Below are 57,671 nucleotides of genomic sequence, written 5' to 3'. Positions count from 1 at the left end.
CCATTTTTGCTCTAATCAAAGAAGCAGTATCTTTTTTTTGAATTAAATTTAACTCTTTTTTAAAGTATTTTTTAGCTCTACCATATTGTTTTTTATGAATATAGCAAAGTGCTAAATTATGATATGACGCTTTTCTTAATTTTAAGGTTGTACTTGAGCTGTTTTTATTCCACTTTTCATAATAAAAAATTGATTCATCATATTTTTTAAGACTCAAATAAACTCTTCCTAATTTATGTAGCTTTAAACTACTCATCTCCTCATTTTCAGAAATTGCCAAAAAACTACTTAAAGCTTTTTTATAGAGCTTTTTTCTAACAGCGGAAGTACCTTGAATATAATTCAATATATCATTTTCTTCTTCGTTAAAACTTTCTAAAAGTGATCTATTACTATATGCATAGCATGAATCATACTCTTCATTTTTGTAAAAGTTAATAGACTTACAGAATGATTTTTTTTTATTCTTTAAACATAGTCTATCTGCTTTATTTAAGAGTAATTCTAAATCTAAATTAACTTTTTCATTTTGCCCATGTCCTTTGAAAAACATAAATAATAACAAAAAAGTTAATTTAGATATAGAAAAGTTATTTATACTAATCACCATCCACAGGAGAAGTTACTGTTCCTCTATCCGTTTCAGGATCATCGTCTTTGTCACGTACTAAAATTGCATCTACTGGAAGTGTTTTGTCATCTAATAAATACTCAAATTGAATATAATACAAATCGTAAGCATCAAATTGCGTTTCATTACAACTATACTCTACTAAAAAGTTTCTACAATCTACCAATTGTCGGTTTTTATTTCTATCGGTAGTAGTTACCACTTCTACACCATCGTAATTTAAAAACAACTCAAAATTGGCAGGTAGTTGTAATCCTGATCTGTTTTTTACAGATCCGAAGCCTCCTTCTGGATTTGATGGTACATAAGCTAATACGGTTACCGTATAAGGCGTATCTGTTGTTCCTTCTAAATCAGACACATTTACTAAAGGGCCAGTTGGTTTGTTTTCTTTTGGAATGTTCGCTTGCTGAAATTGCTTAAAATCTTTCAATGTTAATGTAATTCCATTAACACTTACAGTTTCGTTTAACGTAGTTGATTCTGCCATATTTTTTTGGTTTGGGTTAGACATAAAACTCAAATTTACAATAAAAAATGAATTAATAAATGCTTTTGTTAAATCTAGGTAATAATTTGGGATTCTTGTTTTAAATAGTACTACCAAACAACATTATTGTTATTTTTTTATTGAGTTAGTAAAAATCGAAACAAAATACATAATCACTTATATAAATTATTATATTTGCAATTATGATAGATGTATTAACAGGAATTGGCGAGCTGGGAATGGGCTCTAGATTAAAAAGAGTTAGTGAATATATGATGCGTGAAACACAGATAGTTTACAATGCTTATAATATAGACTTTGATCCATACCTATTCCCTACTTTTAAAATTATAATGAATAAAAAAGGGGTTACCAACAGTGAAATTAAACATAGTTTAAAAACTTCCCAACCTGCAGTAACTCAAACATTAAATAAGTTATTAAAACGAAAACTAATCTTTTTAAAAGAAGACAAAGAGGATAAAAGAAAAAAAATAATTTTTCTTTCCGAAGAAGGAAAACTACTAGTTGAAAAAGTTACTCCTATTTGGAAAAGTATAGAAACAGTGGTTAAAAATTATACCGCTATATCTTCAAATTCTCTAATAGAGCACTTAAATATACTCGAAGAGAAATTTAATACTAAAAATTTTAGCACTGCAATACTAGAACATATACAAATGACAAAGGGAACTAATACCATTGAAATAATAAGCTATGAAAATACACACGCACAGCATTTTTATAATTTGAATATAGAGTGGCTGAAAACATTTTTTTATGTTGAACCATATGACGAAGAAGTTTTGAGCAAGCCTAAGGAATATATTATAAATAAAGGAGGCTTTATATTCTTTGCTAAAAGAGATAACCATATTGTTGGTACTGTAGCCTTGATGCCTAAAGATGATACTTTTGAGCTCACAAAAATGGCTGTTTCTCCAAAATATAGAGGACACAAAATTGGACAACAACTAATGCAGCACTGTATTAATTTTGCAAGAGAAAATGATTTTCCAAGTTTAATATTATACTCTAGTAAAAAATTAGAAAATGCCATTTATATATATCGAAAATATGGTTTTATTGAAGTTCCAGTTGAGCCTAACTGTCCATATATCAGATGTGATATTAAAATGAAATTAAATCTAAATACATAATACCCGCTATTCAAACACTCTAAAAAACGAACTCCATTCTTATAATTTGAATGGAGTTCAACTTCAAAATAATATACATTTATTACTTACAATAAATACTATATTCTTTCTTTGATACTATTTAACTACTTAGCCTATGGTAAAAAGAAATTCTTCCTACAATATATTAGAGCATTTTATCTTAAAAATTATGCCATTACTGGTTTTCCATTTGGAGTTTTTTTAATTTTCTTTTCAGAAGTTTCAAACTGATTTGACGTGTTTTTTGCTCCTCCTGCTTTCAATGCATTATCACCTGCAAAAAACGTTTTATGGTCGTCACCTAAATCAGAACCTGCCATTCGCTGATGTTTTACACAAGATACTCCTTTACGAATTTCTTGACGTTGAACACCTTGAACATAAGCTAACATTCCATTTTCTCCAAAATATCCTTCTGTTAAATCATTCATATGAAGTGCTGTAGTATGATACGTTGGTAAGGTAATTAAATGATGAAAAATCCCTGCATCTCTCGCTCCATCAACTTGAAAAGTTCTAATTTTTTCATCTGCTCTTCTACATAACTCAGAACCATCATATTTAGCATCCATTAAATTATTTCTATCATAGAAAGCCATATCTTGCCCTTCTTTTAACATGGTATCATATACCTGACTTCTAAAATTCAATGTCCAATTAAAAGATGGTGAATTATTATAAACTAATTTTGCATTTGGAACTACTTCTCTAACCCTATTAACCATATGTGCTATTTGCCCTACATGTGGTGTTGGTGTTTCAATCCATAGTAAATCTGCACCATTTTGCAAACTTGTAATACAATCCAACACTACCCTATCAATATTAGAACCTTCTTTAAATTTATACAATCCGTTAGCCAATCGTATAGGACGCACTAGTTTTCCTTCTCTTTTTAATAGCACTTCATTATTATTCACTTCCTCTATGTTAACTTCCTCACAAGCCACAAAATCCAAATATTTTGAAGCTAAATCTCCAGGTTCTTTACTTACTGGTAATTTTTGAGTCAATCCTGCACCTTCAGAATCGGTTCTAGCCACAATAATTCCATTGTCCACTCCCAGTTCTAAAAAAGCATATCTAATTGCGTTTAGTTTAGCTATAAAATCTTCATGCGGTACCGTTACCTTACCATCTTGATGTCCACATTGTTTAGCATCAGATACCTGATTTTCTATCTGAATAGCACAAGCTCCAGCTTCAATCATTTTTTTAGCTAGTAAATAAGTCGCCTCTTCATTTCCAAAACCAGCATCAATATCTGCAATAATAGGTACAACATGCGTTTCAAAATTAGCTATTTCATCTTGTACATTTTCTCCATTTTCAAGTCTTCTAAATAAATCATTCAATTCAATTGCATCCGCCTGTCGTAAAAAACTGTATATCTCTTCAATAAGTGCTGGAACAGCCACTTTTTCATGCATAGATTGATCAGGAAGTGGTCCAAACTCAGAACGCAAAGCAGCAACCATCCATCCAGACAAGTACAAGTATTTTTTGTCAGTTGTCTTGTAATGTTTTTTTACCGCAATCATTTTCTGTTGCGCTACAAAACCGTGCCAACAGCCTAATGATTGCGTATAGTTAGAAGGGTTCTTATCATAATCTGCCATATCCTTTCTCATAATACCTGCAGTATATTTGGCTATATCCAATCCTGTTTTAAAACGGTTTTGAGCCATCATTCTAGCTGCATTTTCTGGAGCAATTGCATTCCAAGTACTTCCGTACTTTTCTTTAAGGTTTCTTACAGTTTCTAGTGCAGAACTATAACTAGTTTGTGCTATATTTTTCATAATTTTGCAAATGATTATACATTATTAATTTAATTGATAATTGTAATAGCCCTGTAAATGTTGCCGCATTTGAGGGCTTTTGTTTTTTTATAAATGTGAATATGCTGGTAAAGTTAAGAACTCAACAAACTCTTCCGTTAACACTAAGCTATCAAACAATTCAATAGCCAGTTTAAATTTACCTTGTTCAAAACGTTCTTTACCTATCAATCCTTTTATTTTATAAATTTCTTCCTCTTTTAAGGTATTGTATAGTTCTTTTGTTAAAACTCGTCCATCTTCTAAACTTGCACATTTATGCAACCATTGCCATACTTGTGTTCTAGAAATTTCAGCCGTAGCGGCATCTTCCATTAAATTGTACAATGCAGCAGCTCCATTCCCCATTAACCAACTTTCGATGTATAAAATTCCAACATTAATATTTTGACGAATTCCTTCTTCTGTAATAGTTCCTTTAGGTTGTTCTACTAAATGTTCTTCCGTAATATGTAATGCTTCCAACTTTCTATCTAATTGATTTGCTTTTGGCATATAAGTATTAAAAATATCCATTGCCACTGATACCAATGCCGGATGCGCTACCCAAGTACCATCATGCCCATTCTTCACCTCGTTTTCTTTGTCTTTTTTAACTTTCTCAAAAGCTAAATAGTTAGCTTCTTCATTATTTTTAATAGGAATTTGAGCCGCCATTCCTCCCATTGCATGCACACCCCTTTTATGGCAATGTTGAATAACCTTTAAAGAATACGCTTTCATAAATGGTGTTTGCATGGTTACTTGACTTCTGTTTGGAACTAAAAAGTCTTTATGATTTCTAAACTTTTTGATATAGGAAAAAATATAATCCCAACGTCCGCAGTTTAAACCAGCCATATGATCTTTGAGTTCAAAAATGATTTCGTCCAACTGAAAACTAGCTGTAATGGTTTCAATTAAAACTGTTGCTTTAATTGTTTTTTGTGGAATGCTTAAATATTCTTGAGCAAATACAAATACTTCATTCCACCAACGTGCTTCTAAATAATGCTCTAATTTTGGTAAATAGAAATATGTAGCTGAGTTTTGTTCTAGTAATCTTTTAATGTTATGGAAAAAGTACAACCCAAAGTCTACTAAAGAAGCACTCATTAATGTCCCGTTAACTTCTATATGCTTCTCCTCTAAATGCAAACCTCTTGGGCGTACTAATAAAACCGCCGTATCTCCATGCAGTTTATACTCTTTATTCTTTTTATGATCATAAAAAGAAATCGTTTTATTTACAGCATCTTTTAAATTAATCTGTCCGTTTAACATATTTTGGATAGATGGGGAACTACTATCTTCAAAGTCAGCCATAAATGTTTTTGCTCCCGAGTTCAGAGCATTAATAATCATTTTTCTATCTACAGGTCCAGTAATTTCTACTCTTCTGTCTAATAAATCTTCAGGTAAAGGTTCACAAACCCAATCTCCATTTCTAACATCTCCTGTTTCTTCTGGAAAGTTTGGAAAATTTCCAGCGTCAAAATATGCTTGATAGATCTTTCTATCCTCTAATAAAGCGATCCTTTTTTTATTAAACTCATTATGTAAGGCTACTAAAAAACGTAACGCTTCTTCTGTTAAAATACCAGAATAGTTTTCTGATTCAAAACCTTTTAAATTAATTTCTGTAGATAGTGTTATTGCATCCATGATTATCGTATTAAAGTTTGACACTACAATGTTATAAAATATTTTTGAACTCCACAAGCGAACGTTCGCTATTTTTTAAAAGTTTTTAAATTTTAATAATTCGCTAAACATGTTTATCTTTGATTTTATGCATATAGAAGATGAATACATTCGTTTAATTTTTGGACTGAAACTCAAGCAAATACGTACAGACAAGAAACTTTCATTATTTGGTTTAGCCAAACTAACAGGATTGTCAAAATCTTATTTAAATGAAATAGAAAAAGGAAAAAAGTATCCTAAAACTGATAAAATAGCTATATTATCTGATTGCTTAGATGTTCCTTATGATCATATGGTTTCTTTAAAACTAGATAAAAACCTAGCCCCTATTGGAGAGATCTTAAAATCTAAAATTTTAAAAGAAATTCCTTTAGATTTATTTGGTATACAGGAAAAAAACTTGATAGATATAATTGCAAACGCTCCTGCCAAGGTCAATGCTTTTATAAGTACCATCATTAAAATAGCTCAAAATTATAATCTAACTAGAGAAAGCTTTTTTTTAGCGTCCTTACGTTCTTATCAAGAAGCACATAACAACTATTTTGATGAGATTGAAGCTCAGGTTGAAGAATTTGCTAAGGCGTATCATATTAATCTTGAAAATAAAGTCAGTGCTAATGATTTAGAAGAAATTTTAATTGAAGAATTTAATTATATCATCAATACAGAAGAACTTTCTAAACATACAAACCTAGTAGAGATAAGAAATATTTACATTCCTAATAAAAACATTTTACTAATTGGGAAGGATATTTCTGAAGCACAAAAAACATTTATTTACGCTAAAGAAATTGCTTATAATTTTCTAAAAATAGAACATCGACTGTATACTTTCCCTTGGGTGAAGTTTGACAGTTTTGAGCAGGTTTTAAATAATTTTATAGCTTCTTATTTTGCTGGGGCACTTATTATTCCTAAAAAAGATTTAGTTAACGAGTTAAAAATATTTTTTAAGAATGAAACATGGAATACTGAAGTTTTTCACCAAATAATGCAACGTTATAATTGTTCTGCTGAATCATTTTACCAACGTTTGACGAATATACTTCCTAAGTTTTTTCATATTAAAAACTTATTTTTTTTACGATTTACGCATAAGGTTAACTCGCCAAAATACAAACTCACTAAAGAGCTACACATTACTCAACAGCAAACACCACATGCAAACAGAAACAATGAGCATTATTGTAGAAGATGGGTATCTATAAACTCAATAAAAGAGCTAGAACAGCACAAAAGTAATTCTTCATTTGGTATTCAAATATCTTCTTATGATAATTCTGCCAATGAATATTTAGTATTATCCTCTGCAACTCCTGATCCTTTTAAAAAAGAATTAAACAGGAGTATTTCTATTGGTATGCTTTTATCTCCTCATTTAAAAAAGAACTTAAAGTTTAGTAACGACCTTAATCTTACAAACCAAAAAGTAGGCATTACCTGTGAAACCTGTACAATTAACAATTGCGAAGAAAGAGTTGCTGAACCATGGAAAATTGAAAGGCAAAAACAACATGATGCTATTGCCAATGCGGTAGAAGAAATATTAAACACTTATTCTTCATAACTCATTAACACAACCATTGAACATTATAGCCTAATTTATTATTTTAGCAATCGCTTACAAACAACGATAACTTTATATGGACCTTACCTTTAATAAAAACGAAGATCATAATAAACTTTTAGCATCCGATTTAAAAAGAAAATTAGCCAAAGTAAAATTGGGTGGTGGACAAAAACGCATTGACAAATTACATGAAAAAGGAAAAATGACTGCTCGTGAGCGTATTGATTATTTATTAGATGATACTAAAGATTCTATTGAAATTGGCGCTTTTGCTGGAGAAGATATGTACCAAGAACATGGTGGCTGTCCATCTGGTGGTGTAGTTGTTAAAATGGGATATGTTCAAGGAAAACAATGTATTGTTGTAGCAAATGATGCTACTGTTAAAGCTGGAGCTTGGTTTCCTATTACTGGAAAAAAGAATTTACGTGCTCAAGAAATTGCTATAGAAAATAGATTGCCAATTATCTATTTAGTAGATTCCGCAGGTGTTTACTTACCTATGCAAGATGAAATATTCCCTGATAAAGAACATTTTGGAAGAATTTTTAGAAACAATGCTGTAATGAGTAGTATGGGAATTACCCAGATAGCTGCTGTTATGGGAAGTTGTGTTGCTGGTGGTGCGTACCTTCCAATTATGAGTGATGAAGCTTTAATTGTTGATAAAACGGGAAGTATATTTTTAGCAGGAAGCTACTTAGTTAAGGCTGCTATTGGAGAAACTATTGATAATGAAACTTTAGGTGGCGCAACTACACATTGTGAAATATCTGGTGTAACTGACTACAAAGCCAAAGATGATAGAGATGCTTTAGATACTATTAAAAATATAGTAGATAAAATTGGAGATTATGACAAAGCTGGTTTTAACAGAAAGGACGCTTTTCCTCCAAAAGAAAAAGAAGATGATATTTTTGGCATCCTTCCAAAAGCACGTCATGAACAATATGACATGCTTGAAATTATAAAAAGATTGGTAGATAATTCTGAATTTGAACAATATAAAGAAGGTTACGGACAAACTATTATAACGGGTTATGCTCGTATTGATGGTTGGGCTGTAGGAATTGTTGCTAATCAACGAAAACTGGTAAAAACTAAAAAAGGAGAAATGCAATTTGGTGGTGTTATTTACAATGACTCTGCCGATAAAGCTACTCGATTTATAGCCAACTGTAATCAAAAGAAAATTCCTTTAGTATTTTTACAAGATGTAACTGGATTTATGGTAGGAAGTAAATCTGAACATGGTGGCATTATTAAAGATGGCGCTAAAATGGTAAATGCTGTAAGTAACTCTGTGGTTCCAAAATTTACTATTGTTATAGGAAACTCATACGGTGCAGGAAATTACGCTATGTGTGGAAAAGCTTACGATCCTAGACTTATTGCTGCTTGGCCTAGTGCTGAATTAGCAGTTATGAGTGGCGCATCTGCTGCTAAAGTATTACTTCAAATAGAAACTGCTTCTTTAAAGAAAAAAGGAGAAGAAATTACTCCTGAAAAAGAGAAGGAACTGTTTGACAAAATAAAATCTAGATACGACAAACAAATTTCTCCATATTATGCAGCGGCTAGAATATGGACGGATGCTGTAATAAATCCTTTAGACACTAGAAAATGGATTTCTATGGGAATAGAAGCTGCTGACCACGCTCCTATTGAAAAACCTTTTAACTTAGGCGTTATACAAGTTTAACAACTAACCATAAAACACATCATCAGGAATGAGAAAAAAACTTATTACTGGAGTTAGTATTTTAATACTGGCTTTTTTAGCTTATCAGGTATATCTTTTTACTACAGCTAGTGAAGACAACATTAATCCTATTTACTTAATTCCTGATGATGCAGTTTTTATTGTTGATACGGAAAGACCTATTGATACTTGGGATGAAGTTAGTAATAGTAATATTTGGAAGCATCTTCAAAAAAACAATTATTTTAGTAAAGTAACAGAAAACTTAAACAACTTAGATAAAACATTTAAAGAGGAAAAAGACTTGGTTGATTTAGTTGGTGAGCGTGATTTACTAATCTCAATTCATGTATATAAGCCTAAAAGCTATGGTCTATTTTATGTATTAGATCTTCAAAAACTATCTAAACTTCGTTTTTTAAAAAATTCTATTGCTAAATTAGCTGGTGATAACTTTAAAGTTACCAAAAGACAATACAAAGAGCATGAAATAACAGAGTTATACGATAAAAAAAAACGTGAAACCTTATACCTTGCCTTTATAAAAAATCAGTTGATAGCTTCTTATACACATGTATTAGTAGAAAAATCTATTGAGCAATATACAAACCCTGTAATTGGAAGGGATGTAAATTTTGTTGAAATTAACAAAGAAACTCCTGAAGATGGTTTTTTCAAACTTTTTGTGCAATACAAATACTTAAAAAAATATTTATCTTGTTTTTCAAATAAAGTAAATTCAAATGCATTAAATACTATAGAAAAAACTTGGTTATATTCTGGCTTTGATATCGGTTTAAAAGAAAGCACCATAGTTCAGGCAGAAGGATTTACCAATTTTGATTTATCTTCAGAAAGCTACCTACGTGCTTTACAAAAATCTGGTAAAGGTAAACGAAGTATTGCCAAAATTGCACCTAAAAATACGGCATTGTATTTAAGTTTTGCTTTTGATAGCTTTGAAGAGTTTCATGAAAATTTTGAAGAAATTAAAGAAGAAAACTTTAAAAATTTTGAAACCTATACACAGCAAGTTGAGGCCATTGAAAATCGTTTAGACATTAATTTAAAAGAACATGTTTTTAGTTGGATTGGTACTGAAATTGCCCTACTACATATTAATGATGCTATCTCTAAAAAACAAAAAGATGTTGCTGTTGTTTTAAAAGCCAACGATATTGATAACGCTAAGAAAAACCTACAATTTCTATTAAACCAAATAAAAGAGAAAACACCTTTAAAGTTCAAACAGATTAATTACAAAAATCATGAGATTAATTTTTTAGATCTTAAAGGTTTCTTTAAAATATTAGCTGGTAATTTATTTGAAAAAATGGAAAAACCATACTTTACAATTATAGATGAATATGTAATATTTAGCAATAGTCCAAACACATTAAAAGAAATTATTAATACACAATTAATTGGTTATACCTTAGCTTCTAGTCAGAAATTTTTAGAGTTCAATGACCAGTTTGATGACAAAACCAGCTTATTTGCTTACATAAATACGCCTTATGTATATGAAGATTTACTAAGCTTTACCGATCGAAAAACGCGTACTCAAATCCATAAAAATAAAGACTACATTATTTCTTTTTCTCAAGTAGGTTTGCAATTAGTTTCTGAAGGCACACATTTTGAAAACTACTTAGCACTAACCTATGAAAACCCTATTAACCTTAGAAAAGAATTAACTGCTGATAAAAACCTAAAAAATAAATTGCTAAAAGAATTAAAAAAGAAAAAAGATACCACTTTGGTAATGACTGAAGAGAATGTTTTTATACTACCCGAAATATTTCCTACAGATTTAAGCGCTTCTGAGTTTATAAAAAAATACGAAGATGGTAAGGTTAAGTTTGAGGTTGAACTAAAAAACGGATTGAAACATGGTGATTACACTGAGTATTATAAAAACGGACAAACCAAAATAACTGGTAAATTTAAAAAAGGAGTTCAAGTAGGCACATGGAAAGCTTACAAAGAAGAAGATGGTGAACTCTTATTCAAAAAACGATTTTAATTGTAAAACTTTCCTGCAATAGTTACATTTGCAGGCACTAAAACATAATAATTTAGAAATGGGAAGAGCATTTGAATTTAGAAAGGCAAGAAAAATGAAGCGTTGGGCAGCAATGGCCAAAACCTTTACTCGTATTGGTAAAGACATTGTAATGGCTGTTAAAGAAGGTGGACCTAACCCTGAAAGTAATTCTCGTTTACGTGTAGTAATTCAAAATGCAAAGGCAGCTAACATGCCTAAAGACAATATTGCACGTGCTATTAAAAAAGCATCTGATAAAAATACTGAAAACTATAAAGAAGTATTATTTGAAGGATATGCACCACACGGTGTAGCGGTTTTAGTTGAAACAGCTACTAATAACAATAATAGAACGGTAGCCAATGTTAGAGCTGCTTTTAATAAATGTAACGGTAACTTAGGAACTTCAGGTTCTGTAGCGTTTATGTTTGACCATGTAGTAAACTTTAAAATTAACGAAGAAAGTTTAAACATGGATTTAGAAGAATTTGAATTAGAAGTGATTGAGTTTGAAGTTGAGGAAATTTTTAAAGATGAAGATGGTATTTTATTATACGCTCCGTTTGAACAATTTGGTTCTATTCAAAAATATTTAGAAGACAACAAAATTGAAATTGTTTCCTCTGAATTTGAAAGAATTCCTACTACTACTACTAAGTTATCTACTGAACAACAAGAAGAAGTTGAAAAACTATTAGAACGTTTAGAAGAAGATGATGATGTGAATCAAGTTTATCACTCAATGGAAATGTAAACAATGTACATTTTCCCAAAAAGCAAACCCATTATTTTTTAGATAATGGGTTTGCTTTTTTTAGTTACTTTAGCCATCAATTAATTGCTTTTGTTACGTACAATAATTAAAACTATATAATTCAAATATTATGAAGAAAAAGTTCTCTTTTTTAGTAGGTTTATTGTTGCTATCAAACCTATATGCTCAAACAAAACTCCCGAACTCAATATCTAGAACCGAAAAAATTTATGGATTGTCAAAATTTTGGAATGAGGTAAATTTTAATTTTGCTTATCTCAATAAAATAGACAAACAAAAATGGGATTCTGATTATAAAAAATTGATTGAAGAAGTACAGAATACAAAAAATGACTACGAGTATTACCTCCTATTACAAAAGTTTGCTGCAAGTTTAAAAGATGGGCATACTAGTATTGAATTTCCAAGTACTATCAGTACTTTTTTAATAAATGCTGAATTTGGAGCTACTAAATTTGTTCTAAAAAACATTGAAGGAAAAGCTATTATAACTCAGATAAACCAAAGTAAGAGAAAAAAACTTCCTCTTGGAACTGAAATTATTGAAGTTAACGGAATACCAACAAATCAATACCTTAATCAATTTATAAAACCTTATATTTCTTCTAATACTGAAAACCTATTAGATGCTTTAGCTGTTTCTTTTCTTTTTCATAAACCTAAGGGAACCACATTTAATGTAAGGTTTAAAACACCTAAAGGAAAAACATTTTTCCAAAAACTAACACTTATGCCCGCTACTGAAAAAGCAATGCATAAACGTAGTAATGATGAAGGTGTTTTTAGTTTTAAATGGCTTAAAAATCAAACTGCTTATGTTTCATTAAATAGTTTTGGTGATGGAAAAATCTATTCTTTATTTTTAGAAAAGTTACCAGAGATTAAAAAAGCTAAACAATTAATTATTGATTTAAGAAAGAATTTAGGAGGAAACTCTACCTATGCTCATGCTATTTTAAAACATTTAACTTATGACAATGAAATAAACACCGCTAAATCATTAATATTAGATTACAACCCTCTTTTTGAACATTACGGAGAATACTATAGCATTAAAGCTAAAGATACTTTGCAAGGAAGTGCTGAAAATAGAAAAATGCTAAGTAGAGCTTATTTAACCGCTAAAGACAGTTACTTTTATAAAATTCCTTTTCACACAATAGAAAATTCTATTCCAAAACAAGATCGTATTGTTATTCCAACTGCCATATTAACAAGTAATTTAACTGCATCCTCTGCTGAAGATTTTTTGGTAGCTACAGACAATCAAAAGCATATGATAAGAGTTGGGGAAGCCTCAGCTGGAACTACTGGAATGCCAATGTCTTTTATACTACCTGGTAATGGTTCTGCTAAAATCTGTATTAAAAAAGAAATCTATTCAGATGGAAGAGAGTTTGTAGGATATGGAATTCAACCCAACATAAAAGTAAAAACAACTTACAAAGACTACATAGAAAATAAAGATTCTGTTTTACTAGAAGCTATTAAACATTTAAACGAAAACAAGTTATAAGCAATTTTTATTCCCTTTACTACAGGTAAAGGGATTTTTTCTATAAGACATACTTTAAATCCCCTTATGTTTTTATAACTAGCTGAAAATTCTATAAAAAAACTCAACAACTATAATTAATTAGGTATATCTTCAACTTACCCCCTTCTCTATAGTTCTAAATGTTAAATTTACTCTTGCTCTATGAATTTTCTTTGTCGGTGGTAATCTATGTAACCAGAAGTCCTGGGTTTCATCTTTCATTACCAATAAAGAGCCATGCTGTAATACTAATGAAACCACTTCTTTTGTTTCTTTATGTTTAAATGCAAATTTTCTTTCTGCCCCCAAAGTTAAGGAAGCTATAGCTCCGTGTTTTTTTAAGTCTTTCTCTCCATCAGCATGCCAAGCCATTCCTTCTGAACCGTCATGGTATAAATTCAACAAACAAGAATTATAGGTTTCTTCTGTTTGTTTTTCTACTAATTTTTTTAATTCTAACAATTGCTCAGTAAAAGGCAATGCTACTTTGGTGGTATTGGAATAAGAATATTCAAAAGGGTGTGTAGCATACCAAGCTACTTTGCGTTTAGTTACCATTCGTTTTCCAAAAATAATAGCCTCATCATTACGCCATTCAATATTTTCTAATAAATGCTCATAAAACCAATTTGCTTTTTCTGAATTCAACACCAATCCATAATAAACTACGGTTCCATTTTTAGGCAATAAATTTTTAGGTGATGCTTCAAATTGAGAAAATAAGTCCATGACTAACTTTTTAATTTTAAATATATCGTTTTGTATATTGCTAAATTACTACTTTATCTTCTTATACAAATTACCTCTAAAATCTAAAAAATCTTAATTTTCAAAATATTTACTTTATACTTTTACAGCATAAAATTTATTTATTAAAAACATGAACTTACCTAATTTTACGTCGTAATTAAATAGGCAACATTTCCCTTAAAATTTTGCTATATCCCCTTGATCTAGCTTTTTTGAACTTTACCTTTTTATAACTTACCATTTACCCATTTATTACAATTAATATGTAGCTTTCTCCTGAGTTTAATTTCGTTAATAAAATTGAATTAGTTAACTATTTTAGCCACACCACTGCCATGTTTTAGGTGTGGCTTTTGTTTTTCTAAATTATAGTTGATAAATTGACTGATACCAAATCATGATAACTTTCATAGACAATATTCAATTGGTGTTACTTCTCACACTTGTTTACAACTTTATCATTATGGATTTAATTTTGTTTGTTTGTTTTTTTAGGGTTTTCTATTTTTGTTGACATAAATAATAGAAATTCATGGAGCATTTTATAGTATCAGCACGTAAATACCGTCCTCAAAATTTTGAAGATGTGGTGGGGCAACAAGCCATTACCAATACGTTAGAAAATGCTATAAAAAACAATCACTTAGCTCAAGCTCTATTATTTACAGGTCCTCGTGGTGTTGGTAAAACTTCTTGTGCTCGTATTTTAGCTAAGCGTATTAATCAAGAAGATGCTACGACAGACGATGAAGATTTTGCTTTCAATATTTTTGAATTGGATGCTGCCTCTAACAATTCCGTTGATGACATTCGTAATTTAACAGATCAGGTTAGAATACCTCCGCAAACGGGAAAATATAAAGTATATATTATTGATGAGGTGCATATGTTATCTCAAGCAGCTTTTAATGCTTTCTTAAAAACATTAGAGGAACCGCCAGCTCATGCTATTTTTATTTTAGCAACTACTGAAAAGCATAAAATTATACCAACTATTTTATCTCGTTGTCAAATTTTTGACTTTAAAAGAATTGGTGTTATTGATGCTAAAGAGTATTTAAAAACTATATGTGCTAAGGAAAATATTACTGCTGATGATGATGCGCTACATATTATAGCTCAAAAAGCAGATGGTGCCATGCGTGATGCACTTTCTATTTTTGACCGTGTAGTTAGTTTTTCTGGTAATAATTTAACTCGAGAGGCTGTAACACAAAACTTAAATGTGTTAGACTACGATGTTTATTTTCAAATGACAGATTTGTTATTAGAAAATAAGATTCCTGAAGTTTTAATGGCTTATAATAACGTACTATCTAAAGGTTTTGAGGGGCATCATTTCATTAATGGTTTAGCAAGTCATTTTAGAGATTTATTAGTTGCCAAAGATGGGGCTACTGTTGCTCTTTTAGAAGTTGGAGATACAACTAAAAAGAAATATTTAGAACAGGCTACTAAAGCTAGCATGCAGTTTTTAATTCCTGCTATTGATAAGGCGAACGAGTGTGATTTAAAATATAGGGGAAGTAAAAACCAACGATTGCTGGTAGAACTTACTTTAATGCAAATTGCCTCTATCACTTTTGATGGAGCAAAAAAAAAATCTAGCAACTACATAATCCCTGCTACTTTTTTTACGACTTTATCACCTGCTAAACCAAAAACATCTTCAAAACAAGTTAATGAAGTTGTACAACAAGCTGCTGCTGCTGTTTCTAAAAACATAAATGTAGCTTCTCAAGAAACTGGCAAAGAACCAGAAAAGAGTGAAAAACCTCTATTAAAAAACATTAAACGAAGAACTTCTGCTTTATCTTTAAAAAGCATTCATCAGAAAAAAGAATTTAAAGGTAGTACTGAAGAGGAAAACTATGACAACCACCCAAGAACTCCTTTTACTCAAGAGGATTTAAAAGATGCTTGGAAAAAGTATTATTTTAAATTGCAAGATATGGGAGAACGAAGTATTGCAGCTATTATAGCATCTGGAGAGCCTCAATTGCGTGAAAACTTTCAGGTTGCTTTTTCTTTACCTAATGATTTAATGAAAACGCAATTAGATAAAGGCAAGCCTAAATTACTGCGTTTTATCCGTGAAAAACTAAACAATTACGGTGTTCAAATTGTAATAACCGTTAATGCTACTGTTGAAAAGAAGTTTGCTTATACTCCTCAAGAAAAATATCAAAAATTAAAGGAAAAAAACCCTTTATTAGAAAAACTTAAAACTACCTTTGGTTTAGACCTCTAATTTTTTCCCCAAGTAAACAATACTACTTGTGCCATTAATTTGGGCGGCATCTACCTCAGGAATTACATCAATTGTTTCTTTAGTTTTGATAAAAAGAGGAATTGCTTTCTCTTCTTCATTAATTACGGCTAGTTTTTCTGTATATTCTTCTGTAGAATTAACTTTTACTTCATGTATTAAAGGATAATCTCTAGCGCTTTCATTAATACTTATATAATCGTCTTTTAATGTAAAAAGCATATCCTCATTCTCTGATTCGTTATCTTTCACTTCATTTAACGTAGCTAACCTATAATTCCCTCTTTCTCCATAAATACCAGAAAATTGGTTAATGGCATATTTATTTACTTCATCACTACCTGTCATCGCTATTAAATAACCAACATCATTTAGCTCTACTCGTTCATCCAAACTATCATTATAAATATCAATATCAAAAGCCTCAATTCCTAAGCCTCTAGCTTCTTCAATATAACTTTTGTTTTGATCCAATAGTACAACTCTTCTTCCATTATCTTTTAAATATTTAGCAATTACTCTAGCCGCATCTGCAGCACCAATAATTACTATCGCTTCTGAGCTCTTTAAAAATACGCCTATCAGTTTTGCAAACATTCTAGCTGTTGTAGCATTTAATAGTACCGTACCTAGTACAATCATAAACACTAATGGTGTAATGTATTCTGCTCCTACAACGCCTTGTTTCATTAGTTTTGTTCCAAAAAGAGAAGCAATACCTGCCGCAACAATACCTCTTGGGCCAACCCAACTTATAAATAGTTTCTCATTTAATTTTAATGTTGAATTATAAGTACTTAAATACACAGCTAATGGTCTAACTATAAATACTACGGCTAAGAATACATAAACAGCGTTCCAATTGAATACCAATTGTAATTGATCCATATTCATATTAGCTGCTAATAAAATAAACAGAATAGATATTAATAATACGGATAGTGATTCTTTGAAGTATAATAATTCATCAAAACTTTTAAGTTTACTATTTGCTATTACCATTCCCATTACTACCACCGATAATAATCCCGATTCATGTGCAAATAAATCTGACAATACAAATACAAACAGTACAAAAGATAATGATACTACGTTTAATAAATAATGTGGTACTAGCTTTTTGTTTATAATAGCTATTAAAGCATGTGCAAAGGTAAACCCGAATGTTAATCCGAATAATACGATTTTACCAAATTCCATTAAAGCAGTAATTGTAAAGCCGCTTCCACCTCCAACGCTTATAAACTCAAATACTAATACAGCGGCAAGTGCTCCAATTGGATCTATTAAAATTCCCTCCCATTTTAATACGGCTGCTACATCTTTCTTTAAAGGAATATTTCTTAGAATAGGTGATATTACCGTTGGTCCAGTTACAATAATTAAAGCTGAAAAAAGCATTGATATTTCCCACCCTAAATCAAAAGCATATCTTGCTACTATTGCAGATATAAAAAAGGTAACTGCTGACCCTAAAGTTATTAGTTTAGTAATCACTGGACCTACATTTGCTATTTCACTTTTTCGTAAGGTTAATCCTCCTTCAAAAAGAATAATACTAATGGCTAAGGATACAAAGTAAAAAAGACCATCACCTGGGAACAATCCTTTTTTACCGTTCCATATAGGTTCAATCCATTTGCTCCCATCTGCACTAAAAAACTCCGCAGCTACAGGTCCTACAAATAAACCAATTAGAATTAAAGGTAAAATAGCTGGGATTTTAAACTTCCATGCAACCCACTGCGCTAAAATTCCTAAAATTATAATACCTGCTAATTCAACCATATATGTATTTTTTAAATCTATTAGTTTGGTTATAGTCCTACTTTTTAAAAGTATTACTATTAAAAACTCCAAATTTAGCATTTTGATTCACAAAAATGCCTACAGTTTTTTATTTTTTGTGTAAGAAAAATAACATTTTATTGTAATATTAATCTTAACAGCAAAGATATACCAATTAAACATTAAAATGTCTCATATAAATTCTTTCTTTTTAGTTTGTTTCTCGTTTTAAAAAAGCAATCATAACTATTGTTATACTTCCTTTTACAGCCAAAAACAATTCTAAATTTTAATCTATATTACTAATAAAATCTTAAAAATTATAGGTTTACTATACAGCTTGAAGTACTTATTATTATTTAAACTCTATTACTCTAACTTTTTCATTACCAAAACCATCTATAGCTGTAATTTTATAAATACCAGTAGCAGGAGCTATTTCTTGTTCATGGTATTGTTCAGTAATCCCTATAAATTCATTGTTTAAATACCAATATATTTTAGCTTCAGGATTGGTATGTGTTATTTTTAACAGTACAGTATTAACTTGACCTGTGTTATCTTTGGTTAACGATAATGTAGATCGGTATTTTGTTGGAAATACAAAATCCATAACATTTGCATCCATTTTTCCACACCCATTTTTAAAATTAGGAAGATCTTTATAAACAGCATTCTTTTGTTTATAATAATACGCCATTAATGGAGGCAATACAAACCATGTTTGTTTTTTTATATTATTAATTGACTCACAATTAGTGTTTACTCTATACTTTTCAGAAGTATCTACTGTTATTTGTTGATGATAACTGCACGATTTTCCTCTAACGCCATTTTTAGGAATTCTTTTTAACTCACTACTACATATTGGTAATGCTAAACATCCGCTTTCTTTGCAAATATTTTCCTCTATCATATCCTCATAAGGTTCTAAAAACCAGTTAGACTTAGGTAACAAACTAAACACATCAAACATTACTGGAGCGGCACTTCCTACACCAGTAACATCTGGCCTTCCCTCTCCATCAGAATTTCCAACCCAAACACCTACTACATATTTTGGAGTAACTCCAATAGCCCAAGCATCTTTATTTCCAAAACTGGTTCCTGTTTTCCAAGCTATTTTCTGCGAAGAATCAAAATATTTCCATGCTTGATCTGAAAAAGGTCTGTTTACTTCTGTTAAAGTATTTAATGTGGTATATACGGAACCTGCATCTATAACAAAATGCTCCTTTTTTATTTTTCCAAAATCAGTTTTCTCGCTTTTTTTATAACTTGGTTCTATAAATTCTTTGGAATAATATTTATGTTTCAGAATTTCATAATGATTTACCAAACCTGCATATCCTGCAAAGGTTTTACATAAATCCCACAAACTAGCTTCAGCACCTCCTAATATTAGGGATAAACCATAATGTCCTGCCGATTTGTTTATATGCTTTATTTTATACTCTTCTAAGTCTGTTCTAAAACGTTCCAAACCGTAACTTTGTAAAGCTCTAACTGCTGGAATGTTTAGAGACCTTGTTAAGGCTTCATTAGCCGCTACTGCTCCATCAAAAGATAAATCGAAGTTTTTAGGACGGTAACCAGCAATTTCTGTTGGTGTATCTGCTACTAGTTCAGTAGGTAATAATTCGCCTGATTGTAGCATATGCGCATATAACAACGGTTTTAAAGTACTTCCAGTACTTCTTGGTGAAACTATATTATTTACGTCTTTTTGGTGTTGTTTATTAGTAGGTGTATTTCCTACATAACTCATCACTTTTCTAGTATTTACATCCAAAACTAACACAGCCATGTTATACACTTCATTTTGTTTTTGATGCTCATAATATTGTTTTACTACTGAATTTACTTGTTTTTGTATATGAATATCAATGGAACTTTGAATTCTTTGTCCCTTATTATTTAGCGTCACTTCTTGTACAAAATGTGGCGCAATAGTTGGCAATGGATACGGCTTTTGTGGTAGGTCTTCTTCAATAGCTAATTCGTAGGTAATTTTATCTATTATGTTTTCTTTATAAAGCTTTTTTAATAATCTGTTTCTTTTGTTTTTTAATTTTACTTGATTCTTCCCTGGATAAATTAAAGAAGGTGCATTGGGTAAAACAGCCAACGTAGCGCTTTCTGCCCAAGATAACTGATGTGGCTGCAAACCAAAATAACGCCATGAAGCCATTTCTAAACCTACTACATTGCCTCCAAAAGGAGCATGAGATGCATATAGTTTTAATATCTGTTTTTTTGAATATCTAAACTCTAAACGCGTAGCTAATACTAATTCTACTAACTTTTCACCATATGATCTTTTTCTGTTTTTTCTAGCTAATCGAATTACTTGCTGAGTTAAAGTACTTCCTCCTCTTACTACTTTTTTTGCTTTTATATTTTCTTTTAATGCTTTGGCTATAGAAATTGGATTGAATCCGAAATGTTTATAAAAATGAGCATCTTCAAATTGTAAAATACAGTGTTCAAATTTAGTTGGAACTGAATCTAACTCAGGAAACCGCCATTGACCATCTTCTGCTATTGCAGCTCCTAACAATTCATTATTACTAGCTGTAACCACTGTGGACGTTGGGTCTATAAAAAGTTTTTTAGGTAATGAAAAGTAATAAGTAACTATGAGTATGCTTATTACAATAAGCTTAATTTTCTTCTTGTTAGTTTTTTTTTGTAGCTGTTTTTTTAATTTCATTAGCATTATTCTCTAGTTTTTTTCTTTTCTTCTTTATAAATTTCTCTCAAATTCATTATTCCCATTATTACCAACATCATTACCGTTTCCATTTTATCTTTTAACCACATTTTATATAGTAAAACTCCAACAAACATTGATATCACTGGAGTTATAAATTTTCCAACGATTCTTAAATAGAACTTTAGTTTACTAGGAATTCTTATTTCAATCTTAAAAAGCAATAATAATAGTGATTTAAAAATAAAACGAAAAAGATGTATCAGAATGAAAATGTCAACTACAAAATAAACGAAAGACCTTTCAAATCCATCATTTTTTAATACAAAAAAAAGAAATTTAGCTATATAAAAAACTACAATAAGTAACAATAAAGGCCTTATTATTCTACCCCAAAATGCTATTAAAAACTCTTTTCTATTCATATCTATTTTGTAAATTACATCACTGTATAAGTAGTTTTCCCACTATTATATAATCTATAGCATGCTCAATTGCCCTCATTTTAGCTTTATTTAAAGTATCTTTAAAGTTAAACAAGAATACCGACTTTTCTCCAACAGAAACAAACTCTATTATCTTTTTTCTTGTGATTAAATCATACACAGCTACTTTAGCATTCACAATACAATACTCTGTTGTAGTTTGTCTACCTCCCGCAAAAGTACCATTAGGTCCCATAGCAGGAGCATGATGAAAGGTTTCTATTCTATTTGTAATTTCAAAATCTGAAAAGTTGATTAAATAATCTCCTTTTACTTTATTAAATAATGAATCTATTTTTTGTTGATTCTCTTCAAGTTTACTTTCATCTAAAACTTTCCATTTGTTTACTTCATTAGTTGTCACAGAAGCAAAAGTTCTTTTTTTATTCGCTATATTTAGAAAGTCTAACGTGAAAGTACTTGCAAAATCTGATTTCTTTGTATAATTTTTTTTGAATGTTTTATTGAAATTGTTAACCCTTATATCATCTTCTACAGATATAATAACATGTTTTTCTTTAGGTTTATCTATCTTTTGTAATATGCTTGTTTCACTAATATAACTTCTTGTTGCTATACAAGAGGTGAATAATTGAGTGCTTACAATTACTAATAATAAAAGGGAAAGTAGTTTTTTCATAATTAAATCTTTTCTGTTTCAACAAATTAGTTGGCAAATATAAAAAAAGTGCTATCAAAACAGATAACACTTTTACTCAAAAAATTTATAGTTTTTTTAAACCATTATACTAGTCAACCAGTATTTTTATTGTTTGTTCCTTTAAAGCTGTTTTAACTTTTACCATATATACACCAGCTGTTAATCCTGTAGCTTTTAATGTATTTTCATTTTCAGCCGTTGCTACTTCTTGCCCTACTAAATTAAATACACTTATTTTAAATGTTTCTTCACTTATACCTTTTACTACTAGATTAGCTTCCGATTGATAAACTTTTATGTCCTCATTATTTATATCATCAATATTTAAAATACTTGACTTTGTATGTAAATAAAAACGCCCATAACCGTTAACTGCCTCTCCAAAGTTCACTGTATACGTATTTCCTTTATCAAACTTTGTAAATGTATTTGTTTCTTTATCTTCAAGAAATATTGCTACATACTCAGGTATGTTTTTCAATTTTACTGAAAATGTTACTTTTTCTCCCTTTTTAGCTTGTAATCCTATTGGTAATATAGTACTTCCTATTTCGGAAGTTGGTAACGATTGTATTGTAAGATCTTTATTATTACCGTTTTTTAGTGGTTGTGTATAAACATCTAATTCAATTGCTGGGTAATTTTCCAAATCATATCCTTTATCAATTCCTTTGGTACCACTTTCAAGATAATTGATTTGGGTATTCACTTTCTGCTTTTTATTACTTAAAAAAAGTTGAATTTGAGCAACATCTAATGTTTTTTGTCTTTGAAAAACAGTGCCAGTTGCACCTTGAGTACTTCTCTGTGCTTCATTAAAAATCATTTGAGTAATTCCTGTTTTTACTTTCACAAAAAATCCTTGTCCTGGTGGAATTCCTTTTTCTGAGCTTACTAAAGAATGTGCTACGTACTTACTTTGTGCATTATCCCAGATGTACACTCCTGCATTAGCAGGATCAAAGTTATTAATATTATCATTTATAAAATTTGAATCTGCGTTTTGATTTACAGGTAAAAATGCTGTGTATGGGTTTCCTACTGCATTCCATTCTGATTCCGCTACACCTGCATTTACGCTTGTAGTATTAAGCGTTCCTGTAAATGTAACACTTCCATCTGTAGCTCTAGAAATTGCGTAACTTTTTCCTGCTTCAAATGTTATAGTATTCGAAGCTAAATCATCTACTGTATAATATGTCCATTTAGAACCTTCTGTATTCGTATCATTATAATATCCTACAGCATATCTATTAGGCGTAACTGTATTGTTTATACGGATGTTATTATTGGTATCTTCTACGAAGTCTTTAATACTTTGTCCTACTACTGGAGACGATACAATACTCCATTGATTCGCTTTTAAACCTCCTCTTTCATAAGTTATTTGAGCATTAGATGTTCCTTTTACTACTAAAACTCCACTATTAGTAGTAGTTGAACTAATGGTTATTCCGTTTTCTACTTCCAAATTTCCATTAACGATGACACCTCCATCAGCAGGAATTGTATACGCACTAGAAGCTGCTATTATTAAATTTTGTACCTCAACATTAGTACCACTTGCTATTGCTGGAATATTAGTAACATTAGGTATGTATACATCATCTGAGCTAGTAGGTACTTGATTGTTATTCCAATTACTCGCTAAAGACCAATCTGTACTTCCATTGTCTTGCCATATTAATGTAGTTGGCGTTATTGAGGCAGGTTTAGTATGAATGTAAAATCTACCTATTCCGTTAGCACTTGCAGTTAAAGTAATTTCATACGTATTTATAGCATCAATTTTAACGTACGTCCCTGCAGTTTTATCTTCTAAATACACCTCTATTCCTGTAGGTAAGTTACTAAATGTTGCTGAAAAAGTTACTGTTTTACCTGAAGCTGCTGTTAAACCTAACGGTATTACCATACTCTCATAGTTATTGGTTGGTAATGATTGGATTGTATAGTCATCTCCTGTTGACCCTTCTAATAAATGTGTATAAATATCAAAAGCAGCTCCTCCAAAATTCCCTACATCAAACCCAGGGTCTAAGCCTAAAGTTACGTTATTGAAGTATTTAATTTGAGTAACTACTGTTATCCCATCCGAACTAGCATTAATATCTATGCTAGGATTGGCATGCATTTTTTGAGAAGTAAAAGCTATTAATAAAGTTGTGAAAAATAACTTTACAATAAATAGTGTATTTTTTTTGTGCATATTTTTGAGTTTGTATTATAGTTTATATTATCTGTACAGTTATCATTACAATCACCCTATTTTTTATTTTGATAAGGATTTGCATTCGCTGACCATGATAAAATTGTTTCATCTCTCACAGTTGAAGGATTATTAGGTACTGCTTTGTAATATGGATTTCCTACATCATAGCCCATAGCTGTTAACTTTACGTTGCCAGATACTAAAATATCAATTTTAGAATACCCAAAAAAAGTTGCTTCGCCAGGGCTTCCACTATTCCCTGCAATAATTTGGTAAGTTCCTTTATTATCTGGTTGCATGCGTTGATAATCATGCACATGAGCAGATAACATAGCAACTACTTTATTCTCTTTTAACTTAGGCCATAAAACTGGCCCTTCTGGAATACCTTTATGTCCTGTTTCTGGTTTACCACTTACATAATATGGTTTATGGCCTAAAACAAAAACATGGTCTATTGCTGGGTTATTTTTATAAGCTGTTACTTTATCAATAATCCATTGCGTAGGTATTTGTCCTTCTAAACCGTATGGGTTCTCTTTAGTAGGCGCATTATACGTATCTGTGTTCATCAATACAAAACCAATGTTTTTACGCTTAAAAGCAAATGTCATTTGATTGTTAATACTATCATTTCCTTTAATATAATCTCTATCTTGAGGCATATACTTTGCCATATGCTTCATCCAAATTTGAGTAGCTCCTTTTAAAGGCCATTCATCATGCTTAGGTATATTATAATCATGCCAATATAACATCTCATGGTTACCTGGTATTGCCACCATTTCTATTCCTGCCTTACTTATTGGGCTAAACTTTGTATTATTATAGAGCTCATTCCATGCTATTAATTGATTTTCTAAATTCTCTGTAGTTGATTCAGCTAATACCATATCACCTAAAAAGAAAAATAAATCAGGCTTTCTTTCTAAAGAAGATACTTCAGTCCAAATTCGTTTCATTGCAGATAAATTAGCTGTGGAAGCGTTTGTTGCTGTAGTATCGCCTACTTGATGTCTATCTACCCTATTACATCCTAAAAAAACAAAGCTATACAAAATAGAATCCTGTTTTTTAAGTATTTTCTCTTTCTTATTTAGTTTTTTAGGTTTTTTCTTTTTGCTTGTACTACAACTTATAGTACTCAACGCTAACATTAGGATTAAAATATTGATTTTCATATGTTGGGCTTGGTTGGTTAGGTTTCAAATATAAATAGTTATTATTAAAAACAATTAGAATGGAAACTATACTCAAGATATACATATTACATAACAAAAACTAGTTTTTTTTATTAAATAGGCAACTACATCCTTTCAGTTTTTATTAAATTTTATTTATCCTCATTATTTTTTTTTAGAATAGAATTTATTAACTTTGAGTAACCCCGAAATCTAAAATGTTGGAACTACAAGAATTACTTAACGAAACTAATTCGAAGGCTGTTTACCTTATTAATAAAAAAGGTGAAATCATAGACTCCTTTGTTAAATCAGGAATTTTAAAAGATATTGAAAATGAAACCATTGTTTTTGGAAGTACTATTTTTAATATGTCCGATCATTTTTTTGAAAATTATATTAATTCTGAACTAAAAGAAATTATTTTAAAAAGTACCGATATGTTTTTCTTATTAATTAAACATATGGGTAGTGTTTTATGTTTTGTATCAGATAAAAACATTAATGTTCGACTTTTAGAGCTGGTGTTACAAAAGAAATCTGAACTAACCACAAATTAAATATACATGAAACAAGTTTTAGACGATTTAGTAAAAAATGTAAAAGAGAATATTCCTGCATACATTGGTATTAGTGTTACTGATATGAGCACTGGTGAGGCATTAATTTCTCATTCAGTAAGTGAAAGTTTTGATCCTGCTTTGGCTTCTGCTTATAATGTAGAAATAATAAATGCCAAGCGTAGAGCTATAGCTGCTTTGGGCTTAAATGACAACCTTATAGACATCCATTTTAAATTGGAATCACAAGTGCATATTATAAACATAGCACCTAATGGTGAGTATTTTGTTTATCTGGCACTTGATGGAGAAAATGCTAATCTAGCACTTGCCCGAACACTTTTAAATAAATATAAAGTAGAGTTAAACAGTGTATTATAAAATATCCTTTCATAATAGAAAACTAGACAAAGACTTTACACAGTTTATTAGTGATTATCAGAATATATATACTAAAGTGTTTGTTTCTAGAAATGTTGAATTTACTGTAACCAATGATATTAGTAATAAAGAACATTCGATCTTAGAAAGCCTAAAAAATACAGTATCTGATTTTTTATTTTCAGAAAAATACGATAATGCCTTAGATGTTTTTAGGTTTAAAGCTAAAGGTGACCACGTATTTTAACTCGAAAAATAAATTTCACCTTCATATTAAAAGCCATGAAAATATACATGGCTATAGAAAAGTAAAAAGAGAGCCTACCACCATAGAACTCTCTTTTTGTTTACTAAAAAATCCCTTCAATAAGTTTTCTTAGTTTATTACTTTAAATTATTATGCGTTTTCTATTCCAATAATCATCATTTTGTATCCATTAAAGGCTTTTTCTAATTTTACTTTTTTTAACCAATAAAACTCTCCTTTATGTATAATTGGTAGTAATAAAAACTTTTTCTTCTTTCTTCTTACACTGAATTTTTTTCTTCCTTGAAGCTTTAGTTTCGTCATACTCTTTAAATTTAAATATTATATCATTTTTTCCTTACTAACAAAATTAAATTTCTAAATTTTATACTCTTATCTTTTCTATATACACGTTCTATTTTTAAGGATTAGCGTTAGTAAAAAGAGCACAAGTATCCCCCCTTTTTGTTCAACTTGTGCTACTATATAGCATAGGTTATAAATATGCTCTAAAATCCTTCTCCTGGTGCTTCAGGGCTTTGTGCCTGCGCTTTTTTAGGGTTTAATAATAAATAAGTTCCTAAGGCTGTTAATGCTGTGTATTTACCATAGTTTCCTATTTTTTTTAACGCTTCTTTTCTTGAGATTTCTTTCTTATTTACGTTGTTACCTTTTATTGTATTCATTTGTAGTTTTTATTTAGGCTTTATACTGTTAGTACAGGAAACTATTTGATTACCCTATTTTTTTTTATAAAAAAATCACAACAGCCCATAAACACAATGATAATCAACCTTATAAATAATTTATTTTTTAGCATTACTTCAAAGAATGTAATACTCAGTAAGATTAGTTTTAGGTAATTTATTTAATAATTACTTTTTTACTATGACTTCTTTGTTTAGAAGTTACTTTTACAACATAAACTCCAGTACTTAATTCATTTAATAAAATTGAATTCTTACCTTTTCCTACCAAACTTTTATCAACTACTTTTCCTCCAAGTGAATTGTATATGCTTAGTGTAAATGTTTCATCATGTATTCCCTCTACCATCAAATTTTTATTTGAAACGGTATATACTTTCATTTCTGTATTATTTGCAATTATAGTATTATCAGTTGTTAGTGTTGTTCCTTTAACATGTAAATAAAAACGTCCGGTTCCCTTTACATCTTCATTAAATACTATTGAGTGTTTAGTATTGTTTGTTAATTTAGTTTTTGTTTGCAATACATTGTCTTCTAAAAACACTTCCATTCCATCTCCTAAGTTTTCTGTACTCACAGTAATGGTTACTTCTTTTTTAGCTTTAGAAGTAATTCCTAACGGAATTACCATTGCTTCTTTTGTATTAGGTAATGATTGTATTGTAAACTGTTCCTCAGAATCACCAGAAACTAATTGAGTATAAATATCAAATTCAGCACCTTCAAAGTTACCTAGATCATAACCAGAGTCTAAGCCATTTGTGGCTTTTGGTAGATATTTTATGTGTGTATTAACAGAAATACCATCTTGACTTGCTGTTATTTGAATACCTGCCGTTACTTTTTTCCTTGAAAATACACCTGCATTGCTAGCGTCTGATAAACGCTGTGCTTCTTTAAAATTAACAGTTGAAACTCCCTCTGTTGTTCTTATAAAAAAGCCTTGCCCTACTGCTAGAGAAATTGGATTCCCTACTAAGGTTTGTGGTATGTATTTATTTTGATTTACATCCCAAATATATACACCTACATTAGCTGGATTGAACTTATTTATGTTTTCTTGGATAAAGTTTACCCCTGCATTGTTATTTACTGGCATGTAAGCGGTATAGGGGTTCCCTAAAGAATTCCACTGTCCCGCTTGTACTGCAACGGATACATCAGTAGTTTCAATAGTTCCTGTAAAATATACACTGCCATCCGTTGCTCTTGATATAATATACCCTTTCCCTTTTTCAAAGGTTAATGTATTAGTTTGAATATCATCTGCTGTGTAATACGTCCATTTAGAACCTGTAGCTTTTGCATCATCATAATATGCTACCGCATAACGATTAGGGGTTACCGTTGGATTTACTCGAATTCCGTTGGCTGGATTCTCTATAAACTCTTTAATACTTTGTCCTGAAACTGGTGCCGTAATAATACTCCATTTATTTGCTAATAAGCCAGTTCGTTCATAACTAATCATTCCATTAGCTCTTCCTTTAACTATTAAAGTCCCGCTTGTATTGGTAGATGACCCTATGTTAATCGTTTCATTAGTTTCCAAATTTCCATTAACTAGTACAGCTCCATTATCTGAAATATCAAAAGAAGCTGAAGTTCCTACTGTCAAATCATTCATTTCAGCAGTTACCCCTGAACTTATTATTGGTGAATTTGGTGTATTGGGTATTACTACATCATTGGGTGTTTCTGGTACTGAATTAGTACTCCAATTGGTAATCTCTGTCCAAAATGAATTGGTGCTACCATCCCAAGAAACTGTATTTACATCATAAACAGTAGTTTGTTGAAAGCCTTGATTTAAGGTAGTTTCACTATTATTAATATCAGTAATTACTAATTCTCCAATGGTAACATCCATAGTCGTAGTTCCGTTTGTAATGGTATTTCCACCACTAGCTACTACACTGCTGCTTATTGTTTGAGAAATTAATGACCAATTAAACCCCAAAAGAACTGCTATATAAATTAGTTTTATCTTCATTTTTTTATTTAAAATTTAGTATAAGTAACTTATAGATTACCCAGTACAATATTTATTTCGTATATATCTCATTTAAAACATCTATCATATTTAACATAGAGCGACTCCGAAAACATCCCTACACCATACGCTTCACTTTAAAAAACTTCTCAATACCCTATAATAAACATTTAGTAAAAAAGCTTTATGTATCTTGGAATACTACATCTTTTTAACAAAGTTGTTAATGCTTACAACTATAGACTAATCAATACTAAACGTAATACCGTCTAATGAAACCCAATTTTGACTCACATTAAAGCCTGAAGCAACTACAACTGTTCCCGATGGATTAACATCTACTCGAATTGATCCATTTTCAGTTTGAACAGAAAAAACTCTAGTTTTTTGCGGTCTGAATCCTACTGGCAAAGTCATAATTACATCTGCATTATTTATAGCAACATTCTTTCTTACCATTCCTTCTAAATACACAACATTATCATTTAATCTATATCTAGGATCTTGAAAACTAGTTATACTAAAAGCTGTATTATAATTTTCCCATCCACCACCAGTATTTAATGTTACTGCAGTATATGCCTCTACCACAGGAGCAGGAATATTTGTCCAACTAGCATTTCCAGAACCATCTGTAATCATTACTTGATTTGCAGCTCCATCTTGGATTGGTAAGGTATATGAAGCTCCTGAACCTTGATTATCTCCATCAATAGTTAATGAACCCTTTAAAGTAGTGTTTCCGTTTTTTAACATTACTAAAGCATTACTTGGAGTTGACAAGGTTCCATTACCAATAACTAAAAGAGGATCTGTACTTATAAACATATGATTACTAGCTGCAATTGGTACATTATTAATACCTAATGTTATCTGAGAGCGTGAACTTGTTGAAACATTATCTCCAATTGCAATTGAAGCTACTCCAGATGCTACATTTGACCCTCCAATTGCTATTGTTCCTAATGCTGTTGCTTTATTGCTTGAACCAATTGTAACAGAATTATCTCCAGAAGCAGTATGATATCGTCCTAACGCTATAGATTCATCTCCACTGGCAATACTCCCTACACCTGCAGCAAAAGATGCAAATCCAACATTAGTATCATTCCATTGGTTTGCTGTTTCTCCTTCTTCTAAATCATCAGGAGTTACCCCAACACGAAAAGCCGCTTTACTTTTATCGAAAAACATACGATTGTCATCATCATTAGTTGTTCCATTGTTTGCTAACTGATTACTACCAAATACAAAGTCATCAGCTCCTATATTTCCAGAATTATTACTTGTTACATTAGTAGTTGTAGAAAAAGCTCCATTTGAACCTACATCTGTCCAACTAACATTTCCTGCTCCGTCTGTGGTCATGATTTGACTCGCACTTCCATCTTGTGCTGGTAAAGTATAAGAAGTTCCTGCTCCTTGATTATCTCCATCAATGGTTAATTGTCCATTTATAGCTGTATTTCCATTCTTACGAATTACCAAAGCATCACTTTTATTATCGAATGTTCCGTTCCCTATCACAAATAGTCTATCTTCAGGATATCTTAAAGTATTACTATTTGCTTGTGATCCAGAATCTGGAGTATTATTATGTCCTAATGTAATTTGACTTCTAGTCTCTGAAGTTAAATGTTCTCCATGTGCAAAGGCATAATTACCTGTTACCAAATTCTGATCGCCAAAAGCAACTCCATTTGAGGCTCTAACTGTTAAAGATGATCCTGCGGCAAACCCATTGAACCCATCAGTAACTATATTTTGATATCCAAAAGCAGCAGACCCTATTCCTAAATTTGCTTCATCCCATGAAGAATCATTAGATGTTCCTGCTCTAAAAGCTCCTTTACTTTTATCAAAAAAGAACCTTCTATCATCATCATTTGTACTATTATTACTTGCTAATTGCATACTTCCAAATACAAAATCATCTGTAGCTATACTGCCATTAGCATTACTTGTAATATTATTTGTTGTAGAAAATACTTTATCTCCGCTAGTTTCCGCATAACTTGCATACGGAACTCCTTGTAGTTTTGAACTTCCTAAAACAGTATAGGTTGTTCCTCCAGAAATATCTACTGCTACTTCTAACCAATGATTTTGAGTAGACCAATTGATTACTGAAAAGTTACCAGATAATACGGTTCCTGTTCCTACTGAAATATTAATTACTCCATATTCGTTAGTAGTTACTGAATGGGTTTCTTGAAATACATTACTTCCAGTTGCACTACCTTGTAATATTCTAAATTGTATACCTACAAATTTATTTTTTAAAACCTGACCATTAGCATCTCTTAAAACTCCTTGATAATTGAACGATTGTCCAAAAATTTGAATGGTTACCAATAGTAGTATAAAAAAGCTTAATGTTTTTATTTTATTCATGATGATTATCTTTTCTAATTGTTGTACAGGTTACTTTTGAAATACCCTATAAAAAATGAGCCAAGAATAAATACATCTTGGCTCAACATTAAAAAAATCCTTTTATTTAAAATCCTTCTCCCGGAGCTTCGGGGCTTTGTGCTTGTGCTTTATAACACATACATTTCTAAAGCAGTTAACGCAGTATATTTACCATAGTTTCCTATTTTTTTCAAAGCCTCTTTTCTTGTCATCTCCGTTTGACTATTTCGCTGCTTGTTATTCATGTTTCTTTATTATTTAGTTATGATTATTTTCTTGTCCTTTACACCAGCCTCTGTAGCTACCTTTACAAGGTATACGCCTTCCTCTACTCTTGGTAAAGTTATACGATTGTTACCTGTTCCTTTATAATTACCCTCAAAAACTCTTGAACCTAATGTATTAAACATAGTCATACCGAATTCTTTTCCTTCGATGCCCTCAATTACTAACGTTCTTTTTGTGTTGTAAATCTTAATAGCTTCTGTTGTAAAACCTCCATCATTTAACGTATTTGTTCTTGCATGTAAGTAAAAACGTCCTATTCCATCTTCTTTTTTAGCTAAACTCACTTTATAAGTAGATACATCATCTAATTTTATCATCTCATTAGTTAGCTTGTCTTCTAGATACATAATTACTCCTTTTGGTAGATTCATTGTTTTTGTACTAAACTCTACTACTGTTCCTGAAGCGGCTGTTAACCCTACTGGAACGATATAACTAGTCAAGTCTTCTTTTGGCAATGATTGGTACGTAAAATTTTGTCCTTCGAATCCATCTACTAAACGTGTATATACGTCTAAACTAGCTCCATCAAAGTTTCCTATATCATACCCTGGGTCTAAACCTAATGTAGCACCTGATCTATACTCAACTTTAGTAGTTACCGCTATTCCATTTGATGCTACTGATAATTCAACACTTGGATTTGATACTGATACTCTATTGAATACTCCTGATATATTTGCAGTAGATCGTAATGATTCTTTAAATAAAACATCTCTTACCTCTGTAGTTGTACGAACAAAGAACCCTTGTCCTGGTGCTATCGATTTTACTGAACTTACCAATGAATTTGCTACATATTTATTTTGTGAATTATCCCAAATGTAAACGCCCACATTTACTGGATCAAACTTTGATAAATTATCTTGAATAAAGTTATCTCCTGCGTTACCATTAGCTGGAAAATAAGCTGTGTAAGGGTTTCCTACTGCATTCCACTGTGAGGCTGCAACTGCTTTTGCTACATTAGCTGTTTCTAATGTTCCTGTAAAGGTTACTGCTCCGTCTGTAGCTCGTGATATAATATAACTTTGACCTTTCTCAAAAGTTAACGCATCTGTTACAATATCATCTGTAGTATAGTACGTCCATTTTGAACCTGCTGGCTTACTATCATCATAGTATCCAATAGCTATTCTATTGGGTGTAACACTTGTATTTCTTCGAATATCATTAGCTGCATTTTCAGCAAACCCCTTAATACTCTGACCTACAACTGGTGCAGTAACTATACTCCATTTATTGGCTAATAAACCACCGCGTTCATAAGTAACAATTCCGTTGGCTGTTCCTTTTACAACCATTGCTCCACTTGAACTAGCGTTTGAAGTAATCAGCACCGAACCACTATTGTCAAAGTTAGTCTCAATAACTGCTGCTCCGTCTCCTGAAATTGTTAGTGTAGACGATGCTTCTACCGTTAAACTATTCATTTGTGCAACTATTCCTGAAGTTATATTTGGGGTTGTTGCTACATTAGGAATTACATAATTATCTGTAGCTAATGGTGAAACATCGCCTTCAAAGTTTGTTACTACATTCCAAGCAGAACTTGTACTACCATCCCATCTTGCTAATACATCTCTGTTAATCGTAAATGTGTTTCCAACAAAAGTAATGGCATAATTAGCCGTTAATGCCAATGTTCCTTGAGAAATAGGGTAATCTCCAAAAGTTTCTCCTGAAGTTCTAGATAAAGTTCCTGTAAACGTATCTCCATTGACTAAACTTCCTGAAGTAATTTGGTAGGTTAATGTTGGATCTGTTCCTCCTTCAACCTTATTCTTTGCATTTGCAGTTACTTCAATAGCTCTTGTAGTTACCGTTAATTCTTGTTGTACATCTGAAGCTGCATCATAGGTTGCATCTCCTGCTTGGCTGGCTGTAATAGTTGTAGTACCTGCTCCAACTATAGTAACTGTATTACCTGAAATAATAGCTACATTAGTATCTGAACTGACATAGGTAACAGCTAAACCTGAATCAGATGTTGCTGTTAAATCTAAATCTGCATCTCCATAAGTTACATCACTTAAACTATTAAATGTAATTATTTGATCTTGTAATGACACATAAGTAGCTGTAACTGTATTGTTCATATTTACAAAACCACAAAGACTATCCGTAAATAAATCTTTTACCCAATTTGTAGCATCTCCTGCTGCATTTTGTAAAGTTCCTGTATTTGAGTTACCAGACTCATCTGTAACACTTGCTCCAGAAGTTTGGTTGTAATTATAATTTAAAACTAAACTTGTTTGTGGAGTAGTAAACTCAGTATTCATATTAGATGAAATTTCACTTTGTGTACGAATTCCATTCCAAATTCTAGTTTGAGCTAATTGTCCTCCAAATAACTTTGAACTATTAGATGTGGCTTCATGATTTCTTCCTATACGTAAATTAGAAGTAAGTACATATGAGTCAAATGAAAAATTAAGACCGTTTTCTCCAATTAAGTTTCCATTTACATAAAAATTAATTTTTGCTCCATTCATTGTAGCAGCTACATGAAACCATGTATCTACAGGATACGTATAACCTGGTGTGTTCAACGTACCTCCATCATCAGGATCCGCGTTATGATTTCCTGCAAAAATTTGCCCTCCAGAAATATTGATATAAAAAGGTACAATTGTAGCTCCGAAAACACCTGCATACCCTTCAGATGTAATGATTGAGGCATTTACATCAGTAGCATCTACAGCTGGAATTTTCACCCAAGTTTCAATGGTTGCCTGTCCTACATTTGTTAAATGAGAATTAATTGCAGGAATACTAATATAATCATCCACATTATCTAAACTAATTCCATTTCTTACACCATTGTTTACATTTGCATCTGTACCAATTACTTTATACGTTTTATCTGCTGTTATAGCATCACTTACAAATGACATATCTGCTCCAGTTCCCATTAATGGGCCTTGTAAAACTTCATTAGTTATATTATCTTGTAAATAATAAACCACACCGGTTTGAGAATTCTCAACTGATACTACAGCGGATTGACCGTTTGGTTGAGATAAACCAACAGTCTTTACATCTAAAGTCTGTACACTAGCTGAAGGTGTAGTTGTCATTTGTAATGTATTTGTAGCAGATGGTAATGTTTGATTGTCCTGTACTGCTATTACATTATATGTTTTGTTACTTGATAATTGTTCAGTAGCAAACGTAATACCATTTCCAGTTCCTGCCAATGGTCCTTCAATAATTGAATTATCACTATTGTCTCTTAAGAAGTAATTAATGTTTGTTTGTGAACCATCTATAGAAACCACTGCACTAGTATTACACAAAACAGAACCGGTAGTGTCTAACGTTACATTCTGATTTGCAATTGTAATTGGATTCACAGTTAATGACTGAATCACATCTGCCGCAGGATTGTATAAACCACCACCAGCTTGAGAAGCCGTAATATTGATTGTTCCTTCTTTATGAATTGTTACTGTACTTCCTGAAATAGAAGCTACAGTTGGATCTGAACTTACATATGAAACCGCCAACCCTGAAGAAGCAGTAGCGGTTAAATTAAAGTTAGCATCACCATACGAAACATCGCTTAAAGGGTTAAATGTAATCGTTTGAGGAGTACCATTTATGGTTACTGTTACGTCTTTATTTGTAGCATTATATAAAGAGTTGTCTGCTGAAGAAGCACGTAACGTTACTGTACCTGCGCCTCCTGCAGTAAATACATTCCCATTTAACGTTGAGCCAGTACCTCCATTATCAACTATACTATATGTTGTTGGAACGCCTGAAAAGTTTATGGTCGTAATTATTGTATACGATTCTCCAGGGTTTAATGAAAAGTCAAATAAATTATGGGCTAAATCCGATTTTGGGCTAAATCCTACGTTAAAAAATAAAGTAGAATAGTATGCAACTGTTTCACTGTAATTGGCATCTGCAGCTTGCGTAACTTTTACTACAATAGAACCTATAACATCATTTACGTTAAGTAGGTTTCCACTTACTGAATACCCTAAATCATCACCAATAATTTCAAAAGTATACGCACCTGTAGAATTTGAATTGATGTTTTGAGTCATATCCACAGTTGTTACTCCTGAATTAACTTGATAGAAAATTCCACCACCTAGGGTTGCTAATGGAGCCTCTACTGTTAAGGTCATTGTTTTAGTAGCACTTTGATATGTTGCTGTAGACGCTTGAGTTGCTTCAATTACTACCATACCAGCAGAACCAATAGTAACAGTTTCGTTATTTGTACCACTTAAAGTTGTTCCAGAACCACCGTCATCAATAATTCTATAAGTTATGGCTCCACTAGAATTTGAAGTAGCATTTAAATTAAAGTTTGCATCACCTGCATTTACCATTATATCGTTAAAAGTAATTGTAGGATTAACCAAAGATGCATTATTTACAATAGAAAACTCATATCCTGTTGGTTGGTAACTTAAAAAATGATACGGAGATCCATGATCGCGATATCCAATAATAGTAAAGTAATAGGTTGTTCCAGGGGTTAATCCAGTTATTTCAAGATTCGGATTTACAGAAGTTCCAATATACATAACTTGCTCTCCTCCTAAGTAATTAGGATTTCCAGATTGGTTTGCAATATTTGCTCTAAACGAATATGAAGAGAAACTATTTACAGTATTCATTTTCACAATATACCCTGTTGGAGTTCCTTGCCCATTACTAGCTGTTGCTGCAGCTGTAAAAGAATCTAAAGTAAAAGTTGTTCCTGTTAAATTATTAATTACTGCATTTGATGCCAAATTATTTGTAACTCCTGATGTAAATCTAGATGTTGAAGCACTTGTATCAGAAAAATAAAATTGTCCATTACACTCTTGGTAAGAATATATTTTAAAGAAATACTCTGTATTTGGTAATAAATTATGACCTGTAAAAGCATGCCCTTCTCCTGTATTCCCTGCTAAAATCACCTGTTCTCCTGAACCTGAATAATTGGTATTTGCAGTTGGTAACGTGCTTAATGTTCCTGTAATATCAGTAAATGAATTTTGGATATTCATTTTAACAACATGTCCAGTAATTCCACTAGGAACATTAGTAATAATTGGTGAAACTCTATTTTCCCAATTTAAATCTTCTCTGAATGCTCCTAATTGAGAATTCCCTGGAGGAGTACCACAAGTGATAACCTCGGCTAATGCACTTCCCGTAGTTTCAAAATATTCTGATCCAGCACAAGTGCTATAAGAATATACTTTTATTGAATAGGTTGTATTTTGAGTTAAACCTGTAATTGTTAAGTTAGGTGTAATTGAATTTCCTACATAAACTACTTGATCACCACCTGTTGCAGAATTATAAACTGTACTTGAAGAAGTTGGTACAACTGTAGGTGCAGTAAATGTATTTGTATCACTAATTTTTATTACATATCCTAAACTCCCTTGTGAATTATTTAAAGGTTCAGTAAAAGAATTTATTGTTAACCTATCTGTTCCCCCTACTGCTGCCTGAATATTAGTAGCTGCTGATGGTGCTTCACATATATAGTTTGAAATTACAACAGACGAACCTGTTGTTTCAAAATTATACTTTCCTCCACAAAAATTATAGGTATACACCTTTACATAATATTCTTTATTAATTTGTAAACCAGTTATCTCCTGATTTATATCATCTGTTGTTCCTGCATCATTTCCTACCGCTCCTGTATATATTACTTGTTCTCCTGTACTACTTGAATAATCAGTAGAAGCTGTTGGGACTGTAGTACCTGAAACTGGTGCCGTAAAACTATTTGTATCACTAAACTTCACTAAATACCCTGTATACTCATCAGCTCCCGATGGTCTACCTAAAGTATTAATTGTAGTACTAGTTGTTGATGTTGGCGTAACCGAATTTACAGAACCTACATTAGGAGCAGTTCCAGAACACGTTGTAATAGGGACTGAAGCAATTGTATTATTATAGTTAATATAACCTTGACAATCACTATAGGAATAAACTTTATAATAATATGTTGAATTGCGAAGTAAGTTCGTCATTGTCATTGCTGATTGCACAGCTCCATTGTCAGTACCCACATAAGCAATGTGCTCACCGGATCCACTATAAGTATTACTTCCTGCTGCTGTTGGTAAAGCTTGATTTTGAATATAGCCATCTGTAAAATCAGTAAATGAATCTGTTGCTGAAAACTTAACAATATAATAGCGATCTTCGAATGTACTAACTCCAATATCGGCTAATGCCACATCAGTATCATTTACTTGCAATACTGTTGGTTCACTTAAATTAAACTCATAACAATAATAAACTGAGTTAAATGAATTCGCTTTTAATTGAAAATTATAATTGTAACTAGCCGCTCCTGTGATTACTTCAATAGCATAATAATTATTACTATTTCCTCCACTTACATTATTACTGTAAGGTAAAGTTAAACTGTAATCGTAAATACCTGATGATTGCATTAAAGTTCTAAGCGTACCAATGTTAACTGGTGTAACTCCCCAGTTTCCTCCGCGATATTCCCAAACTCTAAAATCAAAATCAGGGTTGCTATTTACCCATAGTCGATCGAAATAAAGAATTAGATCGGTTGATTGAATAGATTTTCTTGAAATGATCCAAAAATCAGAATCTGATGAAGTAACTGTTCCTGTAAAGTTGGCTGCACTATAAATTCTACTTTGAGAAGATCCTAATGTATTTGTTACATTGTTATTATTCTCTACTTCTGTAAAGGTTTGTGCAAATGATTGTGTTGTTAACAAACACAATAATATCATAAAATAAATTATAGTATTTTTTTTCATAAGAGGTTCTTTAAGTTAACTATCATAATTTTGCTTTATCTTGTTTTAGAGCTTTTAATTATGCTCTTCTTATAGGGTACAGGTTCACTTTTAATTACCCTATTTTTATTTTCACAAAACTATCTATAGATAACTTTACCCTTTTATTTTACACCTATAGAAAACGTTATACAAGTGCAAAAAACAACTATAAATAAAGAGATTAGGATTTTAGTTCTTCTAAGAACTGTAATATTGAGATGGATTTAGGGGCGTTGATTTTTTTTCTTAATCTATAACGATTCACAAAAACACTGTCTACTGAAATCCCCAACACCTTTGCTATTTGGTTATTATCTAAACCAAGTTTTTCAAGTGTCACCAAGCGCTCTTCTGAACTTGTTAAATGAATTCCTTTTTCTTTTATACTTTTAAAAAACATGGGATATACTTGATTAAACTTTTCTTTAAAGTTGTACCAATCTTCTTTTGTCAATATCTTCTCTGCTACCTTTATATGTAATTTCTTTGTTTTACTAGTTTCTTCTTTCTCTTCTTTTCTTTTCTTTAATTGTTTTTCTTGCTTGTTTATTTTATTCAATAATTCATTCGTAAATGCTTTTAGCTCTTCTTCTTTCTTTTTAAAGTCTTCAACTATAATTTTATTCTTTTTCTTATACTTACTTTTAATCCAAATATTTACTAAAATTCCTAATAACATTGCACTAATAAATAGAGAAAAATAGAGCTTTCTTTTTGTTTGTTCTTTATCTTTTATTAACTCTAAATTTTTCTTTTCTGCTTCGTATTGAAGACTGTCTGTTAATTTTTGCTTTTTAAATTTATGTGTTAATTCTAACTCTTGTATTTTTTTAACGTTAGATCTATTATAAATAGAATCTGAGTATTTTTTATGTTTTCTATGGTCTTCTAGGGCTTCTTTGTATTTATTTCTTTTTGAATGAATCCAACTTCTTCTTAAATAGGCTCTTGATAATTTGTCTTTTAATTTTAGTTTTTCTGCTATATTTAAAGCTTGATTTACATGCTCTATTGCTTGATTATATTGTTTTTGTACTGCAAATGTTTTAGCAATGTTAAAGTGGCTATTAAATAATGAATTTAATTTTTTCTTTTCTTTATAATACTTGATATTGGTTTGATGTAATTGTATGGATTGATTGTATTTTTTTTGATAATGATACAATGCTGCTAAGTTGGAATTTACTCTTTGGAGGTTTTCTAAATCATTTGCTTTATTAAAAATGTTTTTAGCTTTTTCATAGCATATGATAGCGGAATCTAATTGTTTTAATTTTCGGTAAGATACTCCCATCATATTATAAGCTATTCCTTCTCCTACACTTTCTTTTAATTTATGTTTTATAGCAATTACTTTTTGAAAACTTTTAATAGCTCTTTTATGTTCTCTTTGATCTCTGTATACCATAGCTATATTATGTATCAAGTTAGCTATATTGGTTGTATCTTTTATTTCTTCAAAAAATTCTTTCGATTTTAAATAGTATTCCATAGCTAAAGGATACTCTCCTTTACGTTTATACAAAACACCTAATTGTCCATAAACATTTGCTCTTTGTTTTTTTAATATGTTAGGGTTTGTTTTTAATATGTTTATTGCTTTTTGGTAAGCTTCTTCTGCTTGAAAAATATCATTTGTTAAATAAGCATTTCCTAACTCAATGTATGCATTCACTTTTACAGCATTTGAAACTGCTGTTTCTATATTATGTTTTAATCGAATTACTACTGAGTCTTTTTTATTTTCTTGACTAAAACTAGTAATTACATAAAAAAGTAATAGGTATAAATAGTTCTTTTTTGAGTGCATTTTATGGTGATACTAAATGATTAATTTTATAACAAAGTTAGATTATTAATGGTTTTATGGTGATTAACAATCTATACATTATACTATACAATAAAGTTAAGCAATCCCCTACTCTTTTGTATATCTTATTATTAAGAATAACTATTATTCTATCTAGAGTTTAATCATAACCCCTTAATTGTATAGACAGTTGATTATTGTTTTGATACAATTCCTCATTTTTAATAGCTCATTTTTTATTGTAATAGTTATTATTTTATTTTGTATTTTAGAATAGCTAGTATTTAAATCTGTTAATTTTATCTCTTAATTTTTAATAGCTTTGTTTTCGAAATATTTTCTATATGCATAAGTCAAGTAAATCTGTTTGTGAAGAGAAAAATTTTGATGCCTTATTTCAGTCGTATTATAAAACGGCTACAAATTATATTTACTACAAGTGTGGTAATTTGCAACAGGCAGAAGATATTGTACAGGATGCCTTTGTAAAAATTTGGAAGCGTTGTGCAGAGGTTATTTATGATACTGCACGTGCGTTTTTATATACTATTTGTAATAATGCTTTACGTAATGAATTTGAACATCAAAAAGTGGTATTAAAACATGAAGCTATTCCAAAAAGTGATCGAAACCATGAATCACCTGATTTTATATTGGAAACTGAAGAATTTAAAAATAAGTTAGAAAGTGCTATTGCTAATTTATCTGACAAAGAGCGTGAGGTATTTTTATTAAGTAGAATTGATAAAAAGAGTTATAAAGAAATTGCCGAAATTACAGGTATCTCAGTAAAAGGTGTTGAACGTAGAATGAGCAATGCTTTTATTAATTTACGTAAGACTTTAGGAATGCATTTAAAATTTTAAATAGGGTAGTTTGAAAGTTACCTGTACATATTATAAAAGCATTATTTTGTAATATTTTATTTCTAAAATTGTACTAATGAACGATTCTAACAACAAATATATATCTGACCCGTCTTTCTTGGCGCGTTGGGCAGCTAATGAGCTTACTCAAGAAGAACTAGCAGCTTTTAAAGCTTCTGATGCTTATAAAGATTTTCATCTTATTAACGAGGTAGCACAACAATTTAAAGCACCTGAGGTTGATGTGAGTGCTGCTTTACATACAACTAAAGAACGTATTAGTTTTGGTAAGAAAACTAAAAAAGTGAAACCTTTATGGTATGCAGTCGCTGCATCAGTAGTTTTACTTTTTGGTGTGTATACTTTTTTAACTGCTTCTATTACGTATACTACTGGAACTGGTGAACAATTAGCGGTTAGCTTACCTGATGGTTCAAGGGTGCAGTTAAATGCAAGTTCTAGCTTAACGCATCGTAGGTTTTTATGGACTCAAAAACGGGAATTAACACTTAAAGGTGAAGGCTATTTTAAAGTGCAGAAAGGTGAAAAATTCTCGGTAAATACTTCTTACGGAACTGTTTCAGTATTAGGTACAGAGTTTAATGTTAAGTCTCGTGATAAAGTATTTGCAGTGCATTGTTTTGAAGGTGCTGTAAGTGTAATAACACCACAAAATACTGAGGCTAAAATTTTAAGAAAAGGTAATGGTATTACAGTATCAAACAATATTATAAAGGAAACTACTACTTCTGAAAATGCGCCAAGATGGTTGCAAAAGGTAAGTGTTTTTAACAATAGACCATTGTCTGAAATTATTGAGGAGTTAAGTATTCAATATGCTGTTACTTTTGATACAAGGTCTGTTGATGTTACTAGGTTATTTTCGGGTAGTTTTATACATGATAATTTAGAGGTTGCTTTGAAAACTACGTTAGTACCTATGGGAATTACCTATAGTATTACAAAACAAGAAAAAGATGGAATTTTGATTGTTCTAAAATAAATATAATAAATGATAATGTCCCTTAGGTTATCTATACTCATATTTTTTATGAGTGCTTTTTCGTTTGCTCAAGAAGTTGTTATAAGTGTAACTTATGAAAAAACTCCTTTAACTACTGTTTTAAAAGATATTACAGATAAGTCAGGCACATTTTTTTCTTATGCCCCTGAAATTATTCTTAATAAACAGGTTACGCTCTCTGAAAAAAACACTTCATTAGCCAATCTTTTAGTTGCACTTAACAAACAAACGGGTTTAACTTTTGAAAAAGTAGCTGGCAAACAAATTATCATTACTAAAAACATGACCATTTGTGGATATGTAAAAGATAGTAAAACTAAGGAACCTGTACCTTTTGCTGATGTGGTTTTAAATGCTACTACGTATACCACTACAGATACGAATGGTTATTTTAATTTTAAAAATATTACCTACTCTGGTAAAGAAACACAGGTTAAATTGTCTATCATTGGTTATGAGTCTATGCATACTAGTATAAACTCTGAAACTACCTGCCCTACTCTTTTATTACAGCCGAAGGCTGGAGAATTAGATGAAGTGGTGGTTTTAGGCTATGTTACCTCTGGAATTGACAGGAACAAAGATGGTTCTATTTCTGTTGAATCGAGCAGATTGGGAATTTTACCGGGATTGGTAAGTAATGATATTTCGCAAAGTATACAGTTAATCCCTGGAATATCGACTTTAGATGAGTCTGCTACTGGAATTCAAGTTCGAGGTGGTTCTCCTGATCAAAATTTGATTTTATATGATGATATTAAACTGTATAATACTGGTTATTTATACGGAATGTTTTCTTTATTCAATCCTTTTGCTACTCAAAAAGCAACTATTTTTAGATCAGGAACAAGTGCTAGTTATGGAGATCGTATTTCTGGGATTATTGATATTTCAAGTGGAGAGGAAGTTCCTACACAAACGCATGCGGGTATAGAAATTGATGGTTTATCAGTAAATGGTTTTGTTAAAACACCTGTATCTGATAAAACTGCTGTGTATGTTTTTGCCAGACGTTCTTATGCTGATGTATGGAAAACTCCTACGTATACGAGTTATGCTGACAAAATATTTACCAACTTTGGCGTGGCTAAAGATATTAATGGAAAGGTGCTAGACTTGGAAATAGATGATGATTATAGTAGAGAAACCAGTACTAATGCTTTTTCTTTTGCAGATGTTACTACTAAAGTTGTTTGGAAACCTAATGCTAAAAATAGTATTTCTTTAAGTGGTTTGTACACTAGTAATCGTTTAGATTTTAATTTTAAAGGTGGTGATGAGTTGTTAATTGATTCTTTAAACACGCAAAATAAAGGGCTAAGTTTTAACTGGAAACATCGTTCTAATGATAGGCAGTCTGAGAAACTTACTGCTTATTTATCTGAGTATTCTTCTTTTTATCAGAATAATGAAATTAAGGATGAAACGGGTGATGGTGTTTTAGACTTGGCTGAAATTAATATTCGTAGTAATGATATTCTAGATTTAGGGCTGAATTTTACTTCTGTTACTGAGTTTAAAGAAAATCAAAAACTTAGTTTGGGTTATCAGTTTTCTTATACAGATTTGAATGTTATTATTGATAAAGAAAATCCTATTGACATGGAAAGAGAAAGCTCTGGGCAGGATGCTAAAAACTTTAAAAATGCCTTGTTTGGAGAATATACTTATTATTTTAAAAATAAAGGGTATGTAAATGCTGGAGTACGTTTTGTTCATTATAGTTCTTTGGATAAATTTTTGGTGGAACCAAGAGTAAACTTTGAGTATCCTTTAAGTAATCGTTTACGTTTTAAAACGGCTATTGAAAGAAGAAATCAACCTATTTCACAATTGGTTGAGTTTAATCATACAGAATTACGTTTGGAGAATAATCTTTGGCGTTTATCGGACTCTTCACAATATCCATTGTTGAGTAGCAATCAGATTTCTAGTGGTTTATTATATCACCACAAACATTTGAATATTGATTTGGATACTTACTATAAGGAGTTGGATGGGTTAACTACTTTTACGAATGGTTTTAGTAATCCGTTAGAGAATTTTGAAGTGGGTAAAAGTGTGATTAAAGGACTGGATGTTTTGGTAAAGTATAGGTTTGATAACTATAAAATTTGGGCTGGATATACGTATAATGACATTACTTTTCAGTTTCCTAATTTAAAGGATACGCCTTTTAAGTTTCCAGGAAATAATGATATTACACATCATTTTAGAATTTCTAATACGTTACAGCTTGATAGGTGGCAGTTTTCATTGGGTTGGCAATATAGAACAGGTAAACCTATTACACTTGTGAATAGTTATGATATTAAAATTGATGCTGATGGTGAAAATGCGGGTGTGGTTAAATTTGGCAGCGTTAACGGTGGTAGATTGCCTGATTATCACAGGTTAGACGCTTCTGTTTTATATGATTTTCCTATTACTGTGGGTAAGAAAAAGTTAAAAGCACAACTTGGTCTTTCTGTTTTAAATATGTACAACAGAGTAAAGCCTTTAAATTTAATTTATAAAGCGGAAAGAAAACCTTTAGATGATGGTGGTATTGCCATACCAGGTACTTCTGGTGCTACTATTGATGAAAGAGAGGTTATTCTGGAGCAAGTGATTCAGCGTTTTTCTTTAGGGTTTACACCTAATGCTGTTTTTAGGATTTCTTTTTAGGTTTAAATAAAAGTATTTCACTTTTTATTTGGCGTATATTGTTTGTTATTAACTACTCTTACTCTGTTATAAACTTCTGTTAGCTTGTTACTCACTCCTATTACTATGTGATGAACTCCTCTTAGCTTGTTACTCACTCCTATTACTATGTGATGAGCTCCTCTTGGCTTGTTACTCACTCCTATTGCTGTGTGATTAGTTCCTCATGGCTTGTTATTCATTCATTTTACTGTGTTATACATGATGTGGTATAATGAGTATTAGTTACTATACCGCTAACTATTATGTATTCATCAGTAATAATTATCATGACACAAACCACTACTCTATTCTTAACTGATAGCTTTTTCTTTTTTATGGTCTAAAGTTTATGTAGTTTTATAATTATTTAATTCACCTATAGCTTATACTATTATTTCTATGAAAAAGGCACGCTTTACTAAGTTAAAAACTAATCGATTACTGTTAAGAAATCTAGAGCCAAAAGACTGGAAAGCTGTTTCTTTTTTGCGCTCAGATACTTCTGTTAATCAATTTGTTGATAGACCTATCGCTACATCTAAAGAAGAAGCATTACTATTTATTACTAAAATAAGTACTGGAATTGCTGATGAATCTTTATTCTATTGGTCTATTTCCCTAAAAGATCAAGATAGAATGATTGGAAGTATTTGTTTATGGAATTTTTCAGAAGATAAAGTAACTACTGAAATTGGCTTTGATTTGACTCCTGATTGTCAAAGTAAAGGTATTATGAGTGAAGCTTTAAAAAGTGTTTTAACTTTTGGTTTTCATGACTTAAAACTTAAAAATATTGAAGCATATACTCATTATTTAAACTTAAGTTCTAAAAAATTATTAGAGAAAAATAATTTTAAACTAATTATACAAAAAAAAGATCCACATAATAAAAACAATATTGTTTACATACTAGAACACAAAAATCATCAATTATAATTTTAAAATTTACTCACTTTTAACTTTTCACTACATCATGAGAGTTAGACATTTATATTTACTTATTGCTATACTAGGTACTTGTATTCCTTATTATCATTTCGGTGAATTTTTGTTTCAAAACGGAATTGATTTTAAACTTTTTATCGATCAAATGACAGGAACGTCAATTTCTTCTTTTTTTACTTGGGATGTTATTATTTCTACTCTGGCAGTTTTTACCTTGGTTCTTGTTGAAGGGAAACGAATTGGTATGAAAAACCTATGGTTGTATATTCTTTTTAATCTCATTGTTGGAGTTTCTTTAGCACTCCCTGCTTTTCTTTATGTTAGACAAAAGAAGTTAGCTACTAAAACACATAACTCTTTTTAATCTGCTTTATTCTTAAAAACTAACTTAATAAGTATTCTAAAACAGTACTGGAATTATATAATTAAATAGTATGATTAATAATAATACAGCCAAACAATTTAAGATAAAACCAGCTTTCATCATATCTTTTACTTTTATATAACCGCTTGCAAAAACAATAGCATTTGGCGGTGTTGCCATAGGTAGCATAAATGCACAACTACTAGCCATAGTTACTGGAATTAATATATGTGTAATTGGAATTTTAAGTCCTATAGCTATTCCTGCTACTACAGGTGCTAAAACTGCTACTAAAGCTACATTACTCATTAACTCTGTCATAAACAGCATTAATATGATTAATATAGAAGCTGTTATAAAAACACCTAAATTACTTGATGCTATGGTAGAAGATACTAAATCTACAATACCACTGGTAGACATCCCTTTAGCTAAAGCCAAACCTCCTCCAAATAATATTAGAATTCCCCAAGCTAGTTTTTCTGTGTCCTTCCATTGTATAATAAATTCACCTGTTTTAAAATTATAAGGTACAGCAAAAATAGCTAGTGCTGCTCCAATACTTATAATGGTATCCGAAAGTTTTAACCCTGGAAACATCTTATTTATCAATGCTCTAAAAATCCAAAGGCATACGGTAATAGCAAAAATTATTAATACATGCTTTTCTTTCTTTGATAGTTTACCTAGCTTTTCTATTTCTTTATCAATAATGTTATGAGACGTTGTAAATGTTAATCCTTTATTTGGATACATTATTTTTACCAAAACAAAGTACACCAAAGCTATCATAACCATAGAAAACGGTAACCCAACAGTCATCCATTTTAAAAAAGAAATTTCTATATTATATTCATTCTCTAACAATCCTATTAAAACAGAGTTTGGAGGTGTTCCTATTACTGTAGCAATACCTCCTGCATTGGCTGCAAAGGCTATTCCTAGCATAACAGCCAAAGCAAAATTTTGGTCTTTTTTAGTAAAACCATCTTCATCATCAATTAGCAACTGAATTACTGATAAAGCTATTGGTAACATAACTACAGTACTTGCTGTATTACTAATCCACATGCTTAATAAACCTGTAGCTATCATAAAACCTAAAATAACCTTATTAGGTGTTGTTCCTGTTAATTTTACGATGTTTAATGCAATACGTTTATGAAGGTTTACTTTTTCTAAGGCCAATGCCAGTACAAATCCGCCAAAAAATAAAAATACAATTGGGCTTCCATAGTTAGCTCCTACTTCATTAATAGGCATTACTTTTAATAAAGGGAACAATACTAATGGTAACAAAGCGGTTACTGAAATAGCTACAGCTTCTGTTATCCACCAAATAATCATCCATAGAGCTACACTTATTACATGATCTGCATTTTTAGTTATTAATTCAAAAGGTAAGTTATTGATTAATAAAAAAACTAAAGGGCCTACTATTAAACCTATTTTTTTAGTGATAGGATACTTCATGTACTAATACTGATTTGGTTGTGTGCAAAAATGAGAAATATATTCTTAAGTAGTCGTTTAAATCTCACCCTTTTCGTATGAAGTTTCACTTTATGAATATGGATAATTTTGCCGCAACAACCCCTTATTCATAATATTAATTAACATTCCTAAAGTTACTTGAAAATGACTTACTCATCTATCAACTTATTTCAAATAGCTTCTCTAATCCAGAATAATCAACATTCATTTAAGCAAATATGTGAGCAATTACCTTGTTACTTATTCATTAATTCTGCTATTAATTTTGATTTTTTGGAAGTAGATTATAAGCTGCTTCATAACAATGTGTCCAGTTTAAAAAAAACAACTCATAAAACAACTTTTAAATTAGATCAATTTATAGATAAAGAAAGTGTACAACAGATTTCCGAAATTTATTTTGAGTATTTAGATGCTTTTGTTTACGACAAACCTTTAGCTTTTATTCAAAAAGTTAACTCTTCAAAATCTGGAAAACCTGAGCTTCTTTATATTAGAGGAAAAGTAATAGACCGAGAAAGAATTTTAAGTATTAGTGTTCCTATACAGAATATGAATTTATTTAATCATGACAGTCTTAAACTTTTGGAAAACTCAATGTTTATTAAAAAGAATTTAACTCGCTATAAATCTATTACAAAAACTGAGATAGAAGTATGTCGTTGTTTATGCAATGGTAATGATATAAAAGAAACTGCTAAACTTTTACATAAATCTGAACATACCATAAAAAATCATAAGAATAGTATTTATAAAAAAATGGGGGTTTCTAATTTTTTTGACTTTTATAATTTTTCTCATAAGTTTAAACTTACTTCTATATGATTTCTAAACATATACCTAAAGGTGTACAAGAGTATTTAACTCAAAAAACAGAAAATTCACCTATAGAAACGGATGCTTTTTTAGGGTTTTATCATGAAAATGACATTACTACTTTAGCCATTACTTTTTTAGAAGAAAAAGGTTGTGAACTTTTTGGCACCTCTCTTAATGAAATACAAAAATCTGGAGCAAGTTTTATACAAAATTGTGTCCATCCAACTGACTTACCTTATTGTGTAAGTTTATTAACTGATTTTGCTTCTCAAAAAAATGAACAAAAATTACTAACCTATATTCAACGTGTTAAAATAGGTACTTCTAATAACTATGTTCCTTTTTTTACTTGTGTTAAGTTAAATTTAGAAAAACATGTTTTTTGCTGCGTGACTTTACCTTTAACTGGTATTGAAGATTTTGAATTAGAGGTTACTAATTTATTAGAGGAAGCAGATTATATTAATGAAAGTATTGTTCTATTTAATAAATTTACGAAGCGTGAAAAAGAAGTTATTGTACTTGTTTGTAAAGGTTTTTCTGCTAAAGAAATTGGAGAGCAACTTTTTTTATCTCCTTTCACTATTGAAAAACATAAAAAAAATATTTATAAAAAAGGAGGTTTTAATAACAATGCTGAACTCATTAAATTTGCTTTAAGCTTAAATTTGATATAATACTTCTAAATAAAAATACCAAAAGTTTTTAGCTTTCGGTATTTTTATATCTTAAAAAGTTAATCATTTACTTTTTTACAATTCTTTTTACATAGCTCCCCACTTTTACAAGATAAATACCTGAAGTAAGGCTTTCAAGATTAACTTTATTTTTACCTTGATTGACACTAGTTTTAAATACTAATTCCCCTAAAAGATTATAAACATGAATACTCTTAGCGTTTACACTTAAATTTGTAATATACATTTTGTTTATTACTGGGTTAGGATATAGGTTTATTTCATTATTTAACTCTAAGTCGTTTACAGATAAAGCACAGTTTTCACTATAGGTAATAGCTTCATCTTTGTCTACCCAAACTTTAGTACTCCACTCTACATTACTAACTTGTACACAAGTTAACTTAGGTGTGTTTCTACTTTGAAAAACCGCAATCTCTTCATTATTGCCATTTTTTAAGTTTACACTCATAAGGTGTGGATTATTACTAACAAATACATCTTGAAGTTTTGTATTATTTGACAAATCAATGGTACTAAGTTCATTCTTTTTCAAATTTACATACTGTAATTCAGTAAGAGTACTAAAATTTACCTCTGTTAATTTATTTCCTTCAAAAGAAACTCGTTTTATAGTTGTATTCTTTGAAATATCAACTGTTTTTAAGTTATTGTTTCTTACTTCTAATTGAATTAATGCTGCAAAATCTTCTATTCCTGTTAAGTCAGTAATTCCTTTATCAGAAACGTTTAAAGCATCAATAACACTAATATTCTCTGTAGGTACATAGTCATCTAAAACTCCTGAATCATATCCTAAATCTATCAAGGCTTGCTCAAAATTATCATCTGGAACATAGGTTTGAGCTATTGGAAGACTACAATCCTCTTTAAAAACGGCTTTTCCATCTTTGTTTGTCCAATTACTTTTAGACCAAGCTGCATTATCTACTTGAATACATGACAACTCTGGATTATCATTTACATGGAATTTATCTTTAACTATCTTAGTATTGTTTCCGTTTTTTATAGTTAAGCTAACTAATTTATTTGATTGAAGATATACTGATATTAATGCTGTATTTACAGTTAAATCTATAGCTGTTAATTGGTTTTGATATGCAGACAGTTGTGTTAAGCCTAATTGTTTACTAACATCTAAACTAGTTAGTTTATTTTCAAATAAGAATAATGTTTTAATATTTATATTCTTAGTAATATCTATTGTTGTTAACTGATTGATTGCTAAATGTAAATTAATTAAAGCTAGATTCTTTGAAACATCAATACTAGTTATCTTATTATTGTATGCTGTTATTGAAATTAAATTTAAGTTTTGACTAACATCTAAATTTGTTAGCTCGTTATTAGCCACATCTATGTACTCTAAAGCCGTAAAAGCTTCTATTCCTGTAAGGTTTTTAATTTCCTTTGTTCTTAGTGTTAAATTAGTAAGTGCACTAATATTGGCCGTAGGTACATAATCATCTAAAGCTCCTGAGTCATATCCTAAATCTATTAAAGCTTGTTCAAAATTATCATCTGGCACATAGGTCTTTTTTTCTACTGTAGTACAATCTTCATTATAAACTGTGATTGCATCTTTATTTGTAAAATTAGCAGTAAACCATTCTGGATTATCTACTTCAACACAAAGTAAGTTTGGGTTCTTAGTTATATTAAAATTTCTAGGATTAATCTTAATGATATTCCCGGTCTTAATATTTAAACTAGTTAAATTGTTAGATTCTAAGTTAACACTAACCAAAATAGTATTCTTACTTAAGTCTAAAGAAGTTAATTCATTAGATTGTAGAAGTAAATATCTTAAACTTGATTTCTCAGGAAAACTGATACTTTTCAACTCATTCTCATCGGCAGATAAAGACTGTAATAAAGTACTGCTACTAATATCTAGTTCATTAATTTGATTATTACTAATAGTTAAAGAAATTAGTTTTTCTTTTTTTGAAACATTTAAGACTTTTAGCTTATTATTATTTACATATAAATATTCTAAATTACTAAGCATACTTACATCTATAGCTGATAATTGATTGTTTCCTACATCCAACGCTTTTAGAGCAGTATTTTTACTCAAATCTATATTTGTAAATTTATTATCACCTCCATAAAAGTCCTCTAGTAAAACATTCTTACTTAAATCTACAGTAGTTAACAAATTAGTGTGTACATATAATGTTTTTAATGCTGTATTTTTACTTACATCTATAGTAGTTAACTTAGCCCTTTCAATTCGTATGTCAGATAATAATGGGTTATTACTAAAATCTACTGAAGCTATTGGATTATTATCTAAATACAACTTTTCTAAAGCTAAATTTTTACTTAAATCAACCGTTTTTAACAAATTAGAACTAAGTACTAGTGTATTTAAAGCGACATTTTTACTCACATCTACACTTGATAATTGATTATAAGCTGCATTTAAAAAGGTTAAGGCTATAAAATCTTTAATCCCTGTTAAATCTTTAATCCCTTTACGGTTTAAATTTAAGCTTGTAATTGAATTAATATTCGCTGTTGGTATGTAATCATCTAAAGCTCCGGAATCATACCCTAAATCTATTAAGGTTTGTTCAAAATTATCGTCAGGCACATATGTGTTCTGAGCTATTGCCGAGATCCCCATCAAGGCAATACACAATAAAAGTATATTTTTTGTCATCTTTATTTTTTTTGCAAACATAGATGACAGACTGTTTCAAAAAAATAGTCCTTTTTGGTTATTTTTTAAGGACTTACACAATATTTTTAATTTTTTGAGTTATTACTTTGGTATTATTTTTCAATAATGCTGAATAAACTATACACTAATTTAAACCTAACTAACTATATTTTAAATAATTACTTTTAAACAAACTTAAAAAAAGAGGTATCTTTACCTCATCCTTAACCCCTTAACTTATTTATATGAAATTAAACATTACCTTATTTATGGTTATGACATTGCTTCTTGTGTCATGCAAACCTTCTAAAAAAGAGGCTCTAGCCATTCCTAAAAAACATAAAAAAGAACGAAAAGAGGAAAATCCAGATAAATATGCTATTTGGACTCCAGAACAAGCGGCTAGACATCAAAAAATATTAGCAACGTTATCAAGCAAAGCGCAGAAGTTTTCTCGTCATAAAAACGGTAAACCCTCCTACGCTAATGGTAATTTAAAAGGTACTTGGACAAATAGAGGGCCTAAAAACATGCCTGGTGCTTTTAAATTTGCTGAAATGCTTGACGATACTGATATTATTTATGGGGTTACTCATAATCATTATGTAAGTGAATTTAATTCTAAATCTTATATTTTTAAAGGCACTGTGTATAACCCTACAAAGGGTACAGGTGGTGATGACTTTGTTTTATTAACGGCTAATTGGCCTAATCGTTATCAAAATTTATTTGCTTTTAAAATAGGTACTACAACAAGACTGGTTGCTCATATTGAAAATGGTCCTTTATACTATTCTGATAATGATGGACAAACATGGTCTAGATCAAATGGATTACCTAATGCTAACACGAGTTCTATTATTAATAGGCAAGACAACCATGTTATTTATGTTACTGATAATAGAAAAGTATTTAAATCTATAGATCATGGTGCTAACTTTAGTTTGGTAAAAGATTTTGGTTCTAAAAAAGGTAGCTTTTTATATACCCCAAGATATGCTATTCAAACCAATGCTAGCGCTGTATATTTAGGTCGTTCGGGTTCTTTTTATAAAATGAATGCACAAAAAAACGATTTTAACTTACAGGGTTCCTATACCAACTCTCATGGAAGTAAACAATTGAGTATTGGTGGTGATAGCCGTACATTATATGCTACTGAAAATAAAAATTATTGGGTGTCTACTGATGAAGGGAAAACATGGACAGAAAAATTTCCAAAAGGAAATTGGTACGGAGATCGAAGCGGAAAAATGTCACCTGGAAAGTTTATTGCCGCACATCCAGAAACTCCTGCTATTGTAGTTGCTGGTTATGCACAACCTGTTATTTCTTTAAATAGTTTAGACACTTCATTGTCTACTACCACTGGTTGGGGTCGTTATCAAAATGGAACTAGCTTAAGTGCTGAAGCTTATTATAATCGTATTCGTTTTAATTATCATCCAGATTTTCAAGCGTCTCATTTTTTCTACAATAGTTCTGGTAATTTATTCACTGCTCGTTGTTCTGATGGTGGTATTTTTGTTTCTTATAAAGAGTGGAAAGATTTCCCTAATGAAGGAACTGGTTTTGACAACTCTGGTTATACCAATGCACATTATATAAACTTAAATGTTATCAATACCATTAACCCTTTAATTTACAGAGAAAATATTTTTACAGGCGCTAAAAATCCAAATCATATTTATTATAGCACGCAAGACCAAGGAAGTGGTAGTATTATTTCTGATACTGGTGAAGAAACGCTTGATTTTTACCAAAGTATTGGTGGTGATGGTCCTCCTATTGATAGTTATGATGGTTTGCATGCTTGGAAATGGCAACGTGAAGGTAAAAAAGTATACGGTCCTGTTCCTGTATATAATAGCTCTGGAGGTTTTCAATCTATCGGAAAAATTAATTCACAATTTCAAGAAAACAAATCGGTTAGTTTCCCTAATAAATCATTAATGGGTTGGGTACAAACGTATATAGATCGTAATAAACCAAATGAGAACTTATGGGTTTTAGCCAAAGAATTAAACAGAGCTACTTGGGATGGTTCTCAAGTTACGGGGCATACAGTCATTAAAGGAACTAATCATGTGGCTGCTTTAGCACAGGCTTGGGGAACTCCAGATAAATTATTTATGCTACAAGATGGTAAAGTGTATATTTCTAATGATCGTGGTAATACTTTTGGAAATCCTATTACAACACCTTTTGCTAAAACTTCAGAAGTTTGGGGACGTGGTGATATGGGAAGTGGCGTTGTTTTACCTACTAATGATAATTGGATTTTATTTTGTGGGCCTAGTACCAATAGTGTAGGATCTATTTTATCTAAAGATGGCGGACAAACATGGAAAAATGTTACTGGGGAATTCCCTAGTGGTACGGATGCACAAACTGGCGGAATGGTAGCTACCCCTGATGGAAAGTTTGTTTTTGCGGGTACTGATATTGGACCTTATGTATTTGATGTTGCTGAAGAGAAATGGTACTCAATTGCTGAAGGTATTGGCTTTTTTAATGCTATGGATGTTGATTATATTGCTTCTACAAATACAGTTCGTTTTGCTTCTTGGGGTTCTGGTATTTTAGATTTTAAAATAGAGGAAAACTCGTTAAGTACAAGTAATGAAGAGTTTTCTAATCATTTTAATATTTATCCTAATCCTGCTAAGGATGTTTTAAACATAAAAATGAAAGAAACTACTGCTTCTGTGGTAGATATTTCTGTTTATAATTTATTAGGTAAGGAAGTACTTACTAAAAATGATGTTTCTATACAAAACACGAAAGTTATTCTTAATACTAGTAAGTTAATTTCTGGCACCTATATTTTACACATTACTTCTAAAAGTACACAGCGTAAAATGACTAAAAAGATTATTATAGAATAAGCTGTATTAATACTTATAAAAACAACGAAACTCCACTTGTATTATCACAGTGGAGTTTTTTGTATATGAAAGCTTCATGCGCTAGTGTTTCGTTATTCCTCTACACAATAAAAATCTAGCATTTGCACGTTTGTATCCTCTAATTTAAAACCCGAGATGTTTTGTACACTCATACAATAATAAAAACAAAAAACTACTTCACTTTTACTATAAAAGTAGTTCTCTTTTTATATAAAATTTAATTGTTATTGCATACTCTTGTGTGCCACACGAAAGGGTTTGTATGGAAGTGGACTAGTTTTATTCAACTCAATCAATTTTTCATAGTTCCATCATCTTTTATATATTTAAATTGATGGTCTTTACTTACTTCTACTCCCCCGGAATCTATAAATGATCCATATAATCCTCTCCAATCCTCTGTATCTACTTCTTTATTTGTATCCCAACGAATGATTCCAGCTTCTTTATCCCAATCTAATTTGCCTTTTCCTTGAATTACAACTCCTATTTCGCCACCTAACGAAACTTTCATTCCAAAATAGAATTTATCTCTCATTGTACTTAATATTGTATACTTTAAAATCTACTAGATTTCTCATTAATTAAAAATTATAAAAAGCATGTAATAGTCATTTAAAAAGTTTGTTGTAGTAACGTAAGGTAATAAATATTAGGCTAAACTTTCATGGTTTTATTAAACATCATCTTCAGACTTTAATCTACGAATAGTCCAAGGACTTAGTTATTGCCCACAGTTAGTTTTTCCTTTTTCTTGAACTTGCTCGTGCTTTTATTTGTTCCTCAAGAATTTTTATAACAATATTTTTCAAGTTGTCATATTCAAAATTTTCTTTTAGAAATCCAAAAGTTGAATGAGTTCCATTTTTATCCATTCCAACTGCATATTTTCCTGTTCCTAATTCTTCAGAAACTGGTGAGTTTTCTGTTTGAATTGTAAATTCAGTTTTTCCTTTTTCATTTGGAATGTAAAATATATGTTTATAGTATAATTCTCCTTCTTTTACAGCAAAGCGTTCAAAAGCAAGTATTGTTTTTCCTTTCCATTCAAATTGGTCAAAACAAAACATACTTTTTAAATTATCTTTTAGGTTTCCTTTTTTATAAGCTTCGTAAAGTTTTTCTTTTAAAGGTTCTGCTTTTTTATATTCCTTTTTTGAATAGTAAACTTGAACCAGTTTCGCATAAGATTGATAGTCATTTGGAGCTAATTCAATGAGTTCTTTATAAGCAATTTCTGATTTCTCAAACTCTTTATTAAGAAACTCATAAAGTCCTATATTATAAAGTGCATTTATATAAGAGTTAGATTCTTTTGAAACAAATTCCTTTGATTTGTAAAAAGCTTCTAAAGCCTTAGTAGGTTGATTTAATTCTGCATAAATTTGTGGTATCATTGCAAAAGGTCTTTCAATTGGTTCTGTTTTTTCAGTTGCTTTGATATAAGAATTTAGAGCTTTATCATATTTTTTAAGATTCAAATATGAATCTCCTAAACCACTATAATAGTTTGTATTACTCGAATCTAGTTCAATTGCTTTTTTGAAAGATTCAACCGCTTTTTCTAATTGTCCTAAATAATTAAAAGTCATCCCTTTTATGAAATAAACATCTGGGTCAGATTTATCTTTTTTGATAGATAAATCCATAAGTTTAATTACATTATTATCGTCGGCTTTCATATAGTAAGCCATTCCAATATAATAAATTGCTTTAGCTGGATATTCATTTGCTTTTTCAGAATGTTCTGAAATTATCAAATCGTATTTTTTCTTTTCATAGGCGTTTTTTAATTCAGTTGTAATCTTTTCTTGAGCAGAACTATTTATACTTAAAAGACAAATTATTAATGTAACTAGGATTTTTTTCATAATTGTGGGCAACATTATAGGATTAAACCATATAATCCACAGGCTCATTTTGATTTAATCCGCAGTTGAACTATGCGGTATCGTTTTACCTATGGTTTATTATGGGATTAGATACTTTTTCTGTTTCCAAATTTAAATTATTTTACTAAAAGAATACCAATTTTTGTGTTTTATTCTGATTTATATAGTTATTATAGCAAAATAGCTATTAAAGAACTGAAAAAAGGTTCTTCCGATTTATGAATTTTATCACCAAAAAAACGCTGCGAAAACCCCATACATTAGTATTATAAAACAAACTAAATATCCTATCGTTTTTAGTAAACACCATCTTCAGAATTTGTCTGAAGACTTAGTTATTGTAGGTAGTTTATTTTGCTTTTATAGATAATCTATTTATCATTTCATTATCCAGTATAATTTCAAGTTCAAAGTTTTTTTCATATTTCATAAACCAACTATTTTGGTTAAGGTCTTCACAAATAACTTTGACAAAGTTTCCTATAAGCGTAAGTATAGCGATTTTAATTCCTTTATCATATTTGTTGAAATGAGGGAATACTCCTAACATATTCCAGTCTATACTTTCTATCTTA

At 30.6% G+C, this 57,671-nt stretch carries 40 protein-coding genes (2 of these 40 cut by a window edge); 18 read left to right on the top strand and 22 right to left on the bottom strand.

From position 1 onward, the window contains the following. Both ABNT65_RS03720 and ABNT65_RS03715 read right to left on the bottom strand, forming a co-directional pair. A protein-coding gene (locus tag ABNT65_RS03720; protein WP_348747204.1) for a tetratricopeptide repeat-containing sensor histidine kinase crosses the window boundary here: on the bottom strand, positions 1-610 show its 5' end (the start). Its footprint begins 1,133 nt before the window's first position; only the first 610 of its 1,743 coding nucleotides appear in the window; the start codon lies at positions 608-610; the stop codon falls past the left edge of the window. Then, positions 600-1,121 (bottom strand): hypothetical protein, encoded by a 522-nt coding sequence (locus ABNT65_RS03715; protein ID WP_348738105.1) that lies wholly within the window; start codon positions 1,119-1,121, stop codon positions 600-602. Before ABNT65_RS03715 ends, ABNT65_RS03720 begins: the two co-directional genes overlap by 11 nt. 203 nt (positions 1,122-1,324) lie before the next feature. Here ABNT65_RS03715 and ABNT65_RS03710 point away from each other — a divergent pair, with 203 nt between their 5' ends. After that, positions 1,325-2,281: a helix-turn-helix domain-containing GNAT family N-acetyltransferase gene (locus ABNT65_RS03710; RefSeq protein ID WP_348702870.1), complete on the top strand. Its 957-nt coding sequence runs from the start codon at positions 1,325-1,327 to the stop codon at positions 2,279-2,281. 188 nt (positions 2,282-2,469) lie between these two features. Here ABNT65_RS03710 and ABNT65_RS03705 read toward each other — a convergent pair whose 3' ends face one another. Beyond that, positions 2,470-4,104 (bottom strand): isocitrate lyase, encoded by a 1,635-nt coding sequence (locus ABNT65_RS03705; protein ID WP_348747203.1) that lies wholly within the window; start codon positions 4,102-4,104, stop codon positions 2,470-2,472. Between the two features lie 87 nt (positions 4,105-4,191). Then, a complete protein-coding gene (gene aceB, locus ABNT65_RS03700; protein WP_348747202.1) occupies positions 4,192-5,787 on the bottom strand; it encodes a malate synthase A in 1,596 nt (531 codons plus the stop codon). Positions 5,788-5,896: 109 nt separating this feature from the next. Here aceB and ABNT65_RS03695 point away from each other — a divergent pair, with 109 nt between their 5' ends. The 5 genes from ABNT65_RS03695 (at position 5,897) to ABNT65_RS03675 (ending at position 13,442) form a co-directional block, all read left to right on the top strand. Then, the gene (locus ABNT65_RS03695; protein ID WP_348747201.1) at positions 5,897-7,399 is read left to right on the top strand and encodes a helix-turn-helix domain-containing protein; all 1,503 of its coding nucleotides are present in this window, start codon (positions 5,897-5,899) and stop codon (positions 7,397-7,399) included. Positions 7,400-7,475: 76 nt separating this feature from the next. Continuing rightward, positions 7,476-9,104, top strand: a complete 1,629-nt coding sequence (locus tag ABNT65_RS03690) for an acyl-CoA carboxylase subunit beta (RefSeq protein WP_348702874.1) — start codon at positions 7,476-7,478, stop codon at positions 9,102-9,104. Between the two features lie 28 nt (positions 9,105-9,132). Then, entirely contained in the window at positions 9,133-11,130 is a 1,998-nt protein-coding gene (locus tag ABNT65_RS03685) for a DUF3352 domain-containing protein (RefSeq protein WP_348747200.1), read from the top strand. Between the two features lie 58 nt (positions 11,131-11,188). Beyond that, on the top strand, positions 11,189-11,905 hold the full coding sequence (locus ABNT65_RS03680; RefSeq protein ID WP_348702876.1) for a YebC/PmpR family DNA-binding transcriptional regulator: 717 nt from the start codon (positions 11,189-11,191) through the stop codon (positions 11,903-11,905). A 130-nt stretch (positions 11,906-12,035) separates the two neighbouring features. Continuing rightward, entirely contained in the window at positions 12,036-13,442 is a 1,407-nt protein-coding gene (locus ABNT65_RS03675; protein ID WP_348747199.1) for a S41 family peptidase, read from the top strand. A 132-nt stretch (positions 13,443-13,574) separates the two neighbouring features. Here ABNT65_RS03675 and ABNT65_RS03670 read toward each other — a convergent pair whose 3' ends face one another. Then, a complete protein-coding gene (locus ABNT65_RS03670) occupies positions 13,575-14,192 on the bottom strand; it encodes an alpha-ketoglutarate-dependent dioxygenase AlkB family protein (protein WP_348747198.1) in 618 nt (205 codons plus the stop codon). Between the two features lie 553 nt (positions 14,193-14,745). Between ABNT65_RS03670 and dnaX the strand changes: the two genes are divergently transcribed. Then, positions 14,746-16,464 (top strand): DNA polymerase III subunit gamma/tau, encoded by a 1,719-nt coding sequence (gene dnaX / locus ABNT65_RS03665; protein ID WP_348747197.1) that lies wholly within the window; start codon positions 14,746-14,748, stop codon positions 16,462-16,464. On the opposite strand, the gene ABNT65_RS03660 is transcribed toward dnaX, so the two are convergent. The 6 genes from ABNT65_RS03660 to ABNT65_RS03635 all read right to left on the bottom strand — a co-directional run bounded on the left by ABNT65_RS03660 (position 16,453) and on the right by ABNT65_RS03635 (position 25,522). After that, positions 16,453-18,270, bottom strand: coding sequence for a cation:proton antiporter (locus tag ABNT65_RS03660; protein ID WP_348702880.1), 1,818 nt, complete (start codon positions 18,268-18,270; stop codon positions 16,453-16,455). The two genes, dnaX and ABNT65_RS03660, sit on opposite strands and share 12 nt — an antisense overlap. Positions 18,271-18,625: 355 nt before the next feature. Then, positions 18,626-20,983: a penicillin-binding protein 1C gene (pbpC, locus tag ABNT65_RS03655; RefSeq protein WP_348747196.1), complete on the bottom strand. Its 2,358-nt coding sequence runs from the start codon at positions 20,981-20,983 to the stop codon at positions 18,626-18,628. 5 nt (positions 20,984-20,988) lie between these two features. Continuing rightward, complete coding sequence (locus ABNT65_RS03650; protein WP_348747195.1) at positions 20,989-21,207, bottom strand: hypothetical protein; 219 nt, start codon at positions 21,205-21,207, stop codon at positions 20,989-20,991. Between the two features lie 220 nt (positions 21,208-21,427). Next, a complete protein-coding gene (locus ABNT65_RS03645) occupies positions 21,428-22,108 on the bottom strand; it encodes a hypothetical protein (protein WP_348702883.1) in 681 nt (226 codons plus the stop codon). Between the two features lie 109 nt (positions 22,109-22,217). Continuing rightward, entirely contained in the window at positions 22,218-24,338 is a 2,121-nt protein-coding gene (locus tag ABNT65_RS03640) for a T9SS type A sorting domain-containing protein (RefSeq protein ID WP_348702885.1), read from the bottom strand. A gap of 56 nt (positions 24,339-24,394) precedes the next feature. Further along, positions 24,395-25,522, bottom strand: a complete 1,128-nt coding sequence (locus tag ABNT65_RS03635) for a metallophosphoesterase family protein (RefSeq protein WP_348702886.1) — start codon at positions 25,520-25,522, stop codon at positions 24,395-24,397. A 218-nt stretch (positions 25,523-25,740) separates the two neighbouring features. Between ABNT65_RS03635 and ABNT65_RS03630 the strand changes: the two genes are divergently transcribed. The 3 genes from ABNT65_RS03630 to ABNT65_RS03620 are packed head-to-tail and all read left to right on the top strand — an operon-like array spanning position 25,741 to position 26,710. Then, the gene (locus ABNT65_RS03630; RefSeq protein ID WP_348702887.1) at positions 25,741-26,082 is read left to right on the top strand and encodes a hypothetical protein; all 342 of its coding nucleotides are present in this window, start codon (positions 25,741-25,743) and stop codon (positions 26,080-26,082) included. Between the two features lie 6 nt (positions 26,083-26,088). Then, the gene (locus tag ABNT65_RS03625) at positions 26,089-26,463 is read left to right on the top strand and encodes a hypothetical protein (RefSeq protein ID WP_348702889.1); all 375 of its coding nucleotides are present in this window, start codon (positions 26,089-26,091) and stop codon (positions 26,461-26,463) included. Beyond that, positions 26,453-26,710, top strand: a complete 258-nt coding sequence (locus tag ABNT65_RS03620) for a hypothetical protein (protein ID WP_348702890.1) — start codon at positions 26,453-26,455, stop codon at positions 26,708-26,710. Before ABNT65_RS03625 ends, ABNT65_RS03620 begins: the two co-directional genes overlap by 11 nt. 150 nt (positions 26,711-26,860) lie before the next feature. Here ABNT65_RS03620 and ABNT65_RS03615 read toward each other — a convergent pair whose 3' ends face one another. From ABNT65_RS03615 to ABNT65_RS03590, 6 genes are all read right to left on the bottom strand, one after another. Next, a complete protein-coding gene (locus ABNT65_RS03615; RefSeq protein ID WP_348702891.1) occupies positions 26,861-27,034 on the bottom strand; it encodes a hypothetical protein in 174 nt (57 codons plus the stop codon). Between the two features lie 185 nt (positions 27,035-27,219). Then, positions 27,220-27,396: a hypothetical protein gene (locus ABNT65_RS03610; protein ID WP_348702892.1), complete on the bottom strand. Its 177-nt coding sequence runs from the start codon at positions 27,394-27,396 to the stop codon at positions 27,220-27,222. Between the two features lie 178 nt (positions 27,397-27,574). Beyond that, the gene (locus ABNT65_RS03605; RefSeq protein WP_348747194.1) at positions 27,575-29,413 is read right to left on the bottom strand and encodes a T9SS type A sorting domain-containing protein; all 1,839 of its coding nucleotides are present in this window, start codon (positions 29,411-29,413) and stop codon (positions 27,575-27,577) included. A 243-nt stretch (positions 29,414-29,656) separates the two neighbouring features. Next, the gene (locus ABNT65_RS03600; protein ID WP_348747193.1) at positions 29,657-31,807 is read right to left on the bottom strand and encodes a hypothetical protein; all 2,151 of its coding nucleotides are present in this window, start codon (positions 31,805-31,807) and stop codon (positions 29,657-29,659) included. 275 nt (positions 31,808-32,082) lie between these two features. Further along, complete coding sequence (locus ABNT65_RS03595) at positions 32,083-38,898, bottom strand: LamG-like jellyroll fold domain-containing protein (RefSeq protein ID WP_348747192.1); 6,816 nt, start codon at positions 38,896-38,898, stop codon at positions 32,083-32,085. Between the two features lie 202 nt (positions 38,899-39,100). Further along, complete coding sequence (locus ABNT65_RS03590) at positions 39,101-40,729, bottom strand: tetratricopeptide repeat protein (protein WP_348747191.1); 1,629 nt, start codon at positions 40,727-40,729, stop codon at positions 39,101-39,103. A gap of 344 nt (positions 40,730-41,073) precedes the next feature. Here ABNT65_RS03590 and ABNT65_RS03585 point away from each other — a divergent pair, with 344 nt between their 5' ends. The 5 genes from ABNT65_RS03585 (at position 41,074) to ABNT65_RS03565 (ending at position 46,616) form a co-directional block, all read left to right on the top strand. Beyond that, the gene (locus tag ABNT65_RS03585; RefSeq protein WP_348702901.1) at positions 41,074-41,595 is read left to right on the top strand and encodes an RNA polymerase sigma factor; all 522 of its coding nucleotides are present in this window, start codon (positions 41,074-41,076) and stop codon (positions 41,593-41,595) included. A 76-nt stretch (positions 41,596-41,671) separates the two neighbouring features. Beyond that, complete coding sequence (locus ABNT65_RS03580) at positions 41,672-42,598, top strand: FecR family protein (protein WP_348702902.1); 927 nt, start codon at positions 41,672-41,674, stop codon at positions 42,596-42,598. Positions 42,599-42,646: 48 nt separating this feature from the next. Continuing rightward, the gene (locus ABNT65_RS03575; RefSeq protein WP_348747190.1) at positions 42,647-45,286 is read left to right on the top strand and encodes a TonB-dependent receptor; all 2,640 of its coding nucleotides are present in this window, start codon (positions 42,647-42,649) and stop codon (positions 45,284-45,286) included. Positions 45,287-45,706: 420 nt separating this feature from the next. Beyond that, a complete protein-coding gene (locus ABNT65_RS03570) occupies positions 45,707-46,243 on the top strand; it encodes a GNAT family N-acetyltransferase (RefSeq protein WP_348747189.1) in 537 nt (178 codons plus the stop codon). Between the two features lie 37 nt (positions 46,244-46,280). Next, the gene (locus ABNT65_RS03565; RefSeq protein ID WP_348702905.1) at positions 46,281-46,616 is read left to right on the top strand and encodes a DUF2834 domain-containing protein; all 336 of its coding nucleotides are present in this window, start codon (positions 46,281-46,283) and stop codon (positions 46,614-46,616) included. 36 nt (positions 46,617-46,652) lie between these two features. Here ABNT65_RS03565 and ABNT65_RS03560 read toward each other — a convergent pair whose 3' ends face one another. Next, on the bottom strand, positions 46,653-48,089 hold the full coding sequence (locus ABNT65_RS03560; RefSeq protein WP_348747188.1) for a DASS family sodium-coupled anion symporter: 1,437 nt from the start codon (positions 48,087-48,089) through the stop codon (positions 46,653-46,655). 165 nt (positions 48,090-48,254) lie between these two features. On the opposite strand from ABNT65_RS03560, the gene ABNT65_RS03555 reads away from it, so the two are divergent. Continuing rightward, a complete protein-coding gene (locus tag ABNT65_RS03555) occupies positions 48,255-48,935 on the top strand; it encodes a helix-turn-helix transcriptional regulator (protein ID WP_348702908.1) in 681 nt (226 codons plus the stop codon). After that, positions 48,932-49,606, top strand: coding sequence for a response regulator transcription factor (locus ABNT65_RS03550; protein ID WP_348747187.1), 675 nt, complete (start codon positions 48,932-48,934; stop codon positions 49,604-49,606). Before ABNT65_RS03555 ends, ABNT65_RS03550 begins: the two co-directional genes overlap by 4 nt. 67 nt (positions 49,607-49,673) lie before the next feature. Here the strand turns inward: ABNT65_RS03550 and ABNT65_RS03545 are convergent, their stop codons facing one another. After that, positions 49,674-52,295 carry a T9SS type A sorting domain-containing protein gene (locus ABNT65_RS03545; RefSeq protein WP_348747186.1) on the bottom strand — a complete coding sequence of 874 codons (2,622 nt, stop codon included), beginning with the start codon at positions 52,293-52,295 and terminating at the stop codon, positions 49,674-49,676. 245 nt (positions 52,296-52,540) lie between these two features. Between ABNT65_RS03545 and ABNT65_RS03540 the strand changes: the two genes are divergently transcribed. Continuing rightward, on the top strand, positions 52,541-55,183 hold the full coding sequence (locus tag ABNT65_RS03540; RefSeq protein ID WP_348747185.1) for a T9SS type A sorting domain-containing protein: 2,643 nt from the start codon (positions 52,541-52,543) through the stop codon (positions 55,181-55,183). Positions 55,184-55,496: 313 nt separating this feature from the next. Here the strand turns inward: ABNT65_RS03540 and ABNT65_RS03535 are convergent, their stop codons facing one another. The 3 genes from ABNT65_RS03535 to ABNT65_RS03525 all read right to left on the bottom strand — a co-directional run. Beyond that, entirely contained in the window at positions 55,497-55,742 is a 246-nt protein-coding gene (locus ABNT65_RS03535; RefSeq protein WP_348747184.1) for a hypothetical protein, read from the bottom strand. A gap of 199 nt (positions 55,743-55,941) precedes the next feature. Next, complete coding sequence (locus ABNT65_RS03530; protein ID WP_348747183.1) at positions 55,942-57,075, bottom strand: tetratricopeptide repeat protein; 1,134 nt, start codon at positions 57,073-57,075, stop codon at positions 55,942-55,944. 370 nt (positions 57,076-57,445) lie between these two features. Next, positions 57,446-57,671: the 3' end of a hypothetical protein gene (locus ABNT65_RS03525; protein ID WP_348747182.1), read on the bottom strand. Its footprint extends 335 nt past the window's final position; the window shows 226 of its 561 coding nt (coding positions 336-561); the start codon falls outside the window, past its right edge; the stop codon is at positions 57,446-57,448.

Origin of the sequence: Tenacibaculum sp. 190524A02b (genome assembly GCF_964036645.1) — a bacterium.
Lineage (GTDB): Bacteria > Bacteroidota > Bacteroidia > Flavobacteriales > Flavobacteriaceae > Polaribacter > Polaribacter vairaonense.
Note: the sequence above shows the minus strand (reverse complement) of the source record. Positions and strands in the feature narration are given on the sequence as shown.

Coding starts and splice junctions, on each gene's coding strand:
- ABNT65_RS03695 (WP_348747201.1), top strand. CDS start 5,897: ATGTTTATCTTTGATTTTATGCATATAGAAGATGAATACATTCGTTTA.
- ABNT65_RS03560 (WP_348747188.1), bottom strand. CDS start 48,089: ATGAAGTATCCTATCACTAAAAAAATAGGTTTAATAGTAGGCCCTTTA.
- ABNT65_RS03630 (WP_348702887.1), top strand. CDS start 25,741: ATGTTGGAACTACAAGAATTACTTAACGAAACTAATTCGAAGGCTGTT.
- pbpC (WP_348747196.1), bottom strand. CDS start 20,983: ATGAAATTAAAAAAACAGCTACAAAAAAAAACTAACAAGAAGAAAATT.
- ABNT65_RS03595 (WP_348747192.1), bottom strand. CDS start 38,898: ATGAAAAAAAATACTATAATTTATTTTATGATATTATTGTGTTTGTTA.
- ABNT65_RS03530 (WP_348747183.1), bottom strand. CDS start 57,075: ATGAAAAAAATCCTAGTTACATTAATAATTTGTCTTTTAAGTATAAAT.
- ABNT65_RS03690 (WP_348702874.1), top strand. CDS start 7,476: ATGGACCTTACCTTTAATAAAAACGAAGATCATAATAAACTTTTAGCA.
- ABNT65_RS03680 (WP_348702876.1), top strand. CDS start 11,189: ATGGGAAGAGCATTTGAATTTAGAAAGGCAAGAAAAATGAAGCGTTGG.
- ABNT65_RS03615 (WP_348702891.1), bottom strand. CDS start 27,034: ATGACGAAACTAAAGCTTCAAGGAAGAAAAAAATTCAGTGTAAGAAGA.
- ABNT65_RS03575 (WP_348747190.1), top strand. CDS start 42,647: ATGAGTGCTTTTTCGTTTGCTCAAGAAGTTGTTATAAGTGTAACTTAT.
- ABNT65_RS03685 (WP_348747200.1), top strand. CDS start 9,133: ATGAGAAAAAAACTTATTACTGGAGTTAGTATTTTAATACTGGCTTTT.
- ABNT65_RS03550 (WP_348747187.1), top strand. CDS start 48,932: ATGATTTCTAAACATATACCTAAAGGTGTACAAGAGTATTTAACTCAA.
- ABNT65_RS03635 (WP_348702886.1), bottom strand. CDS start 25,522: ATGAAAATCAATATTTTAATCCTAATGTTAGCGTTGAGTACTATAAGT.
- ABNT65_RS03545 (WP_348747186.1), bottom strand. CDS start 52,295: ATGACAAAAAATATACTTTTATTGTGTATTGCCTTGATGGGGATCTCG.
- aceB (WP_348747202.1), bottom strand. CDS start 5,787: ATGGATGCAATAACACTATCTACAGAAATTAATTTAAAAGGTTTTGAA.
- ABNT65_RS03640 (WP_348702885.1), bottom strand. CDS start 24,338: ATGCACAAAAAAAATACACTATTTATTGTAAAGTTATTTTTCACAACT.
- ABNT65_RS03625 (WP_348702889.1), top strand. CDS start 26,089: ATGAAACAAGTTTTAGACGATTTAGTAAAAAATGTAAAAGAGAATATT.
- ABNT65_RS03570 (WP_348747189.1), top strand. CDS start 45,707: ATGAAAAAGGCACGCTTTACTAAGTTAAAAACTAATCGATTACTGTTA.
- ABNT65_RS03675 (WP_348747199.1), top strand. CDS start 12,036: ATGAAGAAAAAGTTCTCTTTTTTAGTAGGTTTATTGTTGCTATCAAAC.
- ABNT65_RS03535 (WP_348747184.1), bottom strand. CDS start 55,742: ATGAGAGATAAATTCTATTTTGGAATGAAAGTTTCGTTAGGTGGCGAA.
- ABNT65_RS03580 (WP_348702902.1), top strand. CDS start 41,672: ATGAACGATTCTAACAACAAATATATATCTGACCCGTCTTTCTTGGCG.
- ABNT65_RS03660 (WP_348702880.1), bottom strand. CDS start 18,270: ATGGTTGAATTAGCAGGTATTATAATTTTAGGAATTTTAGCGCAGTGG.
- ABNT65_RS03605 (WP_348747194.1), bottom strand. CDS start 29,413: ATGAAGATAAAACTAATTTATATAGCAGTTCTTTTGGGGTTTAATTGG.
- ABNT65_RS03555 (WP_348702908.1), top strand. CDS start 48,255: ATGACTTACTCATCTATCAACTTATTTCAAATAGCTTCTCTAATCCAG.
- ABNT65_RS03540 (WP_348747185.1), top strand. CDS start 52,541: ATGAAATTAAACATTACCTTATTTATGGTTATGACATTGCTTCTTGTG.
- ABNT65_RS03645 (WP_348702883.1), bottom strand. CDS start 22,108: ATGAAAAAACTACTTTCCCTTTTATTATTAGTAATTGTAAGCACTCAA.
- ABNT65_RS03585 (WP_348702901.1), top strand. CDS start 41,074: ATGCATAAGTCAAGTAAATCTGTTTGTGAAGAGAAAAATTTTGATGCC.
- ABNT65_RS03705 (WP_348747203.1), bottom strand. CDS start 4,104: ATGAAAAATATAGCACAAACTAGTTATAGTTCTGCACTAGAAACTGTA.
- dnaX (WP_348747197.1), top strand. CDS start 14,746: ATGGAGCATTTTATAGTATCAGCACGTAAATACCGTCCTCAAAATTTT.
- ABNT65_RS03590 (WP_348747191.1), bottom strand. CDS start 40,729: ATGCACTCAAAAAAGAACTATTTATACCTATTACTTTTTTATGTAATT.
- ABNT65_RS03670 (WP_348747198.1), bottom strand. CDS start 14,192: ATGGACTTATTTTCTCAATTTGAAGCATCACCTAAAAATTTATTGCCT.
- ABNT65_RS03710 (WP_348702870.1), top strand. CDS start 1,325: ATGATAGATGTATTAACAGGAATTGGCGAGCTGGGAATGGGCTCTAGA.
- ABNT65_RS03565 (WP_348702905.1), top strand. CDS start 46,281: ATGAGAGTTAGACATTTATATTTACTTATTGCTATACTAGGTACTTGT.
- ABNT65_RS03610 (WP_348702892.1), bottom strand. CDS start 27,396: ATGAATACAATAAAAGGTAACAACGTAAATAAGAAAGAAATCTCAAGA.
- ABNT65_RS03600 (WP_348747193.1), bottom strand. CDS start 31,807: ATGAATAAAATAAAAACATTAAGCTTTTTTATACTACTATTGGTAACC.
- ABNT65_RS03715 (WP_348738105.1), bottom strand. CDS start 1,121: ATGGCAGAATCAACTACGTTAAACGAAACTGTAAGTGTTAATGGAATT.